Source organism: Flavobacterium sp. N2820 (assembly GCF_025947285.1).
Classification (GTDB): Bacteria; Bacteroidota; Bacteroidia; order Flavobacteriales; family Flavobacteriaceae; genus Flavobacterium.
Genome location: NZ_CP110008.1, coordinates 1255001 through 1312671, shown reverse-complemented (window position 1 = coordinate 1312671; position 57671 = coordinate 1255001). Strand labels below are relative to the sequence as shown.

The 57671-nt window shown below is 31.5% G+C and carries 49 protein-coding genes, 2 tRNA genes and 2 rRNA genes (1 of these 53 cut by a window edge); 22 read left to right on the top strand and 31 right to left on the bottom strand.

Annotated elements, in window-relative coordinates:
• The first annotated feature begins 365 nt into the window (after positions 1–365).
• The 13 genes from OLM52_RS06275 to OLM52_RS06215 all read left to right on the top strand — a co-directional run bounded on the left by OLM52_RS06275 (position 366) and on the right by OLM52_RS06215 (position 19605).
• A complete protein-coding gene (locus OLM52_RS06275; protein WP_264550279.1) occupies positions 366–1469 on the top strand; it encodes a Fic family protein in 1104 nt (367 codons plus the stop codon).
• Positions 1470–1664: 195 nt separating this feature from the next.
• On the top strand, positions 1665–4196 hold the full coding sequence (locus OLM52_RS06270) for a DEAD/DEAH box helicase family protein (protein WP_264550278.1): 2532 nt from the start codon (positions 1665–1667) through the stop codon (positions 4194–4196).
• Between the two features lie 37 nt (positions 4197–4233).
• Positions 4234–6729 carry an N-6 DNA methylase gene (locus OLM52_RS06265; protein ID WP_264550277.1) on the top strand — a complete coding sequence of 832 codons (2496 nt, stop codon included), beginning with the start codon at positions 4234–4236 and terminating at the stop codon, positions 6727–6729.
• Positions 6729–7460 carry a hypothetical protein gene (locus tag OLM52_RS06260; protein ID WP_264550276.1) on the top strand — a complete coding sequence of 244 codons (732 nt, stop codon included), beginning with the start codon at positions 6729–6731 and terminating at the stop codon, positions 7458–7460. Before OLM52_RS06265 ends, OLM52_RS06260 begins: the two co-directional genes overlap by 1 nt.
• Positions 7461–7807: 347 nt before the next feature.
• On the top strand, positions 7808–9328 hold the full coding sequence (locus OLM52_RS06255; RefSeq protein WP_264550275.1) for a reverse transcriptase/maturase family protein: 1521 nt from the start codon (positions 7808–7810) through the stop codon (positions 9326–9328).
• A gap of 5 nt (positions 9329–9333) precedes the next feature.
• The gene (locus OLM52_RS06250) at positions 9334–9873 is read left to right on the top strand and encodes a hypothetical protein (RefSeq protein WP_264550274.1); all 540 of its coding nucleotides are present in this window, start codon (positions 9334–9336) and stop codon (positions 9871–9873) included.
• A gap of 7 nt (positions 9874–9880) precedes the next feature.
• Complete coding sequence (locus tag OLM52_RS06245) at positions 9881–10591, top strand: AbiV family abortive infection protein (RefSeq protein WP_264550273.1); 711 nt, start codon at positions 9881–9883, stop codon at positions 10589–10591.
• 7 nt (positions 10592–10598) lie between these two features.
• Positions 10599–12854: a hypothetical protein gene (locus OLM52_RS06240; RefSeq protein ID WP_264550272.1), complete on the top strand. Its 2256-nt coding sequence runs from the start codon at positions 10599–10601 to the stop codon at positions 12852–12854.
• 6 nt (positions 12855–12860) lie between these two features.
• Entirely contained in the window at positions 12861–13841 is a 981-nt protein-coding gene (locus OLM52_RS06235) for a hypothetical protein (protein WP_264550271.1), read from the top strand.
• Between the two features lies 1 nt (position 13842).
• A complete protein-coding gene (locus tag OLM52_RS06230) occupies positions 13843–15669 on the top strand; it encodes an McrB family protein (protein WP_264550270.1) in 1827 nt (608 codons plus the stop codon).
• On the top strand, positions 15666–17024 hold the full coding sequence (locus OLM52_RS06225) for an McrC family protein (protein ID WP_264550269.1): 1359 nt from the start codon (positions 15666–15668) through the stop codon (positions 17022–17024). The genes OLM52_RS06230 and OLM52_RS06225 overlap by 4 nt, the downstream gene beginning before the upstream one ends.
• A gap of 158 nt (positions 17025–17182) precedes the next feature.
• Complete coding sequence (locus tag OLM52_RS06220; protein ID WP_264550268.1) at positions 17183–18589, top strand: hypothetical protein; 1407 nt, start codon at positions 17183–17185, stop codon at positions 18587–18589.
• Positions 18590–18729: 140 nt separating this feature from the next.
• Positions 18730–19605, top strand: a complete 876-nt coding sequence (locus tag OLM52_RS06215) for a hypothetical protein (RefSeq protein ID WP_264550267.1) — start codon at positions 18730–18732, stop codon at positions 19603–19605.
• 55 nt (positions 19606–19660) lie between these two features.
• Here the strand turns inward: OLM52_RS06215 and OLM52_RS06210 are convergent, their stop codons facing one another.
• From OLM52_RS06210 to OLM52_RS06145, 14 genes are all read right to left on the bottom strand, one after another.
• The gene (locus OLM52_RS06210; protein WP_264550266.1) at positions 19661–20602 is read right to left on the bottom strand and encodes a toprim domain-containing protein; all 942 of its coding nucleotides are present in this window, start codon (positions 20600–20602) and stop codon (positions 19661–19663) included.
• 59 nt (positions 20603–20661) lie between these two features.
• On the bottom strand, positions 20662–21960 hold the full coding sequence (locus OLM52_RS06205; RefSeq protein WP_264550265.1) for a YfjI family protein: 1299 nt from the start codon (positions 21958–21960) through the stop codon (positions 20662–20664).
• Complete coding sequence (locus tag OLM52_RS06200; RefSeq protein ID WP_264550264.1) at positions 21950–22375, bottom strand: hypothetical protein; 426 nt, start codon at positions 22373–22375, stop codon at positions 21950–21952. The genes OLM52_RS06205 and OLM52_RS06200 overlap by 11 nt, the downstream gene beginning before the upstream one ends.
• 21 nt (positions 22376–22396) lie before the next feature.
• On the bottom strand, positions 22397–22741 hold the full coding sequence (locus tag OLM52_RS06195) for a helix-turn-helix domain-containing protein (protein ID WP_264550263.1): 345 nt from the start codon (positions 22739–22741) through the stop codon (positions 22397–22399).
• Positions 22742–22885: 144 nt separating this feature from the next.
• On the bottom strand, positions 22886–23779 hold the full coding sequence (locus tag OLM52_RS06190; RefSeq protein ID WP_264550262.1) for a hypothetical protein: 894 nt from the start codon (positions 23777–23779) through the stop codon (positions 22886–22888).
• A complete protein-coding gene (locus OLM52_RS06185; RefSeq protein ID WP_264550261.1) occupies positions 23769–24911 on the bottom strand; it encodes a tyrosine-type recombinase/integrase in 1143 nt (380 codons plus the stop codon). The genes OLM52_RS06190 and OLM52_RS06185 overlap by 11 nt, the downstream gene beginning before the upstream one ends.
• The gene (locus OLM52_RS06180) at positions 24908–25348 is read right to left on the bottom strand and encodes a helix-turn-helix domain-containing protein (RefSeq protein WP_264550260.1); all 441 of its coding nucleotides are present in this window, start codon (positions 25346–25348) and stop codon (positions 24908–24910) included. The genes OLM52_RS06185 and OLM52_RS06180 overlap by 4 nt, the downstream gene beginning before the upstream one ends.
• 388 nt (positions 25349–25736) lie before the next feature.
• On the bottom strand, positions 25737–27128 hold the full coding sequence (gene mnmE, locus OLM52_RS06175; RefSeq protein ID WP_264550259.1) for a tRNA uridine-5-carboxymethylaminomethyl(34) synthesis GTPase MnmE: 1392 nt from the start codon (positions 27126–27128) through the stop codon (positions 25737–25739).
• 422 nt (positions 27129–27550) lie between these two features.
• Positions 27551–28669, bottom strand: a complete 1119-nt coding sequence (gene dnaN, locus OLM52_RS06170; RefSeq protein ID WP_264550258.1) for a DNA polymerase III subunit beta — start codon at positions 28667–28669, stop codon at positions 27551–27553.
• A gap of 88 nt (positions 28670–28757) precedes the next feature.
• Positions 28758–30440: a gliding motility-associated ABC transporter substrate-binding protein GldG gene (gldG, locus tag OLM52_RS06165; RefSeq protein ID WP_264550257.1), complete on the bottom strand. Its 1683-nt coding sequence runs from the start codon at positions 30438–30440 to the stop codon at positions 28758–28760.
• Positions 30440–31165 (bottom strand): gliding motility-associated ABC transporter permease subunit GldF, encoded by a 726-nt coding sequence (gene gldF, locus OLM52_RS06160; RefSeq protein WP_264550256.1) that lies wholly within the window; start codon positions 31163–31165, stop codon positions 30440–30442. Before gldF ends, gldG begins: the two co-directional genes overlap by 1 nt.
• 57 nt (positions 31166–31222) lie before the next feature.
• Positions 31223–32221, bottom strand: coding sequence for a serpin family protein (locus tag OLM52_RS06155; RefSeq protein WP_264550255.1), 999 nt, complete (start codon positions 32219–32221; stop codon positions 31223–31225).
• Between the two features lie 37 nt (positions 32222–32258).
• Positions 32259–32555 carry a putative quinol monooxygenase gene (locus OLM52_RS06150; protein WP_264550254.1) on the bottom strand — a complete coding sequence of 99 codons (297 nt, stop codon included), beginning with the start codon at positions 32553–32555 and terminating at the stop codon, positions 32259–32261.
• Between the two features lie 4 nt (positions 32556–32559).
• A complete protein-coding gene (locus tag OLM52_RS06145; RefSeq protein ID WP_264550253.1) occupies positions 32560–33390 on the bottom strand; it encodes an S-adenosyl-l-methionine hydroxide adenosyltransferase family protein in 831 nt (276 codons plus the stop codon).
• A 106-nt stretch (positions 33391–33496) separates the two neighbouring features.
• On the opposite strand from OLM52_RS06145, the gene OLM52_RS06140 reads away from it, so the two are divergent.
• The 4 genes from OLM52_RS06140 to OLM52_RS06125 all read left to right on the top strand — a co-directional run bounded on the left by OLM52_RS06140 (position 33497) and on the right by OLM52_RS06125 (position 37016).
• Entirely contained in the window at positions 33497–34450 is a 954-nt protein-coding gene (locus OLM52_RS06140; protein ID WP_264550252.1) for a PhoH family protein, read from the top strand.
• 132 nt (positions 34451–34582) lie between these two features.
• Positions 34583–35095, top strand: coding sequence for a hypothetical protein (locus tag OLM52_RS06135; RefSeq protein ID WP_264550251.1), 513 nt, complete (start codon positions 34583–34585; stop codon positions 35093–35095).
• A 249-nt stretch (positions 35096–35344) separates the two neighbouring features.
• A complete protein-coding gene (locus OLM52_RS06130; RefSeq protein WP_264550250.1) occupies positions 35345–35854 on the top strand; it encodes a hypothetical protein in 510 nt (169 codons plus the stop codon).
• Between the two features lie 211 nt (positions 35855–36065).
• Positions 36066–37016 carry a phosphoribosylaminoimidazolesuccinocarboxamide synthase gene (locus OLM52_RS06125; protein WP_264550249.1) on the top strand — a complete coding sequence of 317 codons (951 nt, stop codon included), beginning with the start codon at positions 36066–36068 and terminating at the stop codon, positions 37014–37016.
• Positions 37017–37101: 85 nt separating this feature from the next.
• On the opposite strand, the gene OLM52_RS06120 is transcribed toward OLM52_RS06125, so the two are convergent.
• From OLM52_RS06120 to OLM52_RS06040, 17 genes are all read right to left on the bottom strand, one after another.
• Positions 37102–38001, bottom strand: coding sequence for a hypothetical protein (locus tag OLM52_RS06120; RefSeq protein ID WP_264550248.1), 900 nt, complete (start codon positions 37999–38001; stop codon positions 37102–37104).
• Between the two features lie 110 nt (positions 38002–38111).
• Positions 38112–38588, bottom strand: coding sequence for a hypothetical protein (locus OLM52_RS06115; RefSeq protein WP_264550247.1), 477 nt, complete (start codon positions 38586–38588; stop codon positions 38112–38114).
• 133 nt (positions 38589–38721) lie between these two features.
• Positions 38722–39144 carry a VOC family protein gene (locus OLM52_RS06110; RefSeq protein WP_264550246.1) on the bottom strand — a complete coding sequence of 141 codons (423 nt, stop codon included), beginning with the start codon at positions 39142–39144 and terminating at the stop codon, positions 38722–38724.
• Positions 39145–39546: 402 nt separating this feature from the next.
• On the bottom strand, positions 39547–40026 hold the full coding sequence (locus OLM52_RS06105; RefSeq protein WP_264550245.1) for a hypothetical protein: 480 nt from the start codon (positions 40024–40026) through the stop codon (positions 39547–39549).
• 173 nt (positions 40027–40199) lie between these two features.
• Positions 40200–41672, bottom strand: coding sequence for a hypothetical protein (locus tag OLM52_RS06100; RefSeq protein WP_264550244.1), 1473 nt, complete (start codon positions 41670–41672; stop codon positions 40200–40202).
• Between the two features lie 155 nt (positions 41673–41827).
• Complete coding sequence (locus OLM52_RS06095; RefSeq protein WP_264550243.1) at positions 41828–42922, bottom strand: hypothetical protein; 1095 nt, start codon at positions 42920–42922, stop codon at positions 41828–41830.
• Positions 42923–43101: 179 nt separating this feature from the next.
• Complete coding sequence (locus tag OLM52_RS06090) at positions 43102–43650, bottom strand: hypothetical protein (protein WP_264550242.1); 549 nt, start codon at positions 43648–43650, stop codon at positions 43102–43104.
• A gap of 206 nt (positions 43651–43856) precedes the next feature.
• Positions 43857–44432 carry a hypothetical protein gene (locus tag OLM52_RS06085; RefSeq protein WP_264550241.1) on the bottom strand — a complete coding sequence of 192 codons (576 nt, stop codon included), beginning with the start codon at positions 44430–44432 and terminating at the stop codon, positions 43857–43859.
• Positions 44433–44571: 139 nt separating this feature from the next.
• Positions 44572–45069, bottom strand: coding sequence for a hypothetical protein (locus OLM52_RS06080; RefSeq protein ID WP_264550240.1), 498 nt, complete (start codon positions 45067–45069; stop codon positions 44572–44574).
• Between the two features lie 165 nt (positions 45070–45234).
• Positions 45235–45990 (bottom strand): hypothetical protein, encoded by a 756-nt coding sequence (locus tag OLM52_RS06075; RefSeq protein WP_264550239.1) that lies wholly within the window; start codon positions 45988–45990, stop codon positions 45235–45237.
• Positions 45991–46150: 160 nt separating this feature from the next.
• Entirely contained in the window at positions 46151–46606 is a 456-nt protein-coding gene (locus OLM52_RS06070) for a hypothetical protein (protein ID WP_264550238.1), read from the bottom strand.
• 155 nt (positions 46607–46761) lie between these two features.
• Positions 46762–47280, bottom strand: a complete 519-nt coding sequence (locus tag OLM52_RS06065) for a hypothetical protein (RefSeq protein WP_264550237.1) — start codon at positions 47278–47280, stop codon at positions 46762–46764.
• A gap of 151 nt (positions 47281–47431) precedes the next feature.
• Positions 47432–48499, bottom strand: a complete 1068-nt coding sequence (locus OLM52_RS06060; RefSeq protein WP_264550236.1) for a DUF6236 family protein — start codon at positions 48497–48499, stop codon at positions 47432–47434.
• A gap of 193 nt (positions 48500–48692) precedes the next feature.
• A complete protein-coding gene (locus OLM52_RS06055) occupies positions 48693–49262 on the bottom strand; it encodes a superinfection exclusion B family protein (RefSeq protein WP_264550235.1) in 570 nt (189 codons plus the stop codon).
• A 176-nt stretch (positions 49263–49438) separates the two neighbouring features.
• Positions 49439–49999: a hypothetical protein gene (locus OLM52_RS06050; protein WP_264550234.1), complete on the bottom strand. Its 561-nt coding sequence runs from the start codon at positions 49997–49999 to the stop codon at positions 49439–49441.
• 200 nt (positions 50000–50199) lie between these two features.
• Complete coding sequence (locus OLM52_RS06045) at positions 50200–50718, bottom strand: hypothetical protein (RefSeq protein ID WP_264550233.1); 519 nt, start codon at positions 50716–50718, stop codon at positions 50200–50202.
• A 379-nt stretch (positions 50719–51097) separates the two neighbouring features.
• Positions 51098–52192: a M42 family metallopeptidase gene (locus OLM52_RS06040; protein WP_264550232.1), complete on the bottom strand. Its 1095-nt coding sequence runs from the start codon at positions 52190–52192 to the stop codon at positions 51098–51100.
• 109 nt (positions 52193–52301) lie between these two features.
• Here OLM52_RS06040 and OLM52_RS06035 point away from each other — a divergent pair, with 109 nt between their 5' ends.
• The 5 genes from OLM52_RS06035 to OLM52_RS06015 all read left to right on the top strand — a co-directional run.
• Complete coding sequence (locus OLM52_RS06035) at positions 52302–52985, top strand: DUF4294 domain-containing protein (protein WP_264550231.1); 684 nt, start codon at positions 52302–52304, stop codon at positions 52983–52985.
• A gap of 887 nt (positions 52986–53872) precedes the next feature.
• A 16S ribosomal RNA gene (locus OLM52_RS06030) occupies positions 53873–55386 on the top strand.
• An 86-nt stretch (positions 55387–55472) separates the two neighbouring features.
• A tRNA-Ile gene (locus tag OLM52_RS06025) sits at positions 55473–55546 on the top strand.
• Positions 55547–55681: 135 nt separating this feature from the next.
• Positions 55682–55755, top strand: a tRNA-Ala gene (locus OLM52_RS06020).
• 134 nt (positions 55756–55889) lie between these two features.
• A 23S ribosomal RNA gene (locus tag OLM52_RS06015) occupies positions 55890–57671 on the top strand (it continues 1100 nt past the right edge of the window).
• The 16S and 23S rRNA genes sit together here with 2 tRNA genes alongside, the layout of an rRNA operon.

Here is a 57671-nt window from a genome sequence, read left to right as displayed (position 1 = left end):
AAAACTATGTGACTATGTGTTTAAAAGAAAAACCCGTTTCATACGTGTGCCAATAAATACAACGCCAATCTATTTCCCGATACAGAAATTAACATTGTTAATATTTACAGTATATCGCAGACGGAGGTACAAGCGAGGTACAAAATTGAAAATCGAGTGCGAATTTCTGTTTTTCAATTTTTGTAAAGTTAAAAAAAATTTTCATCATTAGTAATCTCTCCTATAATTTCTCCAAAATGATAAAATTTCAAGATTTATAGAATAAAAAACATAAATATTAAAAAAAACACTTTGAGCCGATTATTTGTCTTAATCGGCTCATTTTTTTTGTATATTTGAGCCGAATAGCAAAAACTAAACGGCTCATGAAGTATTTCTGGAAACATAAAGATTTTCCAAATTTCCAATTCAAAGTGGATGATTTAATTAGTCAAATTCAAGAATTTGCCTCAGAACTTGGAGAAGTTAACGGTTTGTTTGTAAATGTATCAGAGGAAAATAAAAAAGAAATACTACTTCAAATTGTGGTTTCCGAAGCATTAAAAACATCTGAAATTGAAGGAGAATACTTTAGTAGAGAAGATGTAATGTCGTCCCTACAAAACCAATTAGGTATTTCAAATAATCCAACACTTTCAAAAGATAAAAAAGCGCAAGCCATTTCGGAATTAATGTTGCAAGTCCGAGAGGATTATCAAAAGCCGTTGACACTACAAATGCTAAAACAATGGCATCAAACTTTAATGAAGTTTGATAAAACCGTAAGAGAAGGAGAATGGAGAAGTAGTGCCGAACCCATGCAAATTATTTCAGGAAGAGCAGGAAAAATTGAAGTACATTTTGAAGCTCCACCTGCCAAAGATTTACAAATACTTTTAATTGAATTTGAAAATTGGTATCAAAACTTTCCTTATCAAGAAATAGGACAAGTAGGAAGAGCTATGTTGCGCGCTGCTTTGGTGCATTTGTATTTTGAAACGCTTCACCCTTTTGAAGATGGGAATGGTAGAATAGGTAGAGCTTTATCAGAAAAAGCACTAGCTGAAACATTGGAAAAACCTGTTTTGATAAGCCTCTCCAAAAAAATTGAAGAAAATAAAAAGGAATATTACGAAACCTTAAAACATGTGCAACGCAAACAAGAGGTTGCTGAATGGTTGCACTATTTTTTCACTATTTTAATTGAAGCACAAAAAGAAGTAAAAGAAACCGTTTTATTTGTGGTAGAAAAAGCGCTTTTCTTTGATCGCTTCAAGAACGAGTTAAACGAAAGACAAGTAAAAGTCTTACAAAAAATGACTGAAAAAGGTAAGAATGGCTTTGAAGGTGGTATGACCGCTAAAAAATACATGTCTATAACCAAAACATCAAAAGCTACTGCAACTAGAGATTTACAAATACTTTTCGAAATAGGGACTTTTATTAGAGAGGGTGATGGAAGAGGCGTGAAATATCATTTGAATTGGTAAGCTTAATTAAAAAAAGTCATAACTAATTTACTATTTTACGGTTTTCCTCATTTTTTTCTAAATCCCTTTGCTTACTTTAGCTGTTGAAAATTCCTACGTATTTCTACCTGGTTTAAAAATCAGGTATTTTTACGGGTTGTAAATACCCTTTTTTTTCATTATGTTTGGAGACCAAGTAAGAATTATATTATAGATATGAATAACGAAGCACATTCAAGAATTAAAATCAACCAACTGCTTTCTGAAGCAGGTTGGAGATTCTTTGATAATGAGCACGGTAAAGCTAATATACTTTTAGAAAATTATGTCAAGATAACTCAATCTGAAATTGATGCTTGGGGCAATGACTTTGAAAAAACAAGAGGTGGTTCACTTGATTTCTTACTTGTAGACAGCGATAATAAACCAACATGTGTATTAGAAGCAAAAAAAGAAAGCTTACATCCACTAATTGCTAAAGAGCAAGCTAGAATATACGCTAATACTGTTGGAGCTCAATATATCATCCTATCTAATGGTATTGTGCACTATTTTTGGGATTTAAAAAAAGGAAATCCAAAGCCCATTTATAAGTTTCCCTCTCCTAGTGAGATTGGAGCTATTAAAGAATGGAAACCTGACAGAGAAGCTTTAGCTAATGAGGTAGTTTCTAATGACTATATTGCTACTATACAAATGCCCGACTATGCTCAAAGGTTGGGATGGAATGGCTCAGTAGAAAATAGTACAGATTTTATATGGAATAATGGACTTCGTTTTTTAAGGTATTATCAATTGAATGCTGTTAAACATTTACAAGAAGCCGTTAGAGAGGGGAAAGACCGTTTTCTATTTGAAATGGCTACTGGAACTGGTAAAACTTTAACTTCAGCAGCTGTAATTAAACTTTTTCTTCGTTCGAAAAATGCAAGAAGAGTTCTATTCTTGGTAGATAGATTAGAATTGGAAGACCAAGCTTTTAAAGATTTTACAAATTATTTAAAACCTGATTACACTACTTTTATATATAAGCAACATAAATCAGATTGGAGAAAAGCTGATATTGTAGTTACTACCATACAATCATTATTATTTAATAATAAGTATCGTGAATTTTTCTCTCCTAGTGATTTTGATTTATTAATATCCGATGAATCACATCGTTCAGTTTCAGGTAATTCAAGAGCAGTATTTGAATACTTTAGTGGCTACAAATTAGGATTAACAGCTACACCAAAAGACTATCTCAAAAGTGTAGATATAGACAAAATAAAAGAAAGCGACCCAAGAGAAATAGAACGTCGAATGTTACGAGATACTTACACTACCTTTGGTTGTGAAAGTGGTGAACCAACATTTCGTTACACTTTATTAAATGGTGTTAAGGATGATTTTTTAAGAAATCCAATAACAATTGATGCCAGAACTGAAATAACCACTCAACTCCTTTCTGACAAGGGATATGCTGTTGTAAAACCAACTGAAGAAGGACAAGAAACGGAGACTTTTGTTTCTCGTGATTTTGAAAAGAAATTCTTTTCCGATAAAACAAATTATGTTTTCTGTGACACATTTTTTAAGAAAGCTTTACGTGACCCTATTACAAATGAAATTGGAAAAACTATAATCTTTGCAGTTAGTCAAAATCACGCTAGGAAAATAACTGAAATTTTAAATGACATTGCAGAGCAATTATTTCCAAATAGATATAACTCCGATTTTGCTGTTCAAGTAACGTCTCAAGTTGCAGATGCGCAACAGATGACTATTAATTTTTCTAATAATAATTTGAACGGAAAAACAAATTGGCTAGAAGGTTATAAGTCAAGTAAGACAAGAGTTTGTGTTACAGTAGGTATGATGACTACTGGATATGATTGTTCCGATTTATTAAATGTTTGTTTGATGCGACCAGTATTTAGTCCATCGGATTTTGTTCAAATTAAAGGTCGTGGTACACGTAAGCATACTTTTACATTTAAGCATAGAAACGAGCTTAATGAAGATGAAGTGATTCAATATGATAAGAAAAATTTCAAACTATTTGACTTTTTTGCCAACTGTGAGTATTTTGAAAATAAGTTTGATTATGATGAAGTTTTAAAACTGCCTAAGACTAGAGAAGGTGAGCCTGATAGCTCTGGAGGAGAAACTTCAACTACCGTAAAATATACCAGTGAACGAGCCGATATCCTTATTGTTGCTGAAGAAAAAGAGATTGGATTAGACGGAATGAAAATTGACCGTATGCTGTTCAGAAATTTCGAGAAAAGAATTATGATGGATGACATTATTAAGAAAAATGTCGAATTAGGCAATTGGGAGCAAGTCGTAAGTCATATTCAAAATGAAATTTTAGACAAACCTGACGAATATTTTAACATAGAAAAACTACGTAAAGCCGCTAAAATTGACCGTAAAGTATCTATTAGAGAACTAGTTGAAAAAATATTTGGAATCATACCTAAATTCAAATCGAAAGACGAAATGCTTGATGAAGAATTTGATAAGTTCATTTCAATTTATCCACCTGAAGAAGATGTGAACATAAGAGCATTGCAATATTTTTTTAAAGCATATATAGTAGACCAGGATATTCGTAAAATAATTGAAGCTAAAGACTTTCAAGCTTTACAAACCAATCCTACTTTAACTATTTCTCAATTTAAAGAAGTACATACTAAATACAGAGAAGTTATTCCTGTGTACATTAAAGATTACATTAACCTTGATGATTTTGCAGCTTAAATAAAGTTAGCAAACTAAAAAACTATTACAATACATAATGTTAGATAACATAACTAAGAGAAGAATTGATGATTGCCGTGATATTTTAGTTGGAAAATTACCCGACCCAAAATCACAAATTGAACAAATTACCATTGGGCTAATTTATAAATTCATGGATGACATGGATAAAGAAGCCATTGAATTAGGTGGTTCAGCAAAATTTTTTTCTGGGGAATATGAAAAATATAGTTGGGATAATCTTTTTGATACAAAAGTTACAGCTGTAGAAATGTTGAGATTGTATTCTGAAGCTATTGAAAGTATGGAGAAGAATTCAAACATTCCTGAGCTTTTTAGTAATATTTTCAAAAATGCTTATTTACCTTATCGTGACCCAGAAACTTTAAAAATGTTTCTTAAAACAATTGCAGAATTTGAGTACACGCACAGTGAAAAATTAGGTGACGCCTTTGAATATTTGCTTTCTGTAATGGGTTCACAAGGTGATGCAGGACAATTTAGAACACCACGACACATTATCGATTTTTTAGTTGCTGCTGTAAATCCAAGTAAAAATGATTCAATTATGGATCCTGCTTGTGGTACAGCAGGTTTTTTGATATCTGCGTTTAAATACATTAAAGAGCAAAACAAAAACGAGTTAACACCTGACGAAAGAAAAAAAATTATTAAAAATTTCGTAGGCTATGATATTTCGCCCGATATGGTGCGCATGAGTTTGGTGAATTTATATTTACATGGATTTTCTGAACCTCATATTTTTGAATACGACACTTTGAGTAGTGAAGAACGTTGGGATGAAAGTTTCGATGTGATATTGGCAAACCCTCCGTTTATGAGTCCTAAAGGCGGTATTAGGCCACACAAAAAGTTTTCTATAAGCAGTAACCGAAGCGAAGTATTGTTCGTAGATTATATTGCTGAACATTTAAATCCAAAAGGTAAAGCAGGTATTATTGTGCCTGAAGGTATTATCTTTCAAAGCGGTACAGCTTACAAAGACCTTCGCAAAATGTTAGTCGATAATTATTTATATGCTGTGGTTAGTTTGCCAGCAGGTGTTTTTAATCCTTATAGTGGTGTTAAAACTTCTATTTTATTAATGGATAAAACCGTTGCTAAAAAAACAAATGATATTTTATTTATAAAAATTGATAATGACGGTTACAACCTTGGTGCGCAACGTAACCCAATAAAAGGTGGACAATTAGAAGACGCAGTTCAATTGATTCATGAATTTGTTGCCTCACCGAATAAGGAGATAACCAACCGAATGGCTCACCTAGTACCTAAAACCGAAATTGGGAAAAGTGGTGATTATAATTTGAGTGGTGAAAGGTATAAACAAACTCTTATTTCAAATTCTACATTTTCAATGGCTAAATTGTCTGATGAAACACTTTTTAAAGTTATTTCAGGCGGAACACCAAGTTCAGATATTGAAGAATATTGGAATGGAACTATAAATTGGGCTACTTTGGCAGATTTGCCATCTTCAGAATCAATATCAACTATTACTGAAACAAAAAGAAAAATTACTGAAAGTGGTTTAAAAAATTCTTCAGCAAAAATATTACCAATTGATTCCATAATTGTTTCAACAAGAGCTACTATAGGCAGAATAGCCATAAACAAAGTAGAATGTTCTACAAATCAAGGATTCAAAAATATAATTATTAATGATTTTAGTAAAGCTAACACATACTATGTTGCTTTAATGATGACTAAACTAGTTGATAAAATGAATTCAATGGCTACTGGTGGAACTTTCAAAGAACTTTCTACAACAAGTTTTAGAACTCTCGAAATCCCGCTTCCACCCCTTTCAGTTCAAGAAGAAATTGTTGCTGAAATTGTAAACTACCAAAAGATAATTGATGGAGCTAAAATGGTGGTTGATAATCACAAGCCAAGAATTGAAATTGATAAAGATTGGGAGATAGTTGAGTTTGGAAATGCACCATTTGAAATAATTGATGGAGATAGAGGAATAAATTATCCTAATGGTGATGATTTTCAATCAGAAGGTTACTGTTTATTTTTAAATACGAAGAATGTTAGAGATAATGGGTTTCGATTTAATGAATTAATGTTCATTACTAAAGAGAAAGATGAAAAATTAAGAAAAGGAAAATTGCAAAGAGAAGATGTTTTATTAACAACAAGAGGAACTATTGGAAATACTGCTTATTATAATGAAGATGTACCTTATGAAAACATAAGAATTAATTCTGGAATGTTAATTTTTAGACCGAACAACGAGGAAATCATGTCAGAGTATTTGTATTATTTCTTTCAATCAGAAAATTGTCAAATTCAATTTAACAATATTGTTTCAGGTGCTGCACAACCACAATTACCAATTCGTGATTTAAAATTTGCAAAAATACCTTTACCATCATTAAAAACCCAACAAAAAATCGTTTCCCAAATAGAAAACGAGCAAAAGTTGGTTAATGCTAATAAAGAGTTAATTGCTATTTATGAGCAAAAGATAAAGGATAGGATTGCTAAAGTTTGGGGAGAGTAATGGAAGAGGCAAACTACATATTAAATTATTTACCTGTTCGTTTTAAAGACATTAACGAACAAGAGTATATTAAGTATTTATGGGAATCATACGAGAGTAACTATGATAATGGAAAATATCAATTTGCTTTTATGGCATACCATATGCTTTTTATGAGTTCTGTATATTTTAATATCTGGCAAGTTAAATCTGTTAAAGAAGATGATTTCAAAAAAATCAAACTTGGCTTTAGCGATAAATTAGATAAAGTTACTAATCCTTTCATGTTTAGTACTGAAGGTGAGAGTAGAATTTTCGATTTAATAAAATATTTATGTGCATCTCATTCTGACGTAAATGCCCTTGTTGGGAGATATAAAAATTTAGTAAAAGATCGAAATGAAATTGCGCATGCAAATGGATTAATTCACTTCAGAACCACAACTTACCTGGAAAGTAAGATTAACGATGTTTTAAAATATGCTGAAGAAATACAATCATTTTCTAAAGATATTATACAAGAATGTTTTGAGAATTTTTTAATTGAAAGTCAAGATAAAGAAACTAGACAATATAATGATGCAAGTGAACAAATAAATGAAGTATTAATACATCAGCACTATTTATCTCAAAAAGATATTGAGTTTTGTATTGAATATGACATTGCAAAGTTGAGTGGAGAAAGTAATTACAATGAGATTGAAATACTTCATGAAATATTGAAAAATGAATATGCAATTAATAATGAATAAAATTTAATTTAGGGTCAGAGGGTTGAGACATTACGTTTTACTCAGTAATACCTTCTAAGACATACGTTAGTTGGGAAAGAGTATACCAATTTCCAAATTCCCCTCTAGAAATAGAGCTAGAAATGAAGAAATAGTTGTTAACAGCGTCAAAACTGTTGATTTCTTGAAGTTGCATCTGGGTTTAATTCTTCTAAGCATTTCTAAAGTGTTTAAGATGTCAATTACAAAGATAACAATTTCCATACCTGAAAAGAGTAGCGTTGAAATAGCACATTAGTGTGAAAGCTTCGAAAGGCATGTAAGTCTTAAAACCTGCTACTATTAGTATCTGACCCTTTTTTTTTAATATGGAAACACCTGAATGGTACAAATTAAAAAGATATCCTCATATTGGAGAACCTTTAACTATTAAGGATTACAATTGGGTAAAAGGATATATTGAGGATGAAACATGTATTAAAAAACATAGTTTCCTCCCACTTATACATAAATGTATTATTCAAAGAAAATATAGAGCGGATGAAAATTCAACCATTAGAAACCCTAGTGGAAAAAGAAGAAGGATAATTGGTAAACCAAAAATCAGAAACATATATTATGCTTCACATTTCGATTCATTAATTTTTTCATACTATAATAGCTTATTAAGCGAAGCTTATAATAAACTAATAAAAACTAAAAATTTTGATAGTTCTATAGTAGCCTATAGAAAAATACCAATAATAGAAGGCTCTGAAAAAAACAAATGTAACGTTGATTTCGCAAAAACAACTTTTGAATTTATAGAATCAAATAAGGAAACTAAATTAAGTGTCATCGTAGCAGACGTAACATCTTTCTTTGATAATTTAGATCATAAAATATTGAAAAGACAATGGAGTAATGTTATAGATGAGAACACATTACCACCCGACCACTACAATGTTTTTAAAGCACTTACAAAATTAAGTTATGTAGAATCTGACCAACTTTTCAATAGTTATAAAGGTACTATGATTGTAGAAAAAGGTGTCCCAAATTCATCAACTTTGAAAGAAAATAAGAGAATTAAAATAAATTCTAATAAATACTTCAAAGAGAAAAATGCAATAGCATATTGTACTAAGAAAGAGTTTTTAAAAAATAATCTTAATTTAATTATTTCTGCAAAAAATAAAAAGGGAATTCCACAAGGCAGCCCAATAAGTGCAACTTTAGCAAATGTTTACATGTTAGATTTTGATCAAGAAGTCTATGACAAAGTTGATTCAATAAATGGTTTTTACCAGAGATATAGTGACGATTTAATTATTATTTGTGAGCAGGAATATGAAGATGTTATTATTAAGTTTATAAGAGATAAAATCGAAAATTTAGCTAAACTTGAAATTAGTGAAAGTAAAACCAAAGTTTACAGATTTGAATATGTTGATGGAGAATTTCTAGGTTTCGAAATTGATGAAAAAACTAAAGTGCCAAATTATTATAAATCATTAGAATATCTTGGTTTTAATTACAATGGTCAAAGAGTATTGATAAAAACATCTGGTTTTTCAAAATTTTATAGAGCGATGAAGCGTTCTTTTAAGAAATCTGCATCTTTAGCTAAAAATAGTAAAAATCCAGATCGTAGAATCTTCAAGTCTAGATTATATAAGCGTTTCACTCATATTGGAGCAAAAAGAAAATTAATATTTAGACCTTCTAAAGAAGATCCAAAAAAATATATTGAAACAAAAGAATATTACTGGGGAAACTACATGAGTTATATTTTAAAATCTAATGAAAGTATGAAATCCTTGAATAAATCTGATGTAATAACAAAGCAAAGCAGAAAGTTTTGGAAAAATTTTCATCTATTAATGAAATTTCACGAAAGTAGATTATAAGTAAAATGGACAAATTGATTTATGTTTCAATAATAATTGTATTGATATTTTATATAATCGTATTATATAAAAAATACGCCCTATTAAATAAAAGAGAAATTGATAATCATAAAGTAAATTTAGAATATCAATTAAAGCATGAATTAATTGAAAAAACAAAAGATTTTGATAAACAAATTTATGAATTAAACAAACAGCTTCTAATCACAGAAAGGGAAAGTTATTTAAAAGGAAGACAAGAAGCAAGTGAAGAATTTAAAAATGATTTTCAGGTAAAAGTTTATGCATATAAGGAAGAAATTAGGCAAAAAAATAATAATCTACTTTCAATTGGCAATAAAGAGTTTATTGAAATAGGCTATAAGTATCAACTTTTTGTGAAAGGTATTCCAGCACTTGGAGAATCTAAAATTCCGATTCAAACTTATAAATTAAGTGATTTTAAATTGAATGATGAAGCTATTATGTCTTTGGTGTCAGCTTCAGTTGGGGACAAAGCAGATTTAGCAATGGGAGTTATTAAAATAATGGGATTTAAAAAATAAATAGTCAATGAGTCAGTTTTTAAATATATCTCCAAAAAATTCAAAGAGTTTGCATTGTCAAATCTACAAGAATGCACAAAAACTTAGAAGAGATGCAATGCTTGTTGCTCAAAATAATAAGTCATACAGTACAGCTACTTCGTTAATAGTTTTAAGCTCTGAGGAAGTTATTAAGGCAATACTAGTCCTTTTACACAGTGAGGGCTATGATGTATACAAAATTAAATATGCTAAGAAATTTTTTAGTGATCATAAAATAAGACATGAATTAGCAAAGCTAATTGAAGCTGTAAATGGGATTATAGAAAGTGGAATGGAGTATGAGAAGAATGAAAAATCAAACGTAAAAAAATTCCAAAACGAAGAATGGAACAGTTTTTTTAATTTTATTGTAGATGCCAAAAATGCTATACAGCCTTTCTTAAAAACAGGAAGTAGAATGAAGTTATTAGAAAAATTTAATGATAATAAAAATAAAGGTTTATATACTGACTATAGGAACGAATTATTAATCCCATCACAAGTAATTAATGAAGACTTATTCAATAGTTGTAAAGAAACAGTTGAAAGAATTATTAAAACCTACAAAGTTTTAAGAATAATGTACAATCCTATGATTTCAAATCACTTAAAATATGAAAACATCTCTAAACGAAAAGATGAATTGAGAAATGCAATCAATGGAATTATAGTTTTTGTTGGAGAAATAAAAAAATAAAAGTAATATGAGTGGATTTAAGTTGTTAGCAATTATTCCTTTAAAAGGTTGTGATAAAAAATTTAGAAAAAATTTAAGTGTAGGTACACCTTATAAGTTTTTTGATGATATTACAATAGAGTTAGGTAAAGATAATAGTAAAATACTAAAGGCTTTTATTAATAAACAAAATAGAATAGAAAATATTTATAATCTTAAGAATGGTATAAATGTAGAAATTTCTGCTGTTGTAGGATTAAATGGTTCAGGTAAGAGTACTTTAATTGAACTTTTATATTATTTTATTTATGCAATAAGTATTCACAATAATCGAGAGAAACTATTAGAAGAGCATTCTGAAAAAATTCAGAGTATAATTAATTATCAAAGGGAGAATACCGATAAGTTATATTCTGATTCAAAAAAAACAAATCTTTTAGATTTATTAAAAATAGCACAAAATCATGATTTAACTTTTTATAAAAATGATTTTGAAGGCATAACTAGTGGTCAAACTTTAATAAAAAACGCTCTTAGAAAACGCTCTGAATATCTTCATAAGATAAAAAAAAATGATAAAGAAAATGAAATCTTAATCAAAGAAAAATTAGCTGTAAGTCTTGTTTATGAAACAATAGAAGGTGTTCATTCCATTAGCTTTTTAGATGGTAAAGTTAAATATTATAAATATGATTCGAATGGCAAACCAGAGATAGATAACAATTTCTTTTTTGATCCTTTTTTCTATTCTATATGCCTTAATTATTCCCACCATTCATTAAATTCAAAAGTAATAGGGAATTGGGTTAACAGTCTCTTTCATAAAAATGATGGATATGTAACTCCAGTAGTTATTAATCCGATGAGAGATGAAGGTAATTTTAATATAAACCGAGAATTACATCTTTCAAATGAAAGAGTTATGTCCAATTTAACTTATGATGTTGTTAATAACTCGGAGGTAAGTTTATTAAAGAAGTACGAATTAAAAAAATTTCTATTTTCTGTAAAAAATGACATTACTTTAATTAAGTGTAAAGGATTTCAAGATAAAAATGCAGACTTCAAAGTATCTATCACAAAATATCTTGAAAAAGATGAATTTAATAATTTACAATCTGTTAAACTTGTTAGATCAATATTGGGGAAAAATAGTTTAATTGAGTATACAAATTATCAAGATTATGCATTGGGTTATTTAGAGAAAAAAATTATAAAAATAAAGAATAACTATTCTCAATTATTTAATGATGTAAAAGGCAATTTTAGTAATCCAAAATTCATGCACTATTTACGAACAAGTGAAAGTCATGTTACTAAAAAATTGCGTCAAACTATTAATTTTATTGAAAAGACAAGTAATCCTAATTCAATTTGGAATAAATCAAGTAATCATAATTATGAAGAATTTAGTTTGGATGAGTTTAAATCTTGGTTGGCTGAATGCAATCCAAATTATCAAAATTTAGGTCCTTCAGGTTTAATGAATTTTGCCTTACCTGGTTTTTTTAATATTGATTTTGAAATAGCAACACGAGATAAGGCAAAAATAAAATTAAGTGACTTGAGTTCGGGTGAACAACAAATGATTTTTAATATTAATACAATTACATATCATCTTTATAATTTACAATCAATTCATGAAGACAAAGATGATGAAAAAGCTGATCAAGTTAAAAGCAATAAAAAAGTTGAAAGATTGAAATATAAAAACATTTCAATAATTCTTGATGAAGTTGAAATTTATTATCATCCTGAAATGCAACGAGAATTAACTTTTAACCTTTTAAATACTCTAGAAAACATAAAAGAAGTAGGGCAAAAAGGAATAGAATCCATTCATATAATTTATTTAACTCATTCCCCTTTTATTTTATCTGACTTAACCCCATCAAATATTTTAATGTTGGATGAAGGAAAAATAGAGTTTAAAGACGATTTTAAGACTTTTGGAGCTAATATTTATGATCTTTTAGCTGATAGTTTTTTCTTAAAAAGTTTTACAGGAAAATTTGCAGAATTAAAAATTAATGAAACAATTGAATGGCTTTTTGATTTATATAATAAATTAAATAATGGAGAACTAAATTCATTTCCAAGTTCAGATTTAAAAGAGAAACATAAACAAATTATAGATATAATAGATGAACCTATTTTAAAAAGAAAATTATTAGAGATTTACAGTATTGTTTTTTCAGAAGATAACGATAAAGAGCGACAAATTAAAGAAGTGACCAAAATTGCAGAAAGTCTCGGGTTGAAAGTAACAAAAATTGACAATTAATAATTTATGATCTTTATAGAAAATTACTCCGCTGCAAAAAAATTTCATAACGAATTAATGAAATGTTGGTTTCTTACAAAATTAAATGGTAGATATAATAAAAACACTAATGATTCGGGACATAATTGTAACAAACCAGATTGTCCAGTATGTTCTATAATAACTAAACGTGATACAAAAATTCCGATAGTTTTCAAGGATTTTTTAAATTATAAAAATAATTTAGAAATTCTAATTGAAGGTAAACCAAATGATTTACGTTTGTTAAATCTTAAATATAAGAAATTAAACCTGACAGATCTTGAAAGCAATATAATTAAAGATTTTTTTGTTAAAAGCACATATGAAAATTGGTTTCAGCCTAAGCATGGTCTTAAATTTTTAGAGTTATTAAATTATAACACATGTGTTTATTGTAATAGAAACTATACGAAAACGATTAAAGATGTTAATGGAAATAAAGTTTTGATTAGTGAATTTGACCATTGGTTCGTAAAAACAAAGTTTCCTTTGTTAGCAATATCATTCTATAATTTAATACCGAGTTGTCATTCTTGCAACAGTTCTATAAAAGGAGAGCCTAAAATAAATTGGGATAGAGCATTAAGGAATTATATACATCCATACTTAATAGAAAAAAATGAATATTTCAGTTTTTCATATATTAATAAATCAATGACTGAGAACAATGTAAAAATTAATGTCAAGAAAAATTCAAAAATGGATAAAACATTAAAATTATTCAAGACATTTGAAATATATAATTCTCATTCAAGTTTAGAACTTAAAGATTTAATAGATTTAAGATTTAAATATCCCAAAAATTATATTAAAACTTTATTTAAAGATACATTTAATAGTCGGTTAACCGAAAAAGAAATTTATATTCTCATATTTGGTGTTGAAGTAGAAGAAAAAGACTATCATAAAAGACCTCTTTCAAAATTTAAACACGAAATAATTAAAGAGCTTTTAAAGGAAAAATAAAATGGCAAAAATTTTAAAATATAGAGAATACGAAGAAGAGGTGTTTCATTGGTTAATGGCTAAACATAAAGCCAACCCCGAGTTTACTTTTTCATTGCGTCAAAACGGTTCTAAAGGTGCCGAGTTGGATTATTTTATTGGTACAAGTAAGTCAAATTACTTTGGCACCACTTTTTGGACGTTACCTGTTTCTTTTCCAGGTTCATCAGGTGATTGTATTGATTTGATTATTAAAGTATCGAATTCTGGATTTAGTTATTATGTAGAGTTTACCCATACGAAATACCCTCATGATGACCAAAATAAATTAGCGCTACAATTTATTCAATCAATAGCAAAAGATTTAGAAACTCAAGTAGGTGTGAAGTTTATATCTGGGGATGAGCATAAGATGTACACTATAAAAACTAAGCCGATACAAAACATATACGCTAACCTAAAAGCAATGTTGCTAGATGTTGAAAAACAATTAGATAGTATTCTTGATATAGTAGATATTAAATTAGTAGATTTTAAAAAAAATCACCCTTCTTTTATAATGCATCGAATCACTTTAGATGAATTTAATTCAATGTTAGAAAGGAAAGATAAAAGATTTTTAAAGTATGAAGATATCAATAGCGATATGAATTTTGAAGAGGAAACTAAAACTAAAGTAATTGACGAACCTTTAAAAACTATGAATTACAAAGCGTCATTAAACCAAATCTTATATGGTCCTCCTGGAACTGGGAAAACCTATAATACCGTTTTAGAAGCCGCTAAAATTGTAACAGGAAATGAAACTATTAATTATGATGAGGCTTTAAAAATTTTCAATGAGAACCTTAATAATCAAATTGAGTTTATTACGTTTCATCAAAATTACAGTTACGAAGACTTTATTCAAGGTTTACGACCAGATACTGAGAATGGTAAAGAGTTGTCTTTTGAAAAGAAAGATGGCGTATTCAAACGAATTGCTGATAGAGCTTTGAAAAACTTAGAGGCTGCGAATAATCCTGCAAGTGCTAAGAAAGATTTTGATGTAGTGTTTCAAGAATTAATTCAACCGTTGAATGATGGTGATGTTGAAGAATTGGAAATTAAAATGAAAAAGTCTTCATTCTACATTACAGAGGTTGGCGAAAAATCTATTGAGTTTAGAAAAAATATTGGAGATTCCAATCATACATTAAGTATCAATACGTTACGTAAAATGTATGATAAAGGTGAAAATGATATTATTCTAGGTGGGTTGCAACCTTATTACAACCCGATATTAGAATTACTTTTAGCTAAAGGTAAAAGTCAAGTTGCAACTGTTTCAAGAAAAAATTATGTTATCATAATTGACGAAATTAATCGTGCTAATATTTCACGTGTTTTCGGTGAATTAATTACACTTATTGAAGAAGATAAACGTTCGCATGGTAAAATTCCAATGCGAGTAACTTTGCCATCTGGGGATTCGTTTATTGTTCCATCAAATCTTTACATTATTGGAACCATGAATACAGCGGATAAGTCGATTTCATTGTTAGATATAGCATTACGAAGACGATTTGAGTTTGTGCCAATGTATCCTAAAACTAATATTGAAGGCGTAAATAGTCCAACCGTTTTAGAAACGATAAATGCAGAAATCATTAAGCGTAAAGGACATGATTTTACTATTGGTCATGCTTATTTTATGGGTGACAATTATTCACTTGAGAAAACAATTAACAGTAAAGTAATTCCGTTGTTGTTAGAGTATTTTATGAACGATGAAAAAGAGGTTGCAACCATTTTAAAAGCAGCGGATATTGAAGTTACAGGTTGGCCAATGCAAATGAAAACAGCGTGATAAATCTATTCGAGTATAAAAATAAAGTAACTTTTCCAGAGGAGCATTTCGAGAATTTAGAAATGTTCCTAGATGATATATGGAATAAAAGAGAAAAGTCAGTTTATTATACCGAAGAAGAGAATAGAGAAGAAGTACAGCGATTTTTACAGTTTTTTCATAAAACCAATGAATTAAAGTCCAATAAATTTGTTGGTGTTATACATTTTCAGGAGCAAACGATTAATCTTTTACCTAAAATTTTTCATTGCAATGAGGATGCAACCGAAGATGATGTAAAAGTTATCAATGCTCATGTACTTTGGTGGCTGAGTTATTGCCGAAAATTAAAGTTTCCAAATTATTTATCGGGAATCAACTCTGAAAAAGCCGACTTTTTCGAAATCTTGATTTACTTGTTTAGTAAATACACCAAAGAACTTTTAAGTTCTTCCATTTATCAGAAATATGTTGAGGTTGAAAATGAGTTGAATTTTGTAAAAGGACGAATTAATTTCAACAGCTACATCAAAGAAAATTTAGCTAGAGGAAGAAATCATAAAGTAAACTGTACTTACGATTCTTTTGAAATGGATAACGAATTTAATCAATGTATTAAATATGTCTCTAAGATACTATTGTCCGCTTCTAAAGACTACCAAAACAAACGTAATTTAAGCGATATTTTGTTTTTATTGGATGAGGTTTCCGATATTCAAATTTCGTCGGAACAATGTAAACGCATTCAATTCAATCCCATGTTTTCTAGTTTTGAAACAGTACGAGATTATTGTGTTTTGTTTTTAGAAAATAGTATTTCATTCAATTACAAAAGCGATTTAAAATTATTTGCTTTCTTGTTACCAATGGAATATGTGTTTGAAGATTTCATTTATGGTTTTATTGATAGAGAAATCGAAGGAGTTAATCCAAAAGGACAAGCTACAGGTACATATTTAGATGAGGCCAATAACTTTGGTTTAAAACCTGATTTGATTTTAGACTTAGGCTATAAAAAAATAATTGCCGACACAAAATATAAGTTGGTTTACTCTGATGATACCGACCCTAAAAAAGGAATTTCACAATCGGATTTGTATCAAATGTTAGCTTATGCCGTTCGTTTTGGTATTCAAGAGATTAAATTGTTTTATCCAAATTCCGTTGCAACTGAATTACAACCAGAGGTTGCAACCATTGAAATAATTGATACTTTGGCAAACGAAAAACAAATAAACATTACGGCACACCAACTACCAATCATAGATAAATCAATAACGGTTGCAAACTTAAAAGAGCATGATAAGATGTTGGATTGTTTTGAGGGGTTGAGAGGAGAGTTGAAAAGAAGGTTTGAGGAGATTTTTGATTTTTAAAAATTTGTTGGCTGAATTGATTTAAAAAAGGAGATTAAAAAAAACATAATGAATAGGAAAAGATATTCCAGATGAATTGACTATAACCAAATATTGTTAAAAGTTACATATAATTCATTTTTTATATTGACTATTTAGCTACAAAATTATTGAACGATATGATGACTGAACAAAAAATAAATGAAGACTTCCTTTTATTAATAGTTAGCAACAAGGGAATAATTGAAACTTCAACAATAAAAATCGATGATTTTTTTGAAGATGAAACGCTATCTATAAAAAAACTTTGTGAAGAAAATTTTGATAATATAAGTCAAATCACTAAATTCATAAATAACTCTCTAAAACTTAAACTGCCCAATAAAATATTCAATTATTGTAAAGAATTAGACAAGCCTTATCAAAGTGTTATTATTAATGTTGAGAATGGCATCCAAGATATCATTACCAAAAGAGAATTAATTTATACAAATCAAAAAATAGCAATTAATAAAAAAAATGAATATAATTTGTATGAAAAAATACGTGAATTAAAATCTCTAATATTAGAAAATATTTTATTGTGGTTTAAGGTCTTTAATATTGAATTAGCTTATGAGAAAGCAAAAAAAGTTCCAAACATGTTGGTTTATTCTCATAGAATAAGTGGTTGGTCTAATCCGGAATATCAAATAACTGATAATTTAAAGCAGCAAGTAAAAACTAATTTTGGTTATGGAAGTGTAAGCTACTTTTTTACATTATTAACCTTTAAGAGCATACAAATTACACCATTTTCAGAATGGATAGATTATAGATATTCAAGTTTTTCAGAGATAATAAGATATACGAAAAGTTTCAGAAATAGAATTCTTGTTTTAGATAAAAATAATATGCCTTGGTATTATAAAACAAAAATTGATAATTCATATTGGCTAAATGCTATTGAATTTACAAAAAATGCAGCTAATTTATCATTAACAAATGAAAAAGAGTTTATTGAAAAGTATATTATTACGGAATGTGAAATTCTAGTAAATGGTTTAGAAAGGTTTTATGAAGAAACAAAATTCGAGTTTATTGACGAGAATCAGTTAAATATAGGAAATAAGACAATTATAAGACAAAAAGTTGATATTAATGGCTATGAGTTAATTGACTTTAGAACCGAAAAAATAATAGGCGCATTAGATTTTATAACAAAGATTATCGAATACAATTCAATCATTAAAACAGATGAATATTCACAAAGAATTATTTCAATAAATAGAAAATTTATTCCTAATGTATTTATAGCATTAGAAAATCAAAATATAGAACTCATAAAATCAAAAGATAATTTTGATAAATTTACAATATTTCATAACGAACTTTTCGAGAAAGAAAAGTTTTATAAAAATGAAAAAATAAGACTTAAAATTGATTTTGATATTCATTATGAAAAAGAATATTCAGAATTTCTTGAACTTTTGACAAAATCTTCCGAAGAGCAGAAGCAACATATGCATAAAATTAAATTACATACTGACAATGTAAATAAATTAACTGAATACATAAACAAGTATAAGGAAATAATAAATGATTAACTGAGCTGATTACAGTTAGGTAAAAAAACATTTTCAGTGTTAAAATAAATTTTTTTCTTTTTTCAAGCAAGATCTTTGCATTCAATCTACTGCTTAATCAGACGAAAAAAATGTTGTGAGTATTAAAAAATGTCTTAAAAATGAAAAATCCAAAAGAAATAACAAGACACGATAGAATTCAGAGAGAAATTGTTTCTGCATTCAAAAATATAGGGAATGTTGCGCTTCAAGAATACAGAGGAGAAGGCTGGAGAGCTGATGTTTTTGTTCCGAATTTTGGGAAACCTATTGCATTTGAAATTCAAATAAGTCCACAAACATTAAAAAAAACTCTTGAAAGACAAGCAAAATATATTAGAGATGGAATTCTCGGATGTTGGCTTTTTGAAAATCCAATTTCAAAGTTAATAGAAGAAAGACCAGATTTACCAGTTTTTTACGTTGAAGAAGAACATGACGGTAGTTTGATTATTAATCTCGGAAATAGAAGAAAAGTTAATTTAAAGGTTTTTCTAGAAAACTTTATATCAAAAAAAATCCAATTTAAAACTGTAGTAAAAACCAAAAGAATACAACGTGTAAATCTTGTTTTCTATGATATGGAATGTTGGAAGTGTGGTGAACAGAATTATTTGTATTATGTTGAAAAGCCATTCTATTCAGCTTGTAATGCAGAATTAACTCCAGAAGAAGCTCTTTGGGATTCTAGTAGTGTAGAATATAGACCAGAATTTATTCGATTGTCCGAAAAATTTGTTGAAGAAAGAGTTGATATTAAGCTTGCAACAATAAAAGAACGTTTCAGTCATACTGTTGATAAATCATATAAGTCTTTTGGTTGCCATAAATGTGATAGTATATTTGGTGATTTTTATGTAATGGATGCAAAACTTGACGTAATGTATGACCAAAACAAATCAACATATCAAGGAGAAGTTGAATTTCCAAATAGCATTGAAACTGAAATTCCTCACTGGTGTTTTCCAGAAGATGGACACTTTTGTGATGAAGGCTAAATCTATTCTACTAGCATTTGTGATTTTTGCATAACTATCATTTTTTGATAAGAATTTATTGAAATTTTAATTCCCTAAAAAAATCTTCCAAATCATTATTGTAAATTCCTTCTTGTTTGAGTTGCTCATCATTTTTACCTTCGGTCATGTCCCAAAGTTTGATATCGATTCCGTTTAGTCTTAATTCTCCAACTTTTTTGGTTGCAACTAGAACTGCATTTTCACTCATGTCAGGAATAATAAGCACTTTAAAATCCTTCAATACTTTAGTTTTTTCATTTGTAAGACCATTGCAACCACCGTATGCTAGCCAAATGTATTTAGGCATTAGCATATAACCAATTATTGCTGTTTTCTCACTCTCAACTAAAATTACGGTTTTTTTTTGGTTGCTAATATAGCTTAATAAATGTTCTCCAAATAAACAAGAGAAATAGCCGTCTTCATTTTTATAAGGTACTTTGAAATGGTTTTTCCTTCTGCCGTTTTCATCATAATACACGATTTTAAGTTTTTGAATTTGTAATGCTTTGTTGATATTCCAAAACATTGTTCCTCCATCTTTTGAAGTACTTATTGCATAAACTTCTTTGGCATCTTCAACCAATTTTTCGTTATAGTTTTTTCTAAGAAATCGCAACAAGTTGTTTTCAGGTTCAGTATAATAATTAGACCATATTTCCTCTTCAGGTATGAATTTTTGAGGAATTGCAATTTTATTGTAACTTGCAGCAACTGGAACAGCAACTAAAGAAAGAGTATTTCTAATGAATTTATTTTCAGTTGCACTCCAGGTGAATTCTTCACCATTTTCATCTAAATAAATAGTTGGAGGCATGGTTGAAACCCCACAGGAATGGCAAAAGCCATAGTAATCTTCATAATCAAGATAATTCACAAACTTACCATCAGTATTTGTTTTGTGACAACAAGGAGTTACTATTTTGAAATTCCTTTTAGTATTGAATTTTAAATTATTTTCGACTTTGGTAAACATAGTTGGTAATGTTGTGGAACTTGAAACTTCATTTTAAATTTACGTGAGATGTTGAAAAATCAGTGTGTCGCAGATTTTTTGTTTTGAGTTTCAAGTTCCATGCTGTTTAAAATTTCATTCCATTTTCTTGATAATGTGGATTTCGGTGTTCCAAATGCCTTTATGAAATCAGTTTGTGTGGCGTTATTCTGGATTGCTTTTCGGATTGCTACATTTATATTGAATTCTTGATCTTTAGAATTCTCTTTTTCCGAATTGATGATTTTAAAGTTTAAAAAGTAAAATTCGTTTATTTTAATCGCTAAACTTACAGTTCCAATTTCGATCTTAGTTTCAATATTATTGCTTCTAATAGCATGAAGTAATATGATAAGTTTGTGAATGCTTATTTGTAGTTTAGAAAGGTATGCTTTGATAATGTAATCTTCTCTGTTTTGCTGATGGATTAAATTTTGGATGTAATCGAATAATATGTTTTCAGCTTCTTTATTAAGTTGCAATGTAACACTATCAATTTCTTCGTCTTCCTCAATTGATTTTCTGGAATTGTAAATTCTAGTTAATAAATTTTCATAATTTGAAGTCACTTCAAAAGGTATTGATTCTTTAGACAAGGTGTTATTTTCCGTTAATTTGGTTGTGAACAGAATCCTGTCAATTAATCCGCTCTCAAGATTACCACTTCCAAAAAGTGTGGGTAAAAATTGATCTTGAATAGAACCTAACAAAGTAGGGTAACTTTTGTCAATTCTAAAACTTCTAGTGGTTTGTCTTAAAATATCAATTGTTGAGTTATTGTAGCCTTCTAATAGAAATGTCCTCCAAGCCATTCCATCGGAATTGTTTTTGTTTCCCATTTTTTCAACCAAGAACATAATTTCATCTAAAAATATTCCAACTGAATAAGGATTGTAACTGTGTGAAGTTTGCGCTGCCTGAATAGTTGCATTTTGGATTAATAATTTTTTCTGTTTTAAATTTTCTGATTCTGAACTATTACCTTCCTTGTATGTTTCAGAGTCAATTGTATTGAGAACACTGGTTGCAATTTTCATAGGAAGAGATTTCATATCACCTCTACTACCCACAATAGCAAAATACAAGTTTCCATAATTTTTATACCCAAGAGCAGTTAATCCATAAGCAAGTCCACTAGCATTACTAAATGCAAATAAAATAGAAGTAAACATATATTCTTTCGGGATTCTGTTTATCCGAAAACTAAAGTCGATTAGATTACTTATTTCATCGGGTAATAGTTCTATAATTTCGTGAAGTTCTTTAATCGCTTTTTGTTTGTCGTTTAAAGCAATATTCTCTATAGATTTTTCTATTTCTTCTATATTTTTAAATTCCATAATTACCACTTTTTAAGTAAACAATATTCTTAGTTTCCATGTCATAATAAGGTTCGCTTCCATAGCTATCAAGATCCATGTTCAATACTTCATGATAGCGTTTAGATAATAATGCTTTTATCTCCTTTATATCTTTTTTAGTGGCAGGTTTGTTTTCTTCTCTGGTAAGTAAACCCGAAAGGGCATTTACTGCTAAAGTTCCTGCGGCTGCATTACCAACCCCAGCCCAGCTCATTTTATCAATTTTCTGTAATTGATTTTCTGGTTGAGTTGTTTCAGGTTTTGCAAGACTGATTTTTTTCTTTGCATTAAAGGCGTTTGTTCTGCAACTATTACAGCAATACTTTTGTTTTCTGCGTCTTCTAGGTTTGTATTGTTTCCCACAATACGCACAGGTATATAGATAATTTTCCATAAGCGTAAGTTTTACGTTAGATTAACGCTTAAAAAGCGGATTTTTAGCTAAATACTCGTTTACTTGGTTATCGATGTCAGCTTTGGATTTGCTTTTACCATCTTGCAACCAATTAAGAATGTCATTTTTGGAAAATCGAAGCATCTTTCCTTTCTTAATAAAAGGAATTGTATTGCGATGAACATGACCATAAATTGTTGGCTTCGTTAATCCAATGAGGTTGGATAGTTCTTCGATGTTTAAGAATTCGTCTTCTTGAGTTACCTTATGGGGTTGGATTTGTAACTCGTTTTTAATGTTCTCCGTAATTTGCTCTACAAGTACTTTTATTCCTTCTTCTGAGAGCATGTAAATTTGCTGGTTCATTTAATATTTAATTATTAATTTTCTTCAGCAAAGAGAATGTTTTTCAAATCTAAAACATAGGTTTTAGGGATAGCTTAGGGATAGCTTAGGGATGGTTTAACCAATTGTTAATCAATTTTTTAAATTTATTTTTTTTAAATTTATTTATATTTTTTGCATGTTGTTTTGTTCAGAAATTAATGTTGTTCTATGTTTTTTTAATGTTTGATTTGTAATATTTAGTTCTTCGTTTTCAATTTTATTTAGAATTGAATTTATGTTTTCAATCATTGTTTTAGTGCTACCTCTCCTGTAAATTCCTTTGTTCGCCTTATGATAAAACTGATTATTTGATATATCTTCATAGAAAATGGTTTTATCTTTTATTTCACCAATTAAGATTAATAATTTAATTTTTTCAGTTAATGGGATAGAGTTTTTATCAGCTAAACATAAGTTTAATACTAAGGCTTGCTCGTCTATTTCAAAGTCATGTTTGTATTTTTCCTTTGAAATCTCTATAGACTTGTCTATTGATGACTCTTTTATTTGTTTACTTTCTGGATATATTAAACCTCTATAATAGTTGAAAATTTCAGTATTTTCTAAAACAGTATCATATTCTTTAATTTCAAATCTTGAAAAGTCTTCTGATTTATATATTAATTCAAACAAACGGTTTTCGTTTCTAAAAATTCTATAGGTATCAGTTTCTGAGTAATATTCTGCTAAATCTTTGATAAGGTCTTCAAATGAATACTCGTTAATCTGTAAATTATCAAATACTGGTTTAACATCTCTTTTGAAAACATTTTCGTTAAAGTTTTTAGAGTATTTTTTTCTTTCGTTATTAAAAATATAAATTAAATCAGTGTATGGGGTAGTAGTATTGAATTTATTCGTTTCGAATTTTTTTCTGCTCTCTTCCAAAATTTCATTTGAAGCCTTATTAAATCCGTAATCTTTATTTATGTATTCAATTAACTTGTTTTTAATGTAGTTTTCTTTATTAGAATGAACTTCATTAAATGTTTTTAAATATAATTTTTCATATTCCATCTAAGTCTAGTTTTATACGGTTAGCAGCTTCAATTTTATTTTTATCTAATACTTTGGTGTAAATCTGTGTGGTTGTTACGTTTTTGTGTCCTAACAATTTGGAAACGGTATAAATGTCGGTTCCGTTGGCAAGTTGTAAAGTGGCGTAACTGTGTCTAAAGTTATGAAAAGAAATTTTCTTTTTAATACCACTATCGGTTAACCAGTCCTTCATGGGGCGTGAAACTTGGGTGTATTCAATATTTCTAAACACAAATCCTTCAGTTGTGTTTTGCACTTTTAAAATAGTGTAGGCAGTTTCATTAATTGGATGGTTTTTTGTGGAGTTTGTTTTTTTCTCTCTCAATTGAATGTAATGCCCTTGATGGTTGTCTTGGTATATGTTTTCCCATTTTAAATTTTTAATATCAACAAATCGTAATCCTGATAAGGCTGAAAACATCGCCATATGCTTTACGACTTCTTTCTTTATAGGAGTATTCCAAAGTGTTTTTAGTTCCTCTTCGGTTAAATATTCACGTTGGGTTTCTTCTTCTTTTATGTATTCGGCATTTTTAGCCAAATCTTTTTCAATGAATCCTTCTTTATAACCTTCCTTAAGAACATAAATAAAATGTTTGAAATAGGTGGATGCAGTATTTCTGGATAGATTTTTCACAACCGTTAAATTGCGATTGATTTCAGCGTTCAATAAATAGTTTCTGTAACGTTTTACAAAATTGCTATCCAAATCTCCAGTGGTTATCTTTTCGCTACAAAATTGTTCGAAGTGATTGTATGACGATTGCCAGTTATTGTATTGCGATTTACTTCCTTTGTTGTAATATCCAGTAACAATGTCCTTGTAGAAATTTAGAAAATCAATACTAATGTTTACATTCTCTTTAAATCCAAACTCTCTATTTCGTAGTTGAACTTCTCTTTTGGAACGAACACCGTTTGCCATTTGCAAGGTTTCTTTGTTTTGCTTTTTTGCCTCTGGTGTCTTCGGATTTTTTTCAATATATAAGTTTAAAAACTCACGTCTTGTTTTTTTTCCAGTATCAGGATGTGTGATAGGAGGATAGTAGTCCAAGTATAAACTTAACTTATCAGATTTTAGCGGCTTTTCTCTCAGTGTAACTTTTATCATGGAGCAAAAATTTTATCAATATCTTCTTTTCTAACTAAAACGTGTTTTCCAACTTGTTTCTTTTGTATCTCCAAACGCTTAATTAAATTAAACAATGCGCTACTAGAAATATTATATTTTTTTTGAACTTCATCCATGGTATACGAGTTCTCTAAATTAATCAATTCTTTTAAATGGCTTTTATCAATATTGATGTCATTTAAACTTAAGTCAAAATACATATCAATATCTTTTCTTCTTACAAGAGTTTTTCTTTCAGAAAAATTATAAGCATTTAATTCTTTCGATTGAATCAATCGGTAAACTGTTCGTAACGACATGTTCAAAATGTATGCCGCTTCTTTGGCGGTTAGAAAATCCTTTTTGTTTAATTCATCTACATTAATTATGTCTAGCTTAGTTGCTTTTTCAGCAGTTGCAATTTTATTTTGTTTCATGTTTTGCTTGTAACCTTTTTGATTACATCTATGGCAACAATATCTAGTTTTTGTTGTTTTCGCAACAAATTCTTCTTTACAGTATTCGCACTTTTTTTTGACCCTAATATTTGTCTTCATTTTGCACTATTTTAGACATAATTTCACCCATAATTTCACCCTGACATAAATTTACTCACCTATCAATAAGAAGAAATAAGTGCCAAAATTTCACTTTTTTAAAAATTATATTTTTTTTTTCTTCATCGAGGTACAAGGGAGGTACAAATCTATAAAAAATAGTGCATAATTTTACAAAATTGTAAAATATTGAAAATAAAGAAAAACCCGCATAAAATGCGGGTTTATTTTGTTTTTTTGATGTATTTTTTGTAAAATTTATCTTACATTATTTCCCGATGCAAAAATTAGCAAAAATATTTCCTAATAACTCATCATTTGTAACTTCTCCTGTGATCTCCCCAAAGTAGTGTAGGGCAGAGCGAATATCAATCGCCATCAAATCCGAAGAAAGTCCCGAATCCAATCCCCATTTCACCTTCTGTACCTCTTCCAATGCTTTTAGAAGCGAATCATAATGGCGGGTGTTGGTCACAATCGTTTCGTTGTTTCTCAGCGCACCAGTATTTACAAAAGAAAGTAACGTATTTTTGAGTTCATCAATACCAACTTTCTGTTTGGCACTTAAGAAAAGTATCGTGTCAATAGTAGCTTGAATAGTGTTTTTTTGTTCAGCCGAAAGCAAATCGGATTTATTAGCCACTACAACTACAGGCTTTAAAGGGAATTTATTTTTAATTTTCTCAATTTCAATGTTTAAACGGTTCAAGCTGCTCACTGAACACTGAATACTGTCGACTAAATACAATACGACCTGCGCTTGCTCTATCTTCTCAAACGTCTTCTGAATCCCGATGCTTTCCACCACATCCTTCGTTTCACGAATCCCTGCCGTATCAATAAATCGGAAACTCATTCCATTAATCACCAATTCGTCCTCAATCGTATCTCGAGTCGTACCCGCAATGTCAGAAACAATGGCGCGTTCTTCGTTCAATAACGCATTCAATAAAGTCGATTTCCCAACATTAGGTTCGCCCACAATGGCTACTGGTATACCGTTTTTGATTACGTTACCCACCGCAAACGAATCAATCAAGCGTTTCAGCACAAACTCGATACGTTCTAACAATTCATGAAATTGGGTTCTATCGGCAAATTCCACATCTTCTTCGGCAAAGTCTAATTCGAGTTCGATTAAGGAAGCGAAATTCAGTAATTCTTCACGCAATTTGGCAATTTCGTTACTAAAACCACCGCGCATTTGTTGCATGGCAATTTGGTGCGACGCTTCATTATCGGAAGCAATCAAATCAGCCACCGCTTCGGCTTGTGATAAGTCCAATTTTCCGTTTAAAAAAGCACGTAAGGTAAATTCACCTGCTTGAGCCATTTTAGCGCCTCTACGAAGCAATAATTGAATAATTTGTTGTTGAATAAAAGTAGAACCATGACACGAAATTTCAATCACATGTTCCCCCGTATACGAATTCGGCCCTTTAAAAATAGAAAGTAGTACTTGGTCATAGACTTTGCCGTTATCGACAATATGTCCCAAATGAATCGTATGCGTCTTCTGTTTCGTAATATCCTTCCCAGAAACCGATTGAAATACGTCAGCCGCAATAGTTATAGCCTCGCTACCAGATAAACGAATAATAGCAATCGCACCCGCACCAGACGGTGTAGCCAACGCAACGATGGTTTCTTGTGGAATCATGTTCTAAATTTAGTTTACAAAGATAGAAAATGATTAGGAACACAGATAGAAGAAATTAAAGTAATCTTAAAATCTTATATTACGTTATTTAATAACGTTTGTTGTAGTACAGGAGATGCTTAACAGTATGACAAACTATGCGCATAGTCTATTGTGAACTACATAAAGTGTAACGTCCGAAGCTTCGGTCTCTGTGTAGCTCTCTCAATACAATCTAATTAAAAAAAATCTCTGAGAATCTCGGTGTAAAAACTATGTGCCTATGTGTTTTAAAAGAATCCGTCAAAACCCGTGCTTGAAAATCCGTTTCATCTGCGTGCCATTAAAATTAAAAAACCACTACAGCCGAAGCCAAGTGGTTTTTAAAGTTAGTTAGGTTGGTTATAAGATTCTCAGTTAGACTGTAAATCAAATATTGTGAATTAGTTGCTCAACATTACAGGCATTACAAGCATTGTAACTGTTTCGCCTTCGTCTAAGCCGTCAACTGGAGTTAAAATTCCAGCACGGTTTGGCATCGACATTTCTAATTGGATTTCATCACTGGATAAATTATTCAACATTTCAGTTAAGAAACGCGAGTTGAACCCAATTTGCATATCGTCTCCTTGGTAATCACAAGTCAAACGCTCGTCAGCTTTGTTTGAATAATCGATATCTTCTGCCGATATATTCAATTCGGTTCCTGCAATTTTTAAACGAATTTGGTGCGTAGTTTTGTTAGCAAAGATAGCCACACGACGAACCGAGTTTAAAAACTGAACTCTGTTGATTAATAATTTGTTTGGATTTTCTTTTGGAATAACCGCTTCGTAGTTTGGATATTTTCCATCAATTAAACGACAAGTCAATACATAATTCTCAAAAGAGAACGTTGCATTAGAATCGTTGTATTCGATTGAAACTTCTGCATCCGAAGCACCTAAAATTCCTTTTAAAATGTTTAAAGGTTTCTTTGGCATAATAAAATCAGCCACTTGAGAAGCTTTCACATCAGCGCGTGCATATTTCACTAATTTGTGGGCGTCAGTTGCTACGAAGATTAAACCTTCTGGTGAAAATTGGAAGAACACACCACTCATTACAGGGCGTAAATCATCGTTTCCAGCCGCAAAAATGGTTTTGCTCACCGCAGTTGCTAATACTTCTGCTGGCACTAGTGTTTTTGAAGGATCATCTAAAACTACAGCTTTAGGGAATTCTTCTCCTGGTGCATAAGCAATCGCATATTTTCCAGAGTTAGAACTAATTTCTACAGTCGAATTGTCTTCTACGGTAAAAGTTAACGGTTGTTCTGGAAAGGTTTTTAAGATATCTAACAAAAGTTTTGCAGGAATAGCAACACTTCCTTGACTAGTAGAATCAATTTCTAACGTAGCCGTCATGGTGGTTTCTAAATCTGAAGCCGAAACTTTCAATTGGTTATTGTCTAATTCAAAAAGGAAATTATCAAGAATAGGTAAGGTATTGCTACTGTTGATAACACTTCCTAAAACTTGTAATTGTTTTAATAAATACGAACTCGATACTATAAACTTCATCATCTTGTATTTTAAAATCGTTAGTTAGATTTTATATTTCACAAATATATTCTAATTCTGCTCAAATGCAAAAACAAATTATCAACAACTAGCGGCTATATTTTCTTTTGCGTAAGAATGTAAATAAAAACCCAAAGATTGCTAAAAGAACTATTGGTAATCCGACAGTTATCATTTGGGCAGTCGTGTAATTTTTATAAACTTCTTCTTTGTTCAATAAAGGTAAATCTACATCTTTACTTCGGATGTTAATAAGTCCGTTGTCGTCTAACAGATAATTCACACAATTGAGTAAGAAGTCTTTATTTCCGTATAATTGATTGGTCCATTTATCAAAGCCTAATTCCATTGGCGCTCCTTTGTCCAATTGGTTTTTAATGACGTCACCATCAGAAATCACAATCATTTTATTGTCTTTTCCTTCCGATTGAAATGTTTTATCTTCAAAAGGCAAAACTCTGTTTTGGTAAGCCGATTTGAATTTTCCTTCCAAAAGTACTGCTACGGGTAGCAAACCTTTGCCTTCGTATTCTTCTGGCGTAGTTTCTTCGGTGACCATATCTAACGAAATAGGCGTAGGCGTTCCAACGGTTTTTGAATACTCAGACGAACTCAAAAGCACGGTTTTCTTGATGTCATTCTTTAACAATTCGATCGGTGAAGCAAATTCAAACTTAATCCCTTCCATATTTTTAACAATAGGATTGGTTGAGGTTGGATAAATAAAAGGCGCAAATTTCCAAGTATATTCCTGAAATTGGGTTTCGCTTCCTTGATTTCCGGTCGCAATTTTTATAGGCGTAGCATATTCATCTTTAACCAATACCGGATTCATACGCACCCCATATTTAAAGAACATATCGGTTAAATTCAATTCGCGTTGTGCCGCCAAAATCGTTCCCGATTCGTTGTACATACTATCCATATCTGCAGCAACGGCATCTACCAACCAAATGGTTTTTCCACCGTTGACAATAAATTGATCAAGGACTTGTTTTTCCGATTCCGTAAAGGCTTCAGTAGGTTTGGCAATTACGGCCAAATCGTATTTCTTCAATGCAGCCAAACTTTGAGTAGGTTGTGTGGCAACAGAATCTAAAGTAAACGTTCCAATGTAGTAACTCTCCCGAACCGTTTTTACAAAATCAGCTATAAAAGCATCATGTAACTCCCCATTTCCTTTGATAACGGCAATTTTCTTTTGTTTCTCTTTCGAAATTTTATTGATGGCTTCGGCAAAACCAAATTCTAAATGTTGTACCGAACTGATGACTTTTTCTTCAGTGGAAGCACCCATCAGGTTTTTTAGCAAACTCACTTTTGTAAATTTATCGCCATACGTAGCTTGTGCCCATGGAAAAACAACTTCTTGCGATTGTTTTCCTTTGTCTTCTACCGTAATGCTCAGTGGTTGCATGCCTCTTTCATAAAATTGCTTCATGACTTCAACCCGTATTTCTTCTTTCTCAATTGGATTTTTAAATTGAAAAACGATGTTGGAATTGTAGGCCGAAAATTCCTCTAACAGTTGCTTGGTTTCATTCTGCAAACGCTTAAATTCTGCAGGGAAATTACCTTCTAAATAGACATCAATATACAACGGACTATCTACAGTTTTGATGATGTTTAGCGTCGTTTCTGATAACGTATAGCGTTGGTCTTGCGTTAAGTCAAATCGTTTGAAAAAGAAGTGACTTAAAAAATGGATTCCGATTAGGACTAAAAATACAATTCCGAATTGCTTTAAAGCTGCTTTTTTATTCTCTTTCATTACCATTTCAAAGATTTAAGTTGATAAACAGTTGCTGATAAAAAAAGAAACGTAACACTAATGAAATAAATAATATCACGTGTGTCTAACACACCACGACTCATACTTTTAAAGTGATAATCCATTCCTAATGAAGCAAAAATTGAGCTATAACTTCCTAAAAAAGAAGCAATACCATCAAAGCCAAAATAGAAAAAGAAACAACAAAAAACGGCTAAAATGAACGCCACAATTTGATTGTCGGATAAGGTGGATGTAAAAACGCCAATTGCCGTGTAAGCCGCAATTAAAAATAACAATCCAAAATACGAACCCAAAGTACTTCCCATATCAATGTTGCCTTGCGGATTTCCAAAGTGTGAAATCGTTAGCACATAAATAATCGTTGGAACAATAGCCAAAACAATTAGGATGAATGCGCCAAGGAATTTTCCGTTGACGATGTCCCAATTCGAAAGCGGTTTGGTAAACAACAATTCGATTGTTCCTTGCTTTTTTTCATCGGAAAAACTGCGCATGGTTACGGCAGGAATTAAGAAAATCAAAATCCATGGGGCTAATTTGAAAAACGGACCCATATCGGCAAAACCCGAGTTTAATATGTTGAATTCGCCTTCAAAAACCCAAAGAAATAAGCCGTTGAGTAAAAGAAAAATAGCGATAACTAAATAACCTATTGGCGAACCAAAGAAGGATTTAATTTCTCGTAATAATAATGCTTTCATTTATTTTTTCTAGTTTATAAGTTTAAACGTTTAAGCGTTTAAAAGTTTGAATAATATTTATTCTTTTATCATTAATTCAGAATTAGTACTCCAAAGACCAAAATATGGATTTTTTGCATCAGTTCGTTTTAATAATATCAAAAAAGGTTTATCAAAAATCATTTTTTTAGGTTTTGGTTTTTCAATTTCTTCAATTTCTTCAACAGTAACTTCGATTTCAGCTTCACTTTCAATTATAGCACCACTTTCATCTAATTTAAAAGCAGTTCTTTGAAATGCTCTTTCTATGTTATAATTTTCATTTCCAGAACTAAATTTCTTACCTTCTAGTGAATCGTAGTTTGTTTTAATATTGAAATTAAATTTAGGAATTATTAATTGATCTTCTTCTTTGTAATAATATTTCCAATTTATTTTATCGTTTTTTATCTCTTTTTTGCCAATTTCGGTTAGTCTCTCAATTTCAATATTCATTTCAGAAATTGAGTTGAATTTTTTTTCTGACATGAATAATATTATTTCATGTTCTTTTTCTTTAGGGATTAGTTTAACAATAAAGTTACTGTCATTTTTATAATATATAATTTTTATGCTTTGAAATTGTTCATAAGTACAAACGCCAATTAAACCAAAAGCAGCAACTTTTTGACCATTAAAAGTAAGTTTGTTATTAAGATTTTGAAGTTGGTGTTCAAAAGGTAATGATTTGTCAAATTCAGCTTTTGCAATAATTAAATTTTCATTTATTTCAGCACTAGACTCATATTCTTTATTTTCTAAAACATTATAGAATGATTCCGAATTGTTAAGTAAATTTAGTTCTGTAAACTCAGATGGAATAATTAAAGGTGAATTAATTTCTTTTCTTATTTCGTCCCATGCAAAAAGTAAAGACGCACAATATATTGAATTTTTATTATCTGAAATTTCATTTTCTAAAGTTGGAATAAACTGCGTATTTTTATAATCAGATAGCTTCTTTACTTCTGTAGTTTTTTTGTCGCTTTTGCAACTAAATAAAGAGGTTAAAATGATTATATAAAAATAGTACTTCATTTATTTTTTTAGTTTATAAGTTTAAACGTTTAAAAGATTATTCTAATGTTACCAATCGGTCTACGCTCCACGCTTCTGGTTTGTCGCTGAATAGGGTTTTAGTATAACTCCAAACTTCGTTAAATAGTGTAGAGTTTCTATATTTTTCTAATGCAGCTTCGTTTTCCCAATAACTGTAAGTAAAGAAAATACGTTTGTCGTTTTTATCTTGGTACAATTCCAAAAACTGATTGCCTTCAAAATTTCGAATGTGTTGTTTTACTTCTTCAAAATTATTTAAAAAAGCTTCGATTTTATCTTCTTGGAAGCGCATTTTTACAATTCGTATAAACATTTTTCTAATTTTTAAATTTGATGGTAATCATGTCTCTAAATTTCAAGCCCAATAGGGTAGAAGCCGAGCCCACGGTTTTGGGATTACTTTTATAAATTGCAATTTCAAGGAAACCATTTTCGTTAAACAACGCTAAAAAATCCCCTTCAAAATCTTTCAATTGCTTGTTTTCAACCATTGGAAAATCGGCATAGCTTTTATGGATTCGGTTGATTTTTTTATTCTTCACCTGAATTTCATAGGTTCGATTTCGGGCAACATCAACAAATTGTTTTTGCGAAATATTGGTTACACAATTTCCAAACGAATCAATGTATATAATTTGGCCTTTTAAAGTGGTTAAATCGTCAGAAACTATCGTGGTTGCTGTGTTTACTGGTTTTAATTCGGCAATTTCTTTTCCAATAACATTAAGTAAACCTCCGCGTGCAATATGACAAGCCACGGCAACAAAAACATCCATGTCGCTAGCAGTATTATGCAATCTATCGTGAATGTTGATGGCTACTATTTTTTGCGCTACTTTTTTCTGGAGTAAGGCATTTAAAATTCCGTTATCGGCACAAATAAAATAATGGTCGTCCCATTGCATGGCTATGTGTTGGGTATCGCCAACTCGTTCGCTGTCGATTCCAATCAAATGCACAGTACCTTTTGGAAAATTAGCATACGCCGCTTCAATGCAGTAACTGGCTTCTAAGGTGTTGAATAAGTCAATGTTATGCGAAATATCAACAATAATAGCTTCTTTTAATTCCGATAAAATTTTTCCTTTCAAAGCCCCTACAAAGTAGTCTTTGTGTCCAAAATCGGTAGTTAGCGTAATTATTGACATTTTTTTGTTTATAACTTATTTGAAAAGCAACAGTTGTTTTTACTAAATTTGATTGCAAAGCTACTATAATTTTAGCGTTTCAAAAATAATTAAAAAAAGAAAGCCTTTGAACGAAAGAGTAATTGAATTAACCGACATCGCTCCAAAAGAGTTTTGGGGCGCACAAGATGCTCATCTTGAAACGATTAAGAAGTATTATCCGAAATTAAAAATTGTAGCCAGAGGCACGACTTTAAAAGCTTTTGGCGAAGCAGAAATTTTAGATGAATTCGAAACTCGTTTTAAACGATTAATGCATCATTTTTCGCGATACAACAGTATTGATGACAATGTGATTCTAAGAGTTTTAGAAACCAGTCATCAACACGATGTTGAGCACATGCACGATAGGGATAAAATTTTAGTGCACGGAATAGGAGGCAAGCTCATTAAAGCCATGACCCCTAACCAACAAAAATTAGTAGATACCATTTATAAAAACGATATGGTGTTTGCTATCGGTCCAGCCGGAACAGGAAAAACCTATACGGGTGTGGCTATGGCGGTTAAAGCATTGAAAGAAAAACAGGTCAAACGAATTATTTTAACGCGTCCTGCCGTAGAAGCCGGTGAAAATTTAGGGTTTCTTCCGGGGGATATGAAGGAAAAACTAGACCCGTATATGCAACCTTTATATGATGCATTGCGCGATATGTTGCCCCCACAAACCTTAGAAGATTATATTTTAAAAGGAATTATTCAAATTGCTCCTTTGGCTTTTATGCGTGGTCGTACCTTAGATAATGCCTTTGTTATTTTGGATGAAGCACAAAACACGACACATTCACAAATGAAAATGTTTTTAACCCGTATGGGAAAAAATGCCAAATTCATGATTACAGGCGACCCAGGTCAGGTGGATTTACCCCGAAGAACGATTTCTGGTTTAAAAGAAGCCATTCTCATTTTAAAAGATGTAGAAGGCGTTGGAATTATTTATTTAGATGATAAAGACATCGTGCGTCATAGATTAGTGAAGAAAATTATTGATGCATATAAGAGTATTGAGAATAATGATTAACCCTTAGTTCGATGAAAGCTTTTCTAACCCGAAAAGCTTTTTTCTTTTAAATATGTAAAACTTTACTGAAATTATGTAATTCTATTTGCGGGTTGTTTGTGGAGATTTGCACTTTAATAATAAAAGAAAAAAATGAGAAAATTATTTTTATTGATCGGGTTAATGGGACTAAATGTTACTTTTGGTCAAGAAACAGAGGTTGAATTTACTACAGACAATTCATGGTTAAAAGCAGGTGTAACTGCAGGAATTCCCGTTGGTGACGCTAGCGATGCTTCATCATTTAATTTAGGTGTTGATTTGAGAGGACAATATTTAATTAATCCAAATTTCGGAATTGGTGTAACGTCTGGTTACAATCATTTCTTTGCAAAAGATCAAAACGAAGATTTTGGATTGGTTCCAGCTGCATTGTTTTTACGTTACTATTTTACACCAAACGGTTTATTTTTTGGTTCAGATATTGGTTACGGATTTTTAACAAATGTTGATAACAACGAAGGTGGATTATATGTGAACCCTCAAATTGGGTACCACAACAACGATTGGAACATATTCGCTTTTTATCAAAATACATTTGCTGAAAATGATATTGATATTCAAACTGTAGGAATTGGTGCGACTTATAATATTCGTTTTAAATAAACCTTACCGCCATATTAAAAGAGAGAAGTTCGAAAGGTCTTCTCTTTTTTTATGAAATTTTTTTTGAGGAAAACGAAATAGTTTCATGTGCTGTACACTAACTTAAACAACATCAATTCAACGATTAAGTTCTTTTTTTGGATTATGACTTGCAATTGTTGATCGATGGGCAAGTGCAGAAAATAGGGGGTTAAAAAAATAAAATCAGCATTTTTTCGTTTTAAAAGTAACCCCTTAAAATTTACTAGTATGAAAAAAATCGTTTTTGTTTTAGCCACATTATGTTTTGGTTTAAGTTATGGACAAGAAATTCCGGAAGTGGACATCACCACAAAGAATTCTTGGTTCAAGGCAGGATTAACTGCAGGTGTTCCTATGGGAGACAGCAAAGAAATTGCTTCTTTCAATGTTGGATTAGAGTTGAGAGCACAATATTTGTTCAACCCTCACTTTGGAATTGGGGTGGCCTCAGGGTATACTCATTTTTTTGGTAAAGATAATTTTGATGATTTTGGTGTTGTTCCGCTAGCTGGTTTTGCACGTTATTATTTTCAAACCGAAGGCGTTTTTGTGGGTGCCGATTTAGGTTATGGATACCTAACGAATGTTGATATTTCTGGTGGATTGTATTTGAATCCGCAAATTGGGTACCACAACAAAAAATGGAATATTTACGGCTATTACCAAAACACCTTTGCCGAAGATATTGCCATCCGTTCTTTAGGTGTAGGTGTTACTTATAACATTATGTTTAAATAGTGTAAAATTATTAGGGCGTATCTAAAAGTCTAGTCTTGTCAAGCTGAATTCGTTTCAGTTGCTGTAAATAATTGTTTCTAATTGTTTATAGATTCCGAACTAAATTCGGAACGACAAAATCGGGATTTTTAGTTGCGCTCTTTTTTTATGAAATAATTTTTGAAAGAAAATAAATAGTTTACTTTTGCACCACAAACAACAACACAACAGAATGAACACAATTACGACTACCCATTTCAATTTTCCAGGTCAAAAATCGGTTTACCGTGGAAAAGTTAGAGAAGTTTATACTATCAACGATGATTTATTAGTGATGGTGGCTACCGACCGTCTTTCGGCATTTGATGTGGTTTTACCAAAAGGGATTCCTTACAAAGGCCAAATTCTGAATCAAATTGCGACGAAGTTCATGGAATTAACGTCGGATATTGTTCCCAATTGGTTAGTGGCTACTCCAGATCCAAACGTAGCGGTAGGTCATTTATGTGAGCCGTTTAAAGTAGAAATGGTTATTCGTGGGTATTTATCAGGACATGCAGCACGTGAATATGCAGCAGGAAGAAGAATCCTTTGCGGTGTGGAAATGCCAGAAGGGTTAAAAGAAAACGATAAATTCCCAACCCCAATCATCACGCCAACTACAAAAGCGGATAACGGTTCGCACGACGAAGACATTTCGCGTGAAGCCATTTTAGCTAACGGAATAGTTAAGGAAGAAGATTACTTAGTATTAGAAAAATATACAAGAGCGTTATACCAAAGAGGTACTGAAATTGCAGCGTCTCGAGGGTTAATCTTAGTGGATACCAAATATGAATTTGGAAAAACAAAAGACGGACAAATCGTATTAATCGACGAAATCCACACACCCGATTCTTCGCGTTATTTTTATGCAGAAGGCTACCAAGAAAGACAGAATAACAATGAAGAGCAAAAGCAATTGTCAAAAGAGTTTGTACGTCGTTGGTTAATTGAAAATGGTTTCCAAGGCAAAGAAGGGCAACAAATTCCAAACATGACGGACGAATACATTGAAACGGTTTCAGAACGTTACATTGAGTTATTCGAAAACATCATTGGAGAGCAATTCGTAAAAGCCGATATTACCAATATCAACGAACGCATTGAGCAAAATGTTTTGGATTATTTACAAAACAGATAAGAAATAGAAAATCCCGAGTTAGCTCGGGATTTTTTTTGGGTTTATTCCGCACTTTATCACTGGTTTTCAACGGAATGAGTGTGCACTAGTCTTTTTTATGTTCTTTAAAAATTTGTTCCAATACTTCTTTTAGTTTGGTGTATTTATAAAGATTATTCTCTTTTAAGATGGAACCAAGCAATAGATTGTTTTTTTCTTTTTCGGTGGCGCCTTCTTTGATTAAACAAAAAAAGTGATTTAAAAGTGTTTCATAGTACTTGTCAATATAATAGCCTTTGTAGCTTTCCTTTCCAGTTTCTTTTATAATTATCATTTCAAAATCAGCGAAATAAAAGTCAGAATACTGATAGTAGGGTTGCCCGTTGAATTTTGGAAACTTGTTAATGTATTCTAGTGCTTTTTTTGTGTTAGCAGGTTTTGGAATGTTTATGTATCCCCAAATTGATGAACCACAAAGATTCATACATTGCAAGAAAAAAATACCTTTTTCAGTATCATCTTTTAAATTATAATCATTGAGTTTAAAATCGTTTTTAGAAAAATCAAAAGGATCATTTTTATTGCCTACTCCTGTAAATAGCATGTCGTAGTAATTGTTTACCAATTCATAAATGGCAATTTCTTTGTTTTGTAAACTATCAATGAGTTTATTATGGTCTATTTGATTTTCATTTCTGAAATTTTGATTGATTTCATGAATGATAAAAATTTGTTTTAGCGTAGAATCATCTGGTCTTGCAATATGGTGTTGACTCAGTAATTTATTATTGGTAGTTATGGTTTGAACGATAAAATCATTTGCCTTTTTTAAATTTTCAGGAACATTTGTTTTTAGTTCTTTTAAATTTTCTTTGCTGGGTTCATTAGTAAACATAAAATTTTTATAATTCTTCCCCAGTTTGATGAGTTCGTTATTATAATTAGCTTGTCCAAAGGATATTCCCGTGATTACAAAAGTTAAAAGTGTTATGATTGTTTTTTTCATGTTCTAAGTTATGATGGTAAGGTTGTAGTTCTGCGTAATTTCAAATGTGTTTTTTCTTAGACTATACCAAATCATTCTCTTTTGAGATTTGGGTAGTAAAAAGAACAGATTTATTGATTTTCTAGTATTACATATTCAAATATTTCAAATTTACTCTGTTCCGATTCTTTAATCATAATAATTTGTTCCACGGTATTTTTCGTTTCGTAAGTAACTTGAATTTTATACCTAACCGCTTTTTTGTCAGGGGAATATTCTGTTTCGATAATTTTTTTGGTTATAAATTTACCACAGAGCTTATTTTTTGAAGCCATTATTTCTTTAAACTTACTGTAAGGCGTTTTTTGATAGAATCTAAAGCTCATGCATTTATCCAATTCTTCAATTTTTTCTTGGTTATTGTAAAACTGGTTTAAAACCTCTTCAGCACTTAAAACATTTCCTTTGTCCTTTTTGACTATTGTTGTTGAAATAATTTTTCCATTGCTGTCTCTTGTTATTTCTTCAATAACTTCTTCTGTTTTATTTTGAGCACAAGCACTCAATGATATGATAAATACTAAGTATGTAATAATATGTTTGGTCATTGTTATTGATTTTATTTCGCTCCTAAAATACACTTTCTTTCGGGTGGTTTTTAATGTTGTAATCTGTAAGTGCGCTCTTATTTTAATTAGGTAAAGGATTTACTTGTAGAATGGAAAACAATGTGGTGCTCCACTATTTTGCATCAAAACTCACCATCCATTCAATGCCGTATTGGTCTCTAAACATTCCGAAATAGGAACCCCACGGACTTTCACTCATTGGATATTCGATCGTTCCGCCAACGGTTAGTCCTTTGAAAAGGTGGTCTGCTTCTTCACGGCTTTCTGCGGTGATTACGATTTTTGAGCGGTTTTCATTTTCATCGACATGTCCGAGGATTTCAGGGACATCGTTTCCCATTAATACGCTGTTGCCAATGGGTAAAGCGATGTGCATGATTTTCTTGGCTTCCTTTTCTGCGACAGGGTATTCAGGGCTTTCCAAATCTTTGAAGCGGATAATTTGCGTAAATGCGCCACCAAATACACTTTGGTAAAAATGAAATGCTTCTTCTGCATTGCCGTTGAAGTTGATGTGCGGATTGATTTGTGCCATTGTGTTTTAAAAATTTATAAACGATAGTATTTGTGCGCGTGCAGAAAAATAACTTCGTGTGGTTTTAGTAGTATAAAAATAGTAATTCTTTTTTATACGATTGCATTTTATTTTTAGGAAGTTAAAAAAGGATTTCCCCATTTGTTTAGGGTACCACAACCCAACCGTTACTATGGAGTATCTATGAAGTATCCATGAAGTATCTATGCAGTAACTAGGGAGTAGCGGTTTATTGTTCGTAAGGCTGTTTTGCTTGTTGATGGGTAAAAAGAGCGGGATTTTCTTTTTATTTTAGTATGGCACACGAAGGGATTCGCGTGGGAGCGGGGGAAACGTAAACGTGAATTTACTACAAAATTCGCAATCTTGCAAAACGCCTGTTAGTGGCTGTTTTATTTTCAATTATTCTTTTTCATACTCCAAATTATCAGGCGTTTTAAGTATTATCTGGACAACATCTATATTCAAATTGTATGCTTTTAAACTTTCTATATAATTTGAATTTTGAACTGTAACTTTTAGTATGTATTCTTTGTCAATTTTATATGTTTCTAATTTATCTTCCACAAGTTCACCTTCTATAATAAAGAGAATTTTAGAGTTTTTAGACTGAGTAAACTCAAGCTTAATTTCTTCTAAAGAAAGAAATTTGTAGTTTTTAGATTTTGTAGAAACAAAAAGTTGTCCAATATAAGTTTCACCTTTTATTGTGATATCATCGGTTTTGAATTTAACCTCTTGTATGTTACTCGGATCAATGTATTTGAAAGTATTGTTGTGAATGAATTGTTCATCCAAGAAAATTGCGGCTTTTCCAGTTTGTTCTTGCGCAAATGAGAAGCTGGAAATAATCAAAAGAAAGTACTTTAAAAATGAATTCATTTGTGTTTGATTAGGGTGTTTACAAAATTGCCACTAACGTTTTGCTGCTTTAAGAAGTTGGAGATTTATAAGCCCAAAACTATCGATTAAACATCGATATTAAAAGTACAAAACAAACTTTAAATTAAGCCCAAAAACCCCAATTTCTTAAAACCGTTGTTAGCAAACGTACTTTACTTGATATTATTTTCTTCAAGTAATTCATCTAAAGCCTTTCCACCCCAATTTTCATGCATACTGTTATTGCGTTTTCTAACTTCCAAAATTTCATTATTTATGTTTTCATCTTTAAATTCAATTAGTGTTTTAATAATATTTAAATAAACATGTGGATTACTTTCTTTTTCTATTCTATTGAAGAGTGATTTGATAAATATTTTTTGTTTATTAACTTTTGATGTAAATAATGGTAAAGCATTAACATTTTCGTTTTCTATTTTCTGATTAATAATATAAGTATAGAATTCTTTATCATTAGCTTTTATTACGTTAAGTAAGTAGTCATAATAACCTTCTGAATTCTCAATGTTATTTAAATTAGGTGTAAAGTAAGAATTTTGAATTTGATAATCATCAATAAATTCTCTTTTTGTTAATTCATAAGCCTTTGAAGGGTTTTGATTTAGCAAGTATTTATAAAATTTAAGTCCAATAGTTTTATACTTTTCCTCTTCCCAAATTTTCCAAAGTAATTCATCATAAATTGGGTCATTGAATTCTGAAATTGCTTGAAAAACAAAACCAATATGGTATTTTTTTATATTATGATGTTGAACTTCTGTAAATGGAATTTTTAATAACTCAAGTGCTTTTATATTTTTATAACTTGCAATTGTACGATAAAGTTCTCTCCATTCATTACTAAAATGAGTTTTGTCTAAAGTTTTTTTTAAGTTTTCTTCTAATAATGGTAAAAATTCTATTTTTGGAAATTCACTAATTGCTCTATATGTATAGATATAACCATCGTCTTCGTCTTCAGTTATATCTTTAAATTTTTTTATCGTTTCAATATCTTGATTTTTCTTATATTTTGCTAAAGTTATTAAAGCACTTGGATTATTTTCATTTACAACAAGTTCTTTTACTTTTGGATATAACATTTCAGTTGGTTCAGCACGCAAAATTGCATAAAATCGTGAAGAAAGTTTGTTAGGTTTGTAAATTAATAAACTATCTAGTTCTTTGAACTCGCTTTTATTTAGTGTTTCGGTTTCTAAATCATTTTCGTCACTTGAAATTAGTTGAATATAAAAATCTCCAACCATTTCTTGACCACCAATACAACCAAATTGTGTATTTACTAATTCATCATCAGTTAAATGTTCTTTAATAAATGAAAATAAATTAATATCTTTTCTTTTTGTCAATGCCCAAAATGAATAACACCTAACAACTCCATTTGGATGATTTGTTAACTCAATTAATTCTTTTTTTGTTGCAATCTTTTCAAGTTCTTCAAAATTATCCCATTGTTTAGGACGAATACCCGAACCATAAACAGCAGAATCCATTAATTCATTTATTTTAGCAATTTTCTTTACAACCTTTTTAGTTTTATTAGATACTGAATTTTTATCAAACAAAGACTGTCCACTCGAAATTATTGTTAAAAATAGAAATATGATGTTAAGTATGATTTTCATTAGTATGTTTGCTAACGTTATGAGGCTTGATTTTAGTGGATTTGAACCGACACCAAGCATTACAAATATAGCAAAACATTTTATTGAACTGCTGTTTTTTCCTTAGGAAAATCCGGAAGTAGCCATTGAAGCAAATTGCTGTTAGCAGAAGTATTTTATTTCATACGATTCATTTCATTTGCGCCATGAATTGCTTCAATTGCTTCAAAAACTTCATCTTGATTTTGTTTTTTAGACCAGCCTTTTGAGGATAGTTCTTTTCTAACTTCATCTTCAGTTTTGTCTTTTACGAAATTATAAAATGCAAAATCCACAACTTCAATTGGAACTCTTTCTAATTGGTAAGATGTTATTCCAGTTATCAATTTTACAACACCAACAAAATAAGTAATAACAATTTGTAAACACCAACTAATAATTAAACCAATCCAACCTGTATTTAGTTTTTTTATTGTTAATCCTTGTTCAAATCGCAGTTTAATAAATTCAAAAAATCCAATACGGTCGTAGTTGTTTTCTCTTAATATTATTTCATATTGGAAATATTGATTCAAAACATATATAAGAATTATCATTCCAATTAATAAATACTTTAGTTTTAAAAATTCTGTAAAGTTTGAAAACTTTATAAGATATTTTAAAGAAAAACCTATTGCGATTGCAACTAATAATTCAAATAAACCAATTATGTAAATACCACTTACAGAAACTTTTGCTAAAATAATTGCTAAAATAATTGACACGATAAATCCGCCAATTAATGGAATTACAAAATTTGGTTTTTTTATTTCATTTGGTTTTGGCAAAACTTCAGGAATAACATAGTCATCCCAATTATTTTTTCTTTCTGCTTCAAGTTCTAATTTTTCAAGTGATTCTTTATCAAAACTTTTTTCAGTTTCTTTAAAAGCGTGAATAAACAATTTCACTCTTTTTGAGTTTCTACCATTATCCCACATTTCATTTCCTAAAGATTCACTTTTGACAACAGTTTTTCCGTGTTTATGTGATATTGTAATAGATTCTGTCCATTTATCAAAACCAAAATTAGTTTCTTTTCTTTTAGCTTCAATATTATTATCGTCTTTATAAACTATATCCCAATTTAATTTTTCAATTGCCTTTTCAGCAATAGGAATGAAAGTTTTTTCGCTTAAATTAGTTCTAAATTCTTCTTCAAATTTTGGAGTCCAACCAAAGCTATGTTTTTTTTCAATTGTTTTTTCGTAAGTTTTTAAACTTTCTTCCATGTAAGATTTTTATTTTTTTGGGATAATATTTCTGCTAACGTTATGAGGCTTGATTTTAGTGGCGTTGCAACAGCACCAAGCCATTACAAATATAACAAAACATTCCATTCAGTAGTGGATTTTCCTACGGAAAATCCGGAAGTATTCGTTGAAGCAAACCACTGTTGTGCATTCGGTTTTTATCCAATTAGTTGAGGATTAAATGTTAAAATTATTCCCCAAATTGAAATATTAATTCCAAATACAGTCATTAACAAACCAATTATAAATTTTGTACATGATGATGTTTCTTTCACTATTAAACCTATTTTTTCAATTGGTAATTTCTTTTGAAATAATCTTTTAGATACTAACATAGATTCTTTTACTTCTAAGTCTTCAATATTTTTAATAAAGATTTTATGTATTCCAAGATTTTCAATTTCAAAACTATAGAATTCGGTTGCTAATCTTCCTTTGTAATGAAATTTGAATTTCAGCAGTTTTTCAATCGTATTTAATTTCGTCTCGTTATGGGTAATTTGAGTTTCAAAGTTTCCCAAATTATTTGCATAACCTCCACCAACTATACAAATTGAATAAGTACCAATTTTTTGAAAATTTATTTCATTTTCAGTTAGTTTTAATTCGCTAATAATTTCGTTTCTGTAATTTTTTATCAGTGTTTTGATACCAAAAACAAACATAACTAATCCAATTATTCCGATTAGAAGAAATATTATTTGCATTTATTTTAAGAATTTAATTTTAGAGTTTATTTATCTTCCGTTTTTGTCGATCAAAACTGATGCACAACGTTCTTCGGCTTGCTCTCATTGGCGTTGAACCAACACCAAGTCTTTACAAATATAACAAAACATTCTATTGAGCAGCAGTTTTCCATGGAAATCTGGAAGTTGGTAATGAAGTAAACCACTGTTGTGCGTTCGGTTTTTTACTTTTCTTTAAAGGTTTTTAAGCATTGAATCATTTTAGACATATTCATTTTTAAATTCTTGGTTCTCGAAGCAGAAGCGTTTATATAATAAAAACTTTTATCAGATTTGCTTTCAGTTAGTAGTGATATTATTTCAACTTCACCATAATTACCAGAATTTGATTTGTAATGTAAAAAATAGGTTTCATTTTCAAAAAAAGATGATTTTCCAGATTCAATTAATTTATAACCTAAATTCTGCTTTAGCTTTGCTAAAATAATTTCATATTCAGCTTTTAAATTTTTCGAATTAGTTAAACCTTTAGTTTTTTGTATTGAAATTACATCCATATAGTTTTTTTCATCTTGTTTTGACCAAGCATTAATCCCTAAAATAATTTCATCCGTCTTGTCAAAATTTTCAACGTTCCATTCCCAATTTTTTGGTATGAATAATTCAAAAGTGTTGTTTGGGTAGTTAACTTTTTGTTTGGCAAATTTCACAGGATATTTTTCATATTGTCTCAAGGAAAAATCTTCGCTTGAACAAGATAAAAAAATGAAAAGTAAAAATAAATATGTTGTTGATTTCATTAAAGTTATTTTTTCTGCGTTCCACAAAACTGACGCACAACGTTCTGGTGCTTGCCTAGGTTACGACCTTCGAAACTGATTATTTTCTATCAAAGATAAAATTTCTTGCGAGAAACTACTGTTAGCAGTAGTACTTATTTTATTTAGAATATTCTTCTATTTTTCTATTTAAAATTTTTAAAAAGAAAACCAAGCAACCAATAATCAAAAGAAAAATCCCTGAAGTCAAAATATTTAATTTCAAATCTGATATATATTTTCCTGGGCAAACAAAAGGATTTAAATACCTCCAAAATAAATTTAATACTCCAATTTTATTTAAAGCTAAACTTATAAATAGAACAATAAAGCTATTAAGTACCGACCATTTTTTTTTGATTGAGATAAAAATTGAAATTAGGAATGCCATAAATATTCCTATAACACTTGAAATTCCAGTTGAAAAAGTAAAATTCCACATATCCATTGTAGTTATTTTATATTTTTCTGAATTTTTTATCACGGTGTCAATTCCATTTTTGTTAATGATTTCCAGAATTCTTAAGTTATAAAATCTTGATAATACGGTTGCAGAAAATGCAAAAAAGGATGTTGCTATAAAATGAATAAGAATTTGTAAAGAATTAATTTTTCTCATATTTTTTCTTTTTTACGAGTGCTTAGAGTATGTTCCACGGCTTGCTTTCAGAGGCGTTGAAGCAGCACTAAACCATTTCAAATATAATAAAACATTTTATTGAGTGAGGGTTTTTCATGGAAATCTGGAAGTAGTATTTGAAACAAAGCGCTGTTATGCGACGTTTTATTTCTTCTTTAACTTAATTTCTATTACGCCATTCTTTCCTTTTTCTCCATATTTTTCAACAGCACTTTTATCTTTCAACACCGTTATTGTTTCCACGCTTTCAGGTTTTAAACCTCTTATGAATTCTTCTGATACTTCTTTTTCATCTACAATATAAAGAGGTTTAAGCTTTTCATTTTGACTTTTCTGTTCGAAATATGAGTAACAATCTGAAATTACATCTATACCTTGAATAAGTTGTTCTGAATAATATTTTTGGTCAACTGGATATCTAGGATTTTTATTCTTGTCAATTTTTACATAAAAGTTGAGTTTATCATCTTTTTTTATTCCCCAATAATCTGAGCAACCTCGAGATGTCCATGAGTCTAAAGAATCATACTTTTTTAATATATCTGAAGCCTTTAAAGTTTTTACATCAATATAATTTCCGTCGGGTAAATATCCTTTGAACTCTCTAGTTAAGTGAATTTTTGCGATTATACTGTTTTGCGAATCGTATTTTTGGAAAATTACACCAGGATATAACTTACTTACATATCCAATTCTGTTCTCAAATCTACCATCTTGAACAAAGCCGTCTGTGCATAAATCCATTTCTTCAAGGTTTACTTGTTTTAAGTCAGTATCTTGAGCTTTCAAGTCTTCAATTGTTAGTTCACAAAATTTAATTTTTGAAAGGTCAACATTATTGTTTTGACTTAAACCTTTAATTGTCAATAGGAGTAGAAGTAGAATAGAAAGTTTTTTCATAAGTAGTGTTCAAAAAATATTGTATAACGTTTTGAGGCTTGTTTTCAGGTGGCAATTTCCGCACCAAGCCATCACAAATATAACAAAACATTTTATTGATTTAGGGTTTTTCATTGAAATACGGAAGTAGCCATTGAAGTAAACCGCAGTTACCAGCTGTTTACTTTTTTACATCGAGAATTAATTTCCCAGGAATTTTAATAATTTTTCCATTATATGGAATTTTCAATAAAAATTCAGGACTATTATCATCAATAGACTTTGGGATAAATTCATAGTCAAACCTTGTACCATCATCTTCACCAACTTTGATTTCCTTACCATTCTCAATCCTAAAAATTTCATATTTTGGCAGTTTTCTATTAAATGTTTGAAGTAACATTACAATATTATTTTTCTCACCAACTTTTAAAGTTTGTTTGTCAGAAATACCAAGTAAGATTTGTGAAAATAAAAATTCCTCTTCTATTTTCGACAATGAATCTTCGAGTTTTTTATTTTGCTCTTCAAGAATTGAAATTTTAGTTATTAAACTTTCAAGTTCTATTGGCTTTTCTTGTGATTTATTACAACTTAATGTTATAATGCAAATCGTTATTATTAGGATTTTTTTCATAAATTGCTGATAACGTTATGAGGCTAGCTTTTAGTGGCGTTGCACCAAGACCAAGCCATTACAAATATAACAAAACATTCCATTCAGCAGCGGGTTTTTCGTAGGAAAAACTGGAAGTACTATTTGAAGCAAAGCGCTGTTAGCAGAAGGTTTTATTACTCAAATTGTAATTGAAAATACTCTGATGATTTACACCAATCAATTATATTTCCATTTTTATCAAATTCGAAAGTATATTTTTTTCCTTGACTCGCAACAAATTCATGAATAATAACAAAAATTCTATCATTAAATTCGCACGCTCTTGACACTTCGACAAAAACTCCGCTATTAGATGACTTGTTAATTTTTTTTACTATTCGGAATTGTTTTTTGTCAATTGTTTTTAAGTCTAATCGATAACCGTCAAAATATTTTGAGTTTTGATAATTGCTAATGTTTTTTTCATTATGAATTTTATTTTTAAGACAATCTGCATCTAAGTAATAAATGGAATTTAATTCTTTATTAATTTTAATTCTTTTCTTTATTGGAGATTTTGCAAGAATCTCTGTTCTGTAAAAATCGAAAGCAATTTGTTCCAAAAATGGTCCATTGGATTGCGCTACGCAATAAAATGTAGACGCTAAAAAGATAATAAATGTTTGTATTTTTTTATTAATCATATTCTTCATAAACTTACTGCTAACGTTCCGGTGCTTGCCTAGGTTACGAACTTCGGAACTTATTGTTTTCTGTTAAAGATAAAATTTCTTGCGAAATGTAAACGTGTATTTACTACAAAATTCGCAATCTTGCCAAACGCCTGTTAGCTGTAGCCTTTTTTTAAAATAATATTTTCCCTTTTAGAAGTGATTCTGCAAGTTCTTCATTTCCAAGTTGATTTTTCATTGTTAATATGTAAGAATAAGGACTATTTCTTTTAGTTTTTTGATAATCTATACCTTTTAATGCTAGTTTTCCTGCAGCAACAGCAACAAGTCCAGCTCCAGCTACTGCCCAGCCAAGTCCAGAAGCAAATGATGGAACTGATAAAGCCATTATTGCAAAACTTGTGTCAATTTTTAACGATTTAAAAACACCTTCGATATCTTTAGTTGCTCTTTCAATATGTTGTTTTCTGAAATGTAACGCATCTTTTAGCGATTGCTCATCTTCTATTTTGTACAAATCCTTAACTAAATCGTTTATATTTAAATAAAATTGTTGTCTTTCATCTCGATATTTATTCCTAAATTCAATTATTTTTTTAGTTGATATATTTTCAATATTTTTTGGTACGACTGATTGAATTACCATCGTTGCCAAAGTTTCACTTATATCACTTATATTCCTGTCTTTTTGTGCCTCTCTTACTATTGTTTGAAAATTTAAATCATCAGAAACTATTGGTAATGATTTATGAGTTGCAATACAATTTGCAAGTCTTGACATATACATAGCACCTGTTACTGCATCAAATTCAATAAAATTTTCAAATTCTAAAGAAAACTCTTTTATTGGAATTTCGAGTTTTGGAAGTTCTCTTAATAATTCTTGTCCCATTTTCTGGGTATGAACAAAATAAGTATCGTTTGGAGTTACAATATGAGAAATTTTCTTGTAAATTTCTTCTCTTTTTTCTTTGTTACATAATTCGGCTTTAGCGTAAACAAGAAAGTCGTGAGCAATTTCATCCGCATAACCTCTTGGGTTAATATTTCTTACAAATTGTGTTTCTGAACTTATCGAAGAATCATTTAATCTTTGAATAAAATCAATTTCTTCTACTAGGTCATCTGATGGAACTATTCTGTCAATTCCATCATAATATAATGCTACATATTTCAACCAATTATAATCACGAAAATTGATATGAGGATAGTATAAAGCGCGTCCAAATGGTATTGTCATTTTTCGTTTTTTTTAAGGTTACAGCTAACGGTTCTCTGCTTCACGTCTGTTGCTGCTGCGAAGACTGACCAAAACAAAACTACGACTTTTCTTAGAAATATAGAATTGTAGCCACCAGATTATTTTCCACGAAGACAAAATAGCAAGCGCAAGCCCAGCAATAGCGTGAAACCGATGTTAGCAGCTGGGCGATTTAAAAATCCCAAATTCCTTTTTTTAAAAAATGTGGACGACCTTGCTCAATTTGTTCTTGACTTAATTTGTTCAGACCAAAATATTCGTTTGGATTTATAATTGAACGCATATATTTGTTCATAGTGAAAGTTGTTTTTCCTCCACTTACTATGAAATTGTTTGGACCTAATGATGAAGTTATGAAAATTACTTCTTTACTAATTAATCCAGTTATAACAGGATGATCATATGGAAATTCCAAAGCATGGCGATTTTGTATAAAGAATTCTCTAACAACGGAGATTTCGTGAGCGTCTAGATTTTGTAGAGTTTCTCTATATTCTTTCTTGAATTTGTTAGTTAATGAAAATTTCCGAATCTCTGTCAAGATGAATTTTATAACGTTAGTTACAAGTAATCCGCAACTTAACAACCAAATTATGTATGCGTAGAAACCAACAGTTGTTTTTGGATCAGCTTTTATTAATACATATTCTCCGCCGTAAAAAAGAAAAGCTCCAACAACTGCAATTACTAAGAAAAAAACTGAAGGTAGTTTTTTAATTTCGAAAATATCTTTGATACTCATTTGTTTCAATTTAAGTTTTTTTTTCGCCTTGCTGCTAACGTTCTGCGGCTTGATTTCAGTAGCGTTGAACCAACACCAAGCCATTACAAATATAATAAAACATTCCATTCAGCAGCGGATTTTCCGTAGGGAAATCCGGAAGTAGCCATTGAAGTAAACCGCTGTTGTAGGCTGTTTTATTTTTTAATTTTATATAATGATATGAAAATAAAAATAAAATATATTATAAACATATAATCATATTTTATTTTTACTTTTTGTATTTCAAAACTTAGATCATACTTTTTGTTTATCAATATTGGAATTAAACAAAGTATTAATGCAATAGATACAAAAATTGTCATTAAATATTCTCCTTTATTTTTATAGTTTTCAGCTTTTGAATAATTTAAATAATCAACATTATTTTTTTTAATTGAAAAAATACGTTTATCATATTCTACTATTTCAACAGTATCCACAGCTTCTATGTATAATTTAAATTCTTTAGAGTTCAAAAATTCATATTCAATACCACTAATTTCATATTTTGCAGAATCACCTATGAAGTTTAACTCCACCCAATAATCAGTTTTTTTTGGGTAACGCTTAATTTTAAATTCTGGTTTTTCAGACAGAACTTCTTTTTTTATATTATAGTTGTACTTATACTCATCAAAACGATATAATTTAACAACCCCAAACCAAAGTAAGCATATGAATAAGCCATACCAATAATTTCCATTATTTCTTTTCAATACAATATTGTTTAAATTTTTTAAATGCAAATTTGTCTTTTCAGTCGTTCAAAAATTGCCTACAACGTTTCGCAGCTTGCAGAAGTGGCGGATTAAGGAAGCCTAAACTTTCGGTTAAACACTGACTTTGCAAGTACAAAACCAACTTTAAATTAAGTCCAAAACCCGCCATTTTTGCAAACTGCTGTTAGCGGATGTTTTTATTTTTTAAAATATATTTCTTTCAAAAATTCAATTTTTTCGGTTCTGCTTTTCGGCTTCTTTTTATTATTATCAGATAAACTAATTCCAATTAATTTGTCATTTCTTATTCCGCTAAAAATGAAACTTTCAATATTTTTATCTACAATTTTTAATCTCCAAATTATATATTTTTCTTGTTCGTTTGTTTCAATTTTTTCAATTTCTACATTTTGGTCGTCTTTTCCCCAAAATTCTGTTTCCCACAGATAAAATTTATTTAAAAATTCAAATTCGGATAAGTCTTTGTTGTAAAATTCAAAATTTTCTGGCTTCCTGACATTTATTAATAATTGGAGCTTTAACTTTTCATTTGCAAAACCCCACTGTGCAGAATTTTCAATTTTTCCAATATGTTTCCATTTTCCTGGTAATTCGAACAATTCGTTATTTATTAGAAATGGTGATTTTGATTGTCCAAAAGATAAATTTGAAATGATAAATATCGCAAAGATTATTTTTAAAATTTTTAATTTCATAACGTTATATTCAATGTTTCAATTTTGATTATTTTTTGTGTTTTCTTGTGCGTAATTTTCGTCCCAAAATATCCGCTAACTAGTAAATATCATCAATAACTTACTAGTTTCTTAATTCATTGCAATATAACAAAATTCCCACAAATAAATTGCTGTAGCTTTTCTGTACATTTTTAAAAAGTTTTAAAAAGCACAAAAAAAAGTCCTCAAATGCATGAGGACTTTTAATTTTTAGATTAAAAAACTATTCTCGATACATTTTTTGTTCCGTTTTACTTCACAAAAAACACTCGAACTGACGTTTTTTTATCTAAAATACTATTCTCGATACATTTTTTGTTCCGTTTTACTTCACAAAAAACACTCGAACGGACGTTTTTTATTTAAAATAACTAAATGTTTCGTTGTTCTCGATTTTCAATAGCGTTTCGTAAATCAATTTAATTACATTCTCTACGTCGTCACGGTGAACCATTTCTACAGTCGTGTGCATATAACGCAACGGCAACGAAATCAAAGCCGAGGCAACTCCGCCATTGCTGTAGGCAAATGCATCGGTATCGGTTCCGGTTACTCTAGAAGTCGCATGGCGTTGAAACGGAATTTTGTTGGCTACCGCTGTGTCAACAATCATTTCACGTAATACATTTTGTGTTGCTGGAGCATACGCAATCACTGGTCCGCGTCCCATTTTTAAATCACCTTCAATTTTTTTCTCAATCATTGGAGTAGTGGTGTCGTGGCAAACATCGGTTACAATAGCAACGTTGGGTTTGATGCGTTGCGTAATCATTTCGGCACCACGCAAACCAATTTCCTCTTGTACCGAGTTCACAACGTACAAGCCAAACGGTAATTTCTTTTTGTTTTCCTTTAATAAACGTGCAACTTCGGCTATCATAAAACCACCCATGCGGTTATCAATCGCTCTACACACAAATTTATCGTTGTTCAACACTTCAAAATTATCGGGATAGGTAATCACACACCCTACATGAATGCCTAATGCTTCAATTTCAGCTTTCGTTGAGCAACCACAGTCAATAAAAATGTTCTCAATTTTTGCTGCTTCTTCGGCTTTTCCGTTTCTACCTCTGGTATGAATGGCTGGCCAACCAAAAACGCCACGAACAATTCCGTTCTTCGTATGAATGTTCACACGTTTTGAAGGCGCAATCATGTGGTCACTTCCGCCATTGCGAATCACATAAATCAATCCGTCATCGGTAATATAATTCACATACCACGAAATTTCATCGGCATGCCCTTCAATCACTACTTTATAAGGCGCATCGGGATTAATCACACCCACGGCACTTCCATAGGTATCTGTAATAAACGTATCTACATACGGTTTTAAATAATCCATCCAAATTTTTTGCCCTTCAGCTTCATGTCCTGTTGGAGAGGCATTGTTCAAATAATTTTCCAAAAAAGCCATCGACGACTCCTTTAATATTGATTTTGTTGCCATAAATTTTAAATTTTTTGCTAAAATAGAAATAAGTCTAATTAGTTTCATATAAATTCAATAATTTTGGTTTACTTTTTGATAGTACATTTTTCAAACAAGTAAGCAAACTATGTGTAAAATAAAAATCGCCGGCTTTTTAATCCTATTCTTTAGTCTTAGTTCTTTTTCACAAACCGAAAAAGATACCTTAACCATGACTGCCCAAGATTCGTCCATTATCTATTCTATGGAATTGCGCGAAATTGTTGTTTCACCCGATGGTGTTTCTTCGGTCAATGATGAAGACCGCAAAGCGAAACTAATTTTAAAGAGAAGAATATTTAGAGTGTATCCTTATGCCAAACTTACTGCAGATAAGTTAACGCAAATGGATGAAACCATGGCGAAGTTAAAAACAACACGCGAAAAAAAGAAATATTTTAAATTGGTAGAAAAATACTTAGAAGAAGAATTTGAACCCAAACTAAAAAAACTGTCTCGCAAAGACGGTCAAATTCTAGTCAAATTAATCAATCGACAAACGGGGGTTTCTACTTATGACTTAATTAAAGAGTACAAAAGCGGATGGAAAGCCTTTTGGGCGAACTCAACAGCAAGATTATTCAGCATCAATCTAAAAACAGAATACCGACCATATGAAGTCAAAGAAGATTATCATATAGAGAGTATTCTAAATGCAGCATTTGATTTACGACAACTCACCAAGCAAGAAGCCGCAAAGCCTATTGATTTTGATAAGTTGCATATCTATTGGTTAAACAAAGCGAAGGCAGCGCCAAAAGAAGAAGAGTAATAGGTTTTTTAGCAGCAGCCGTTTAGTATTTCATAAAAACTATTGGTCCCGCTGTCCGTTATATCCACGCTAAGGCGTGGGATGCCACTCCCATCGGGGCTATTCAAGATGTTTTGCATTCCAAATAACTATTCCACCGGCTCGCAAAGCGAGCACTAATTCCTCACATAGCGAGTTGTCATTCCGCAGAATAGGAATCTCCTGCGCAGCAGGCTGTAGCTTAACGGAGTTAAGCCTAAACCTCTTCGAACCACTTTTATGAACTTTACCTATACTATATATAAGTAATAAAACACTTCTATACCTCATATGTTTAATGCCCCTTTGCTACTTCTTGGCAACCACTAAAAAAACTTTCGATTATTAAATCCTTGTTATCAGAGAGTTAAGAAAAATCTTCAAAAAAAGGAAAAAAAAAGAGTGTAAAAGCCTTGTGAGAACAAAAAAGATTTCTACTTTTGCACCCGCATTAAGGAAGAAGTTCATACACAAACTGAGGATTAAACAAGTCAAAAAAAACTTTTAAAAAAGTTGAAAAAAGATTTGGATAATAAAAAGTAAAGGTAGTATCTTTGCCGACCCGAAACGAAAGAATTGGGGAGTACAAGTTCTTAAAAATAGTGGGTAAGTGGTCAGGAAAAAATAATCAAAAAATTTTTTCAAAAAAGCTTGCCAGATTAAAAAAGAGTTGTACTTTTGCACCCGCTTTGAAACACAAGCGAAGTTAAAAAGAGAATGACACGTTCATAGACATATTGAATTGACAGCACAAATTTGTAGCAATACAGGTTTGAAAAAAAAGAGAGAGTAAGATTTTTCGATTATTATTGAAAAGACTAGCGACTTGAATCGAAACATAAGTTAGAGTTTACTCTAACAAACAATATACGATGAAGAGTTTGATCCTGGCTCAGGATGAACGCTAGCGGCAGGCCTAACACATGCAAGTCGAGGGGTAGAGTTCTTCGGAACTTGAGACCGGCGCACGGGTGCGTAACGCGTATGCAATCTACCTTATACAGGGGAATAGCCCAGAGAAATTTGGATTAATGCCCCATAGTGTTATAGAATCGCATGGTTTTATAACTAAAGTTCCAACGGTATAAGATGAGCATGCGTCCCATTAGTTAGTTGGTAAGGTAACGGCTTACCAAGACAATGATGGGTAGGGGTCCTGAGAGGGAGATCCCCCACACTGGTACTGAGACACGGACCAGACTCCTACGGGAGGCAGCAGTGAGGAATATTGGTCAATGGGCGCAAGCCTGAACCAGCCATGCCGCGTGCAGGAAGACGGTCCTATGGATTGTAAACTGCTTTTATACAGGAAGAAACCTCCCTACGTGTAGGGACTTGACGGTACTGTAGGAATAAGGATCGGCTAACTCCGTGCCAGCAGCCGCGGTAATACGGAGGATCCAAGCGTTATCCGGAATCATTGGGTTTAAAGGGTCCGTAGGCGGCCTTATAAGTCAGTGGTGAAATCTCCTAGCTCAACTAGGAAACTGCCATTGATACTGTAGGGCTTGAATTTTTGTGAAGTAACTAGAATATGTAGTGTAGCGGTGAAATGCTTAGATATTACATGGAATACCAATTGCGAAGGCAGGTTACTAACAAACGATTGACGCTGATGGACGAAAGCGTGGGGAGCGAACAGGATTAGATACCCTGGTAGTCCACGCCGTAAACGATGGATACTAGCTGTTCGGAGCAATCTGAGTGGCTAAGCGAAAGTGATAAGTATCCCACCTGGGGAGTACGCACGCAAGTGTGAAACTCAAAGGAATTGACGGGGGCCCGCACAAGCGGTGGAGCATGTGGTTTAATTCGATGATACGCGAGGAACCTTACCAAGGCTTAAATGTAGATTGACAGGACTGGAAACAGTTTTTTCTTCGGACAATTTACAAGGTGCTGCATGGTTGTCGTCAGCTCGTGCCGTGAGGTGTCAGGTTAAGTCCTATAACGAGCGCAACCCCTGTTGTTAGTTGCCAGCGAGTCATGTCGGGAACTCTAACAAGACTGCCAGTGTAAACTGTGAGGAAGGTGGGGATGACGTCAAATCATCACGGCCCTTACGCCTTGGGCCACACACGTGCTACAATGGACGGTACAGAGAGCAGCCACTGGGTGACCAGGAGCGAATCTACAAAACCGTTCTCAGTTCGGATCGGAGTCTGCAACTCGACTCCGTGAAGCTGGAATCGCTAGTAATCGGATATCAGCCATGATCCGGTGAATACGTTCCCGGGCCTTGTACACACCGCCCGTCAAGCCATGGAAGCTGGGGGTGCCTGAAGTCGGTGACCGCAAGGAGCTGCCTAGGGTAAAACTGGTAACTAGGGCTAAGTCGTAACAAGGTAGCCGTACCGGAAGGTGCGGCTGGAACACCTCCTTTCTAGAGAAGAGACGAGGCGCTAACTTAACGATACGCAAAATATTACTCTCGCTGTTAATTCAAATAATACAAATAAGTAAAAACAGAGTCTCGTAGCTCAGCTGGTTAGAGTACTACACTGATAATGTAGGGGTCCCCAGTTCGAGTCTGGGCGGGACTACTACTTTTAATTACGAATTAAGAATTACGAATTAAAAAGTAGTAAAGTTTTATTTATTAGAGGAAATTTTAGAAGTTGAGAGATTAGGAATTATAAAATTCGTAATTCATAATTCATAATTTTTAATTAAAAATTGGGGGATTAGCTCAGCTGGCTAGAGCGCCTGCCTTGCACGCAGGAGGTCATCGGTTCGACTCCGATATTCTCCACAATCCGCTAAGCGGAAAAAGTTCATTGACATATTGAGATAAAAATATTTAAAAAGTAGAAAGTACAGTAGATATGCGATTTATCGCGTATTTATTAAAAAAAGTCCTAGTTTTATTATATAGAATTAGGCGGCACATAAGCAAAATAAGGGCGTATGGGGGATGCCTAGGCTCTCAGAGGCGATGAAAGGCGTGATAAGCTGCGAAAAGCTGCGGGGATTGGCACACACGAATTGATCCGTAGATACCTGAATGGGGCAACCCGGCATGTTGAAGACATGTCACTCCGATAGGAGAGCAAACCCGCTGAACTGAAACATCTAAGTAGGCGGAGGAGAAGAAAACAAAAGTGATTCCGTAAGTAGTGGCGAGCGAACGCGGATTAGCCCAAACCAATGTTGTTACGGCAATGTTGGGGTTGTAGGACCACGACATTCTATGCGGATTGAACCGGAATTACCTGGAAAGGTAAACCAAAGAGGGTGATAGTCCTGTATGGGTAAGAGAAGATATAGATAGTGGTATCCTGAGTAGCGCGGGGCACGTGAAACCCTGTGTGAATTTGGCGGGACCATCCGCTAAGGCTAAATACTCCTGAGAGACCGATAGTGAACCAGTACCGTGAGGGAAAGGTGAAAAGAACCGTGAATAACGGAGTGAAATAGATCCTGAAACCATACGCTTACAAGCGGTCGGAGCCCTTTCGTGGGGTGACGGCGTGCCTTTTGCATAATGAGCCTACGAGTTACCGTTGCTGGCAAGGATAAGTACTTATGGTATGGATCCGTAGCGAAAGCGAGTCTGAATAGGGCGCTTTAGTCAGTAATGGTAGACGCGAAACCGTGTGATCTACCCATGGGCAGGATGAAGCTGTGGTAACACATAGTGGAGGTCCGAACCGGTTGACGTTGAAAAGTCTTCGGATGACCTGTGGGTAGGGGTGAAAGGCCAATCAAACTCGGAAATAGCTCGTACTCCCCGAAATGCATTTAGGTGCAGCGCTGGGTATAAGTTATATAGAGGTAGAGCTACTGATTGGATGCGGGGGCTTCACCGCCTACCAATTCCTGACAAACTCCGAATGCTATATAATGTTTACCAGCAGTGAGGGCATGGGTGCTAAGGTCCATGTCCGAGAGGGAAAGAACCCAGACCATCAGCTAAGGTCCCCAAATATATGCTAAGTTGAAATAACGAGGTTTGTCTGCCCAGACAGCTAGGATGTTGGCTTGGAAGCAGCCATTCATTTAAAGAGTGCGTAACAGCTCACTAGTCGAGCGGACGAGCATGGATAATAATCGGGCATAAGCATATTACCGAAGCTATGGATTTACGTTTTACGTAAGTGGTAGGGGAGCATTCTAAACTGGGTCGAAGGTGTGATGTGAGTCATGCTGGACTGTTTAGAAAAGAAAATGTAGGCATAAGTAACGATAATGCGGGCGAGAAACCCGCACACCGAAAAACTAAGGTTTCCGCAGCTATGCTAATCAGCTGCGGGTTAGTCGGGTCCTAAGGCGAACCCGAAAGGGACAGTCGATGGCCAACGGGTTAATATTCCCGTACTACTTATAATTGTGATGGAGAGACGCAGTGGTGAAAGTACCGCGAACTGACGGAATAGTTCGTTAAAGCACTTAGCTATAGGCCCGGTAGGCAAATCCGCTGGGACTGGTGAAATGCGATAGTACACGGAGTCTTCGGACAAAGTGATAGTGTACCTAAAGGCTGCCAAGAAAATCTTCTAAACTTAGATTATAAGTACCCGTACCGTAAACCGACACAGGTAGTTGAGGAGAGAATCCTAAGGTGCTCGAGAGATTCATGGCTAAGGAATTAGGCAAAATAGACCTGTAACTTCGGGAGAAAGGTCGCCACGCTCAGGCGTGGCCGCAGTGAAAAGATCCAGGCGACTG

Bases quoted from the DNA above. Each gene is read 5' to 3' on its own strand.
- OLM52_RS06240 (WP_264550272.1), top strand. From the start codon at position 10,599: ATGAGTGGATTTAAGTTGTTAGCAATTATTCCTTTAAAAGGTTGTGAT.
- OLM52_RS06250 (WP_264550274.1), top strand. From the start codon at position 9,334: ATGGACAAATTGATTTATGTTTCAATAATAATTGTATTGATATTTTAT.
- OLM52_RS06155 (WP_264550255.1), bottom strand. From the start codon at position 32,221: ATGAAGTACTATTTTTATATAATCATTTTAACCTCTTTATTTAGTTGC.
- OLM52_RS06110 (WP_264550246.1), bottom strand. From the start codon at position 39,144: ATGGCACAAATCAATCCGCACATCAACTTCAACGGCAATGCAGAAGAA.
- gldF (WP_264550256.1), bottom strand. From the start codon at position 31,165: ATGAAAGCATTATTATTACGAGAAATTAAATCCTTCTTTGGTTCGCCA.
- OLM52_RS06260 (WP_264550276.1), top strand. From the start codon at position 6,729: ATGGAAGAGGCAAACTACATATTAAATTATTTACCTGTTCGTTTTAAA.
- OLM52_RS06045 (WP_264550233.1), bottom strand. From the start codon at position 50,718: ATGAAATTAAAAATTTTAAAAATAATCTTTGCGATATTTATCATTTCA.
- OLM52_RS06180 (WP_264550260.1), bottom strand. From the start codon at position 25,348: ATGAAACAAAATAAAATTGCAACTGCTGAAAAAGCAACTAAGCTAGAC.
- OLM52_RS06235 (WP_264550271.1), top strand. From the start codon at position 12,861: ATGATCTTTATAGAAAATTACTCCGCTGCAAAAAAATTTCATAACGAA.
- OLM52_RS06275 (WP_264550279.1), top strand. From the start codon at position 366: ATGAAGTATTTCTGGAAACATAAAGATTTTCCAAATTTCCAATTCAAA.
- OLM52_RS06185 (WP_264550261.1), bottom strand. From the start codon at position 24,911: ATGATAAAAGTTACACTGAGAGAAAAGCCGCTAAAATCTGATAAGTTA.
- OLM52_RS06035 (WP_264550231.1), top strand. From the start codon at position 52,302: ATGTGTAAAATAAAAATCGCCGGCTTTTTAATCCTATTCTTTAGTCTT.
- OLM52_RS06105 (WP_264550245.1), bottom strand. From the start codon at position 40,026: ATGAATTCATTTTTAAAGTACTTTCTTTTGATTATTTCCAGCTTCTCA.
- OLM52_RS06135 (WP_264550251.1), top strand. From the start codon at position 34,583: ATGAGAAAATTATTTTTATTGATCGGGTTAATGGGACTAAATGTTACT.
- OLM52_RS06130 (WP_264550250.1), top strand. From the start codon at position 35,345: ATGAAAAAAATCGTTTTTGTTTTAGCCACATTATGTTTTGGTTTAAGT.
- OLM52_RS06200 (WP_264550264.1), bottom strand. From the start codon at position 22,375: ATGGAAAATTATCTATATACCTGTGCGTATTGTGGGAAACAATACAAA.
- mnmE (WP_264550259.1), bottom strand. From the start codon at position 27,128: ATGATTCCACAAGAAACCATCGTTGCGTTGGCTACACCGTCTGGTGCG.
- OLM52_RS06220 (WP_264550268.1), top strand. From the start codon at position 17,183: ATGATGACTGAACAAAAAATAAATGAAGACTTCCTTTTATTAATAGTT.
- OLM52_RS06070 (WP_264550238.1), bottom strand. From the start codon at position 46,606: ATGAAAAAAATCCTAATAATAACGATTTGCATTATAACATTAAGTTGT.
- OLM52_RS06065 (WP_264550237.1), bottom strand. From the start codon at position 47,280: ATGAAGAATATGATTAATAAAAAAATACAAACATTTATTATCTTTTTA.
- OLM52_RS06195 (WP_264550263.1), bottom strand. From the start codon at position 22,741: ATGAACCAGCAAATTTACATGCTCTCAGAAGAAGGAATAAAAGTACTT.
- OLM52_RS06150 (WP_264550254.1), bottom strand. From the start codon at position 32,555: ATGTTTATACGAATTGTAAAAATGCGCTTCCAAGAAGATAAAATCGAA.
- OLM52_RS06090 (WP_264550242.1), bottom strand. From the start codon at position 43,650: ATGCAAATAATATTTCTTCTAATCGGAATAATTGGATTAGTTATGTTT.
- OLM52_RS06100 (WP_264550244.1), bottom strand. From the start codon at position 41,672: ATGAAAATCATACTTAACATCATATTTCTATTTTTAACAATAATTTCG.
- OLM52_RS06215 (WP_264550267.1), top strand. From the start codon at position 18,730: ATGAAAAATCCAAAAGAAATAACAAGACACGATAGAATTCAGAGAGAA.
- OLM52_RS06075 (WP_264550239.1), bottom strand. From the start codon at position 45,990: ATGAAAAAACTTTCTATTCTACTTCTACTCCTATTGACAATTAAAGGT.
- OLM52_RS06120 (WP_264550248.1), bottom strand. From the start codon at position 38,001: ATGAAAAAAACAATCATAACACTTTTAACTTTTGTAATCACGGGAATA.
- OLM52_RS06270 (WP_264550278.1), top strand. From the start codon at position 1,665: ATGAATAACGAAGCACATTCAAGAATTAAAATCAACCAACTGCTTTCT.
- OLM52_RS06265 (WP_264550277.1), top strand. From the start codon at position 4,234: ATGTTAGATAACATAACTAAGAGAAGAATTGATGATTGCCGTGATATT.
- OLM52_RS06080 (WP_264550240.1), bottom strand. From the start codon at position 45,069: ATGAGAAAAATTAATTCTTTACAAATTCTTATTCATTTTATAGCAACA.
- gldG (WP_264550257.1), bottom strand. From the start codon at position 30,440: ATGAAAGAGAATAAAAAAGCAGCTTTAAAGCAATTCGGAATTGTATTT.
- OLM52_RS06060 (WP_264550236.1), bottom strand. From the start codon at position 48,499: ATGACAATACCATTTGGACGCGCTTTATACTATCCTCATATCAATTTT.
- OLM52_RS06205 (WP_264550265.1), bottom strand. From the start codon at position 21,960: ATGGAATTTAAAAATATAGAAGAAATAGAAAAATCTATAGAGAATATT.
- OLM52_RS06210 (WP_264550266.1), bottom strand. From the start codon at position 20,602: ATGTTTACCAAAGTCGAAAATAATTTAAAATTCAATACTAAAAGGAAT.
- OLM52_RS06190 (WP_264550262.1), bottom strand. From the start codon at position 23,779: ATGGAATATGAAAAATTATATTTAAAAACATTTAATGAAGTTCATTCT.
- OLM52_RS06095 (WP_264550243.1), bottom strand. From the start codon at position 42,922: ATGGAAGAAAGTTTAAAAACTTACGAAAAAACAATTGAAAAAAAACAT.
- OLM52_RS06245 (WP_264550273.1), top strand. From the start codon at position 9,881: ATGAGTCAGTTTTTAAATATATCTCCAAAAAATTCAAAGAGTTTGCAT.
- dnaN (WP_264550258.1), bottom strand. From the start codon at position 28,669: ATGAAGTTTATAGTATCGAGTTCGTATTTATTAAAACAATTACAAGTT.
- OLM52_RS06040 (WP_264550232.1), bottom strand. From the start codon at position 52,192: ATGGCAACAAAATCAATATTAAAGGAGTCGTCGATGGCTTTTTTGGAA.
- OLM52_RS06115 (WP_264550247.1), bottom strand. From the start codon at position 38,588: ATGACCAAACATATTATTACATACTTAGTATTTATCATATCATTGAGT.
- OLM52_RS06145 (WP_264550253.1), bottom strand. From the start codon at position 33,390: ATGTCAATAATTACGCTAACTACCGATTTTGGACACAAAGACTACTTT.
- OLM52_RS06255 (WP_264550275.1), top strand. From the start codon at position 7,808: ATGGAAACACCTGAATGGTACAAATTAAAAAGATATCCTCATATTGGA.
- OLM52_RS06125 (WP_264550249.1), top strand. From the start codon at position 36,066: ATGAACACAATTACGACTACCCATTTCAATTTTCCAGGTCAAAAATCG.
- OLM52_RS06085 (WP_264550241.1), bottom strand. From the start codon at position 44,432: ATGAAATCAACAACATATTTATTTTTACTTTTCATTTTTTTATCTTGT.
- OLM52_RS06230 (WP_264550270.1), top strand. From the start codon at position 13,843: ATGGCAAAAATTTTAAAATATAGAGAATACGAAGAAGAGGTGTTTCAT.
- OLM52_RS06055 (WP_264550235.1), bottom strand. From the start codon at position 49,262: ATGAGTATCAAAGATATTTTCGAAATTAAAAAACTACCTTCAGTTTTT.